Here is a 55,089-nt window from a genome sequence, read left to right on the forward strand (position 1 = left end):
GGAGGCCTGCTGCAGGTGCTCCAGCTCGCCGCTCTCGGCGCCGGCCTCATAGTGGGCGTACGACGGGTCGTCGCCGTAGCCGGTGTCGCCGGTGTCGCCGGTCTCGTAGTCGCTCATGCTGGGTCCTTTCGGGACGTGCAGGGTTTGTGGTGTATGTGGTGTCCGTCCGGCCGTACATCGATCACACTAGGGCCGCCGCAAGCTCGCGGAATCCCTGAAACGTGCCACCGTCCCGGCCCAGTTCGAACGCGTTGTCGTGAAGCGTGGGCGGAGCGTATCGCGTGCTCAGCGGCCCGAGCTATCCCCGAGATGACAGCTGGTCAGCCATAATTCGGCCATTCGCCGCGCCCCGACCCGTCCGGTCGGCGGATACCCGACAGTTACCGCCGGACTACCGCCGGACTACCGCCGGACCAGCTCGACGACCCGGTGGTGGTCAGCAGCAGGAGCGGGCGGCGCTCCAGCCGTCGCCCCGCGTCGCGGAACTCGCCGATGAGCCTGCGGTTGAACGCGGCCTGGTCCGGCGGCAGGTTGGTCGACGGCTCGCTCATGAAACGACTCTAGGCCGTGGCGGCGAGCAGCGCCGGCCAACCGCCAGCGACGATGCGGACCGTGCGGGCGGCCTTCGGGTGCAGGAAGGCCAGCAGCCGCTCGCCCTCGGCGGTGACGTCGCCGAGCTCGTCGTCGGTGAGCGTCCGCACGGGCGCGACGACCAGCTCCTTCGTGCGGCCGACCCGCCAGACCGCGGCCGTCGTGTGCAGGGCCTGCCCGCTGCGGCCCCACAGCCCCGCGGCGGCACCTGGACGAGCGTCTCGAACACCCGGACCGCCTGGGCCATCGCCGCGGGGTCGCGGTCCGGCCACCGCTCGGCGAGCCGCTTGCCCAGCTCGGCGAACGTGAGCGGCTCGGCCGCCAGGATCCGGGCGCCCTCCGCGACGATCTCCGGCACGATCGCCGGGTCGCCGGGCCGGCGGCCGAAGTTCGTCGCCCACATCCGCTCGCCGACGACGGCGACGAGCGGCCGCACGGCGAGGGCGTCGCGGGCGATCATCAGGTGGCTGCCGGGCCAGCGTGGCCCGGTTCAGCGCGCGGCCGTCGAGGACCTCCATGCCTACGCGGGCTCCAGCAGCTTCGACTTGCGCACGATCGGCACCGACAGGGTCTTGTAGCCGACCTCGTCGAAGAGGACGACGACCCGGTCCCGCTCGTAGGCCATGACGGTGCCGGTGCCCCACTCGGTGTGCCGGACCTCGCTGGACACCGGGAAGGGCCGGTCCTCGTCGTGCCGGACCGGTTGTCTCGGGACCGCGGCGACGGGTTGGTGCCGGGTCTTGAACAGGCGCCGGTACCACGGGACCTTCGCCGGTGCCACCGGGTCGACGACGACGTTCCCGTTCGCGCAGTTGTCGCAGTGCTCGCACGGGCCGTCGCCCTGTTCGCCGAAGTACGCCAGCAGCGCGTTGCCCCGGCATCCGGCGCTCTCGGCGTACTGCCGCATCATGTCGATCCTCGACCGGCGCAGCGTCTGGTGGCGCTCGTACTGGGCGAGCGCCAGCCGGGACGCCTCGGCCGGCGTGGGTGCGTACCGCGGGGCGCTCAGCTTGTTGCCGGTGCCGACCTCGACCGCGCCGACCTGCTCCAGCAGGGTCAGCAGCGCGGTGATCCGGCGGGCCGGCAGCCCGCTGCGGGTGGCGAGCGCGGTCCGGGTCGCCGGCCCCTCGCGCAGCGCCGCGGCGAGCTGGGTCAGCTCCTTGCCGTCGGGTGCGCCGGTCGCGAAGAAGCGCTGCAGCGCCACGTCCTCGGGCCGGAAGAACAGGATCGTGCGGGACTCGCCGCCGTCTCGGCCGGCCCGCCCGATCTCCTGCAGGTAGCTGTCGGGGGAGTCGGGCAGGGCGACATGGTGCACCCACCGGATGTTGGGCTTGTCCACGCCCATGCCGAAGGCGCTGGTCGCCACCATGACGGGGATCTTGTCCGCCATGAAGTCGGTGTACCGCCGGTTGCGCTCGCCCGCGGCCAGGCCGGCGTGGAACGCGACCGCCTCGACGCCGTGCTCGGTCAGCCGGGTGGCGTACTGCTCGGCGATCGCGCGGGTCGGCGCGTACACGATGCCCGGTCGTGGTTCCTGCCGGACCTGGGTCAGCAGCCGCTGCCAGCGCTGCTCGTCGCTGGTGCAGTGCACGGCGGCCAGCTTGAGGTTGGGCCGGTCGAGCCCGGCGACCAGGGTGAACGGGTCGCGCAGCCCGAGCGTCGCGGTGATGTCGGCGCGCACCGGCGGGGACGCGGTGGCGGTCAGCGCGACCACCGGCGGGCGGCCCAGCTCGCGGATGAGGTGGCCGAGCTGCAGGTAGTCCGGGCGGAAGTCGTAGCCCCAGGCGGAGACGCAGTGCGCTTCGTCGACCGCGACGAGGCTCGGCCTGAGCGCTCTGACCTCGTCGAGCCGGTCGGGGTTGCCGAGCTGCTCGGGCGTGATGAACAGGAAGCGCGCGGTCGCGTTGCGCAGGTGCTCCAGCGCTTGCTGCTGCTGGTTCGGCGTCTCGGCCGAGCTGATCCGCACCGCCTGGCCCGCGATGCGCCGGTTGAGTCCGGCGATCTGGTCCTGCTGGAGGGCCAGGAGTGGTGAGATGACGATCGTGGGACCCGGCAGCAGCATCGCCGGCACCTGGTAGACGGCCGACTTTCCGCCGCCGGTGGGTAACACGACGAGGGCGTCACGCTTCTTGAGCAGGGCGCGCATCGGGGGTAGCTGTCCGGGGCGGAGGCGTTCCCAGCCGAAGTGCTGGCGGGCGGCGCGGCGCAGGCGGGGCGCGAGAGGCACAAGATTCATCGGGCGCGACTGTACCGGTGTTCGAACGCCACGGCGCGTTGAGCGACACGCCGTGTCCTTAGTACTCTTCCCGTCCCGCAACCAAAAAGCACCCGAAAGTGACGGTCTCAGCACCCTTCGTAGTCGAAAGTTCTTCGTGTCAGCAGGTGGACCCGCCTGCGCGGATCCACTCCGACACGAGGGGGAACCGATGACAACGACCCTTGAGGGTGCCACGCTCAAGGTCCAGTTGGAAGGCCGCGAGCTCGAAGATCTCATCCGGGAGCACCTGCCGCTCGTCGGGCATCTGGTCCGCCAGACGCTCGGCCGCCTGCCCGCCCACGTCAGCCGCGAGGACCTGGTCTCCGCCGGGATGGCGGCCCTGGCCGGCGCCGCGAAGGCGTTCGATCCTTCGCGCGGCATTCCGTTCGGCAGCTTCGCGACGACCCGCATCCGCGGCGCCATCCTCGACGAGCTGCGCGGGCTGGACTGGGCGAGCCGCTCGGTGCGGGCCCGGGCGCGGCAGGTCGACGCGATGCAGCAGGAGCTCACCGCGGCGCTCGGGCGCACCCCGACCAACCAGGAGCTCGCCGAGGCGCTCGGCGTCACGCTCGACGAGCTGCAGTCGATCGACGACGACGTCCAGCGGGCGGCGGTGCTGTCGCTGCAGGGCTTCGCGGCCGGCAGCGCGGAGGACATGGTCCCCGAGCGGGCCGCCGGGCCCGAGGACCTGATCCTGCACCGGGAGCGGATCGGCTACCTGCACAACGCGGTCGAGGCGCTGCCGGAGCGGCTCGGCAAGGTGGTGAAGGGGTACTTCTTCCAGGAGCGGCCGATGATGGAGATCGCCCGCGACCTGGGGGTGACCGAGTCGCGCGTGTCCCAGCTGCGGGCGGAGGCCCTCATGCTGCTGCGCGACGGCCTGAACACGCACCTGGACCCCGACCTGGTCCCGGCCGGCGACAAGCCGACGGGCTGCGTGGCCCGCCGCCGCGAGGCGTACCACGACAAGATCGCCAACGCCGGCAACCTGAACAGCCGCCTGGCCCAGACGAACCACCACGGCATGCCGTTCGTGGCGTCGACGCGGCATTCCTGACCCGGGCCGGGGCTCAGGTGGCCCCGGCCCTCGGTCTACTCGTCCTGCCCGTAGTTCCTGAGGATGTAGTCGGCGTACCAGCCCGGCCAGTCCTCGTCGCGGTGCCCGAGCTGCGCCTCGTGCGCGCCGTGGGCCCGCTCGGCGTCCCTGAGCGCCGCGGCGAGGGCGGCGACGTCGTCGAACGTGACTCGCATGGTGCTCCTTACCGGCCGGGGGCCTTCTGCTGGACCTGCTGGAGAATCCACTCGTTGCCGTCGGGGTCGCGGAACGAGGCGAACGAACCGTAACTCTGCACCGACGGGTGCGGGCCGGGCACCCGGCCTTCCGTGCCCGCGTGGTGGAAGATGCCGCCGGCGTCGTGGAAGACCTCGGAAACGTTCGCGCCGTGGGCGACGAGCTCCTCGCGCGCCTTCTCGATGTCGTACACGACGAGGTGCAGCCCCTGCGTGGACCCGGGCTTCGCGGTGGTCAGCCTGGTCCCGAAGATGACCGAGGCCGCCGACCCGGGCGGGGTGACCTGGACGACCCGCAGCCCGTCCTCGGCGGTGAAGTCGGCGTCCAGCCGGAAGCCGAGCCCCCGGTAGAACGCCTTGGCCCGGTCGACGTCACCGACGGGGATGACCACGACCTCAAGCTTGAGTTCCACGTTCCCACTCCGTTCTCGTTCCGGTAGCCCAGCGTGGCGCGCAGACCTACCCCGTGAAACCCGTGGGAACCCCTGGCCGTCGGCGGCGGACCGGCGTTGCCGCCCTTCGCCTCGCTCGATCGTGCCGGGTGAGGAGCATAGTGTGACCTGCGGTGGCCGACATGATCGTGATCGGGGCGAGCACGACGGCCTCGTCACGGACGTCCAGGTCGCGCCGGCGGCATGGCCGCCGGGCGGGCGCGACACGGCCACGTCGCCCGCGTCACACAACGAGCTGATCGCGGGGAGCGGCAGAGCGTGGCACCGGCGGTAGGTGCTGCGGAAGAGGGTTCGACGATGTTGGCACGTCTGGCGGCCCGGCTGGTGCGCCCGACGCCGCCGCCACCGCCACTGTGGCTCGGGATCGCGGACCGGCACCCTGCTCGTCCCAGCCGACCTGCCGGATCCGGCCCTGCGGCGGCTGCGCGAACGGGTCGTGCCCCGGCTGGAGACCCTGCTGCAGACCGCGACCGAGCGCGAGGCCATGGCCAACTCGCTGCGCGACCCTCGAGCTCCGCGCGGCCGAGGCGCTGCTGCCGGGCAACCCCGACGAGGTCAAGGCGCGGCTCGGCCGGACGACCGAGGGGCTGGCCGACGCGTCCAAGGAGCTGCAGGAGATCTCGTGCGGCATCCACCCGGCCGTCCTCTCGCAGGGCGGCCTCATGCCCGCGCTGAGGACGCTCGCCCGCCGCAGCCCGTCGTGGTCACGATCAACCGGGGTCCCAGACGCCAGCTGCCCAGCAGCGTCGAGGTCGCCGCCTACTACGTCGTGTCCGAAGCGCTCACGAACGCAGCCAAGCACGCCCGCGCCTCCAGGGTCGAGGTGAACCGGCACCGCGTGATGCTCGGGGAGCCGTCGTCCGCGCGGCGTCCGTCCGGGTCCGCCGCCGCGGGATGCGGCATCAGCTTGACGGCGTCAGCGGGAGGATCGCGCGGACCTCGAAGGTGCGGTCGTGCTGGGCCGCCGTCAGTGTGCCGCCCAGGTGCTCCACCCGGCGGCGCATGCCCGTGATGCCGATGCCCTCCGACGGGGGCGCGCCGGTCAGGTTCTGATTGCTCACCACCAGTGTCAGGGACGCCGGGCCGTGTTCGACGACGACCGACGCCTTCGGGTGGGCCGAGTGCTTCACCACGTTGGTCAGGGCTTCCTGCAGTACCCGATATGCGGCCACATCGACCGCGGACGGCACCGGCGACGGGGTGCCGCGCCGCACGACGCCGACCGTGAGGCCCGCCGCCTCCACCCGGGCGACCAGGGCGTCCAGGTGCGCCAGGCCCGGGGTCGGGGCGCGGTCCGGTGCGTCCGGGGAGATCTCGGCGAGCGTGGTGCGCAGCTCGGCCAGGGCGTCCGCGCTCGCCCGGCTGATCGCCTCCAGAGCCACCGCGGCCTGGTCCGGCTTCGTACGCTGGAGGTGCAGCGCGATGTCGGCCTGCATCTGGATCGCTGCCAGGCCGTGGCCGACCACGTCGTGGACCTCCTGGGCCAGCCGCAGGCGTTCGGCGTCGACCAGGCGGCGCTCCGCCTCCAGGCGCTCCCGCGTGCCGGCCTCCACCACCAGGCGCCGCGCCACGCCCAGCGTGAACGGAATCGCCACCCAGGCCGAGCCGGGGGCCAGGCCGAGGTAGCCGTCGAGCGCCGCGCTGTTGGTGAGCAGGTGCACGAGCAGCACGGCCAGCGCGCCGCCGCACCACAGGGACGCGGTGGGCAGCGAGCGCCGGCGGGCGACCTCGAAGACCGCCACCGCCACGCTGAACATGATCGGGCCGTAGGGGTAGCCGACGGTGAGGTACGTCGTCGTCGAGAGCACGACGACCACCAGCGTCGGCAGCGGCCAGCGCGCGCGGAACGCGGTGGCGGCGCCGGCGACGACGATGAGCGCCAATGCCCAGGCATCGACCGGGCGGTTGGCCGGGTTGAACCGCTGGATGTACGGCGCGGTCACCAGGCCGACCGCCACCAGCGCCGCGGGCAGTCCGAACCGCAAGAGACCCATGCGGCCATCATCGTGCGGTACCCCGCCGGGCGTCACCGTCAGAGCTGCGTACCTGGGCGTACGTCGGCGGGAGTACCGTCTCCGGCGTGCTCATCCTGTTGCCGCCGTCCGAGGGGAAGGCCGCCGCGCCCCGCCGGGGCAGCCCGCTCGACCTCGACGGGCTCACCTTGCCGGAGCTGCGCGCCGCGCGCGAGGCGGTCCTCGATGACCTGACCAAGCTCAGCGCCGATCCCGAGACGGCGCTCGCGACGCTCGGGCTGAGCGCCGGGCAGGCGGCCGAGCTGGAGCGCAACGCGGCGCTGCGCGACGCGCCGGCCGTGCCCGCCGGGAAGCTGTACACGGGCGTGCTCTACGACGCCCTCGACCTGGCGTCCCTGCCCGCCCCCGCCAAGCGCCGCGCCCGCAACCAGCTGCTGATCTTCTCCGGGTTGTGGGGGGTGGTGGACCTGGCCGACCGCATCCCGCCGTACCGCTGCAGCATCGGCGTCCGCCTGCCCACCGCCGGGTCGCTGAGCACGCACTGGAAGGCGGCCCTCGCCGGCCCGCTCGACGAGCTCGCCGGCGACGACCTGGTCCTTGACCTGCGTTCGTCCGCATATGTACCGATGTGGACGCCCCGCAACGCCGTCAGCGTGCGGGTGCTGCACGACGGCAAGGTCGTCAGCCATTTCAACAAGGCCACCAAGGGACGCGTCGTGCGCGATCTGCTGCTCGCCGGGGCCCGGCCCCGGACGCCGGCGCGTCTCGCGCAGGCGTTGGAGCAGGTGGGGTACCGCGTGGAGACCCGCCGTCCCGACCAGTTGGACGTGGTCGTCGACACGCTGTAGCTTCGCCGTGTAGCTTCGCCGTTTCGCTGCGTGAGCAACCCGGGTCGGTCACTGTCGGAGGGGTGGACCCTGAACCCCGCCTGACCCGGCGCGGCGTCCTCGCCGCGGCCGCGCTGCCGCTGGTCGGTGCCGCACCGCCGGTGCCTGGCCCCGGCGCCGGCCACGGCGGCGCCGCGCCGCAGCTGCGGCCGGTCAGCATGGCGATGCACATTCACGGGCCGTTCAGCGAGGGGCTGGCGAGCTATTCGGCGCATTTCGAGCAGGCCCGCAGACACGGCGTCGACGTCATCTGGTGGACCGACCACGACTTCCGGATCGCCGCGTTCGCACACCGCGCGGCCGTGCATTTCGACGGCGCTGCCGAGCCGGAGCGCGGGCTCGCCTGGACGTGGACGACATCGGCCGAGGGGAAGCTGACATCGTCGGCGGCCGACTTCGTCGCGAGCCCGCACTCGCCGCCGGACGGGCCGGGCAAGGCGCTGCGGCTGTCGGCCGCCGGGGCGGGGATCCTGTGGTACCAGGGCAACGCCTGGAACGCGACCGCGAACGCCTGCATCGCCGACACGACATTGACGCTCGACGTGCTACCGGAAACGCTGTCCGGCGACGGTGCGCTGCTGCTCGACGTGCAGTTGTCGCACCATCCGGCGAGGGGCGGGCGGCCCGCCGGAATCCTGCGCATCCGGTACCGTATCGGCGCCGCCGAATTGCCCGGGCACTCCGCCAGCGGCACCTCCGGCACCGTTTCCCGGCCGGTGAAGAATGGTCTCTGGCAGCGGTTCACGTTCGTGCCGCGCGACGACGTCGCCCGGCTCTGGCCCGACGTCGTGCCCGGCGACAATGCGCTGACCGGGCTGCGGATCGGGGTCCAGCGGGCCGGTTTCGTGGTCGACCGGCTCACGTTCGACCGCAGCCGCCGGGCCGGCCAGGCGGGCGAGCAGTTGCGCGCCGAGGTGATCGCCGCGGCGGCCCGCGACCACCCGGGCGTGACGCATTTCCGGGCGATGGAGATGTCGCTCGTCCGGCACGTGAACTGGTTCGGCGGCGACCAGACGTTCCCGCCGTTCCCCATGCCGCCGGTCCGCGACAACGACCCGGCGCTCACCCGTTCGATGGTCCGGTTCCTGCACGCCCACGGCGGGCTGACCTGCTGGAACCACCCGATGGACGTGGCGACCCGCGAGGAGTTGGTCAAGCTCATGATCGCGTCGGACTTCCTCGGGTGCGACCTCGTCGAGATCGGCCGGAAACCGCTCGACGACCTGCTCTGGGCGTTCGACGTCGCGGCCCGCAACGCGCTGTTCTTCACGGCGGTGGGCAGCAGCGACGACCACGACGGCATCGACTGGCTCACGAACGAGGAGCATTTCGTCACGTACGTCTGGGCCCGTTCCACCGCGCAGGCCGACCTGCTGGCGGCCTTGCGCGCGGGCGCGGCCTGGTTCACCGATCTCGCGCGGTACCGGGGCGAGCTGGATCTGCGGGTCGGCGGGGTGTCGCACCTGGGCGCGGTGCTCATCCGATCGGCGCCGGTGACGGTGTCGGTGGTGGCGACGAAACTGCCCAGGAAAGCCGTCGTGGAGGTTGTCTCCGGCCCGGTCGACGAGGCGGCCGCGGTGCCGTCGACGACCGTTTCCGAGGGCGCTGCGGTCACCGTGCGGCCGGGCCGCTATGTGCGGGTGCAGGTGCGGCTGGCGACCGGCGAGATCGTCGGTGCGTCGAATCCGCTGTGGGTGCTGGCCCGGAAACCGAAACGGCCCGTGCCGGCGGCACGGGCTCGTTGAAACGTCTGGGATCTCGTGGAGCGGACGACGGGATTCGAACCCGCGACCCTCACCTTGGCAAGGTGATGCGCTACCAGCTGCGCTACGTCCGCACTGATCGACACTCTACCGCATTCCCGGCGGGGGTCACGCGCCGGGGGCATCACCCGTTAGCGTGGCCTGGTGCGACTGGGTGTGCTGCTGTTCACCGTGGTGCTGGCGGGATGTTCGGCCGCGCCGTCCGCCGTTGCGCCCGCGCCGTCGTCCTCGCCGGCCGGCGCTTCGCCGTCCCCTTCCGGATCGCCGGCCCCCGTCGACCTGCGCCTCGTCTTCGCCGGCGACGTGCACTTCATGGAGCGGACCGCGGCGCTGCTGAAGGACCCCGCCACGGCGTTCGGGCCGATCACGCCGAGCCTCGCCGACGCCGACCTGACGATCGTGAACCTGGAGACGGCGATCACGTCCCGCGGTACCGCCGAACCGAAGACCTACCACTTCCGCACGACACCGGTCGCGATCGACGCCTTGAAAGCCGCGGGCGTCGATGCGGTGAGCATCGCGAACAACCACACCCTCGACTACGGCCGGGTCGGGCTGCTGGACACGCTGGACGCCCTCGGCGCGGCCGCCTACCCGGCGTTCGGGGCGGGGCGGAACACCGACGCGGCGTACGCGCCCTGGCTGACCACCGTCCGCGGCGTGCGCATCGCGGTGCTGGGCTTCAGCCAGGTCGGCGAGCTGGCGTCGAGCTGGGCCCCGGGCCCGGACAAACCGGGCATCGCGATGGCGTTCGACACGGCCCGCGCCGTCGCCGCCGTGACCGCCGCCCGCCAGCAGGCCGACCTGGTGATCGTCTTCAACCACTGGGGCGACGAGGGCAACAGCTGCGCCAACTCGGCCCAGAAGACCTTCGCGGGCAAACTGGCGGAGGTGGGCGCCGACGTGATCGTGGGGGCGCACGCGCACACGCTGCAGGGCTCGGGCTGGCTGGGCCGGACGTTCGTGGCGTACGGGATGGGCAACTTCCTGTGGTACGGCACCTCGAAGAGCACCGAGACGGGCATCCTGCGCCTCACTGTCCGCGCCCGCTCCGTGACGACGGCCGAGTTCCTCCCCGCGGTGGTCTCCGACACGGGCCAGCCAAAGCTCCTAACGGGCGCCGCCGCCACCCGGCTGAGCGACCGCTACGCCGGCCTGCGCCGCTGCGCCGGCCTGTCGGGTCCGCCGTGACCTGCGGCGACGCGCCGAACCGGGATACCGGTTTGGCATGGGGGTTGGGGGTCGGCTAAAGTTTGCATCCGTCGCCGGGAGTAGTTGGGGCTCGGCGGTGCGGACGTAGCGCAGCTGGTAGCGCATCACCTTGCCAAGGTGAGGGTCGCGGGTTCGAATCCCGTCGTCCGCTCGGGGATAGTCACCACGGTGGGGTGGCCGAGAGGCGAGGCAACGGCCTGCAAAGCCGTGTACACGGGTTCAAATCCCGTTCCCACCTCGAGCCGCCGCACAACCGTGGGGCACTCAGCTAGGGCGATTGGCGCAGTGGGAGCGCGCTTCCTTGACACGGAAGAGGTCACTGGTTCAAACCCAGTATCGCCCACCAGTTCAGAGGCCATGTCGAGGTGATCGACATGGCCTCTTTTCGTTGCTGCGTGACTAACTGAGTGACTGAGCACGTCCAGGCGGTCCAACCATCCGGCCTCGGACCGCGATCCGGGACTGATCGGAACAGACCCAGCGATCGCATGGGTGGCCAGGCGAAGGAGTATCCCGCCGGACGGAGGCCCAGCTATCGCAGGACGGTCGGATCGGCCGCGGCGCTGTCCGAACGAAGCCCGGGGCATGGAGGGTCGGCTGCAGCCGTACGTTCGATCACGGGTGGTGCGGCGTGGATTGCAATGCGGCCACGTGTCCGGCACCATATGGCTCCAGGTGCGCCAGCAGCGCGTCGATGCCTGGGAGTTCGATGGCAAACGGCCGAATCGCGAAAGAGTTTCAATTGAGCGGGGATGACATCGTCATCCCCGCTAGTGGCGTTCCTGAGGGCGTCGGAGTCGTCGTGCCCACACGGACTCTCCTAGACGGCGCCTACGAGCCAGCAAAACTGGCATTCGGGCGAGCAGTTCAAGCTTATGCGGACAAACTTGCGATCGAGAGCGCGAACCAGGAAGCGTCAGAGAGGGCCCCTGGTGCTAACAGCACCGAAATCACAGAGTCGGCGGTCATTCGGGCGCAAGAGGCGCTTGACAAAAAGGTGGCGTTACAGGTTCGGAAACGAAGCCCGCTCGAGCCTTATGCATTGGCTGGGAGTCCCATCTTTGCTGGCGCTACAGGCGTTATGGGTAGCTTCCTGCACAGCCTGGTACAGGTCATTGCCTTTAGCATCCTCGCCGTGATTGCGATTGCTTGCATCCTCCACCTCGCCGTGAGGAGGATGCGATGAACCGGACGGCGCGACGCGTGCTGCTGGCTGTTGCCTTCGTGGTAGCAACCACGGCGGTCGGTGTAGCCACAAACTACGCCACCGGCGCGAGGCTTGACGACTGGGATAAGGCTGCTAGCTGGGTGAGCGCTGGGGTTGCGGCAGCCTCGCTTCTCGTGTCCGCTTTTGCCGCGTTCTTCACTCAACGCGCGTTCAACACCGAGGAACGGGCGAGGGTTGCACGTGAGCAACTCGCGTTCACGCTCATTCGCTCATTCGCGGCAATTGAGCAAGAAGCGTTGAACTATGGAAAGCGAAGTGCTGGCCGTCCTGATCGCCCGCTCTCTTTGCGTGAGGTGCGAGCACTCATGGCGGACTCGGAAGTATGGAATGACCAGGATGAGATTGGCTTTGACCTCGCAACAAGGGCGAGGAATTCGATCGTTCACGGCGATCTGGAAAAGGTCGACATCCTAGACTTGAGGTATGCGAACGAAAAAGCACAGCACTTGCTAGGAAAGATTCGGAGCGCAACTCATACTAGTACGTAGCAGGGTGGCGTGGACGATCCCGGCGGATGGAGGGCCTGCCGAGCTTCGGGCAGGCCCTCCATCGTTTTTGGACGGGCTACACCTTGCCGAATAGCTCGTCCATAGCCACGGCACCACCGAGGATCACGGGTCGGAGTTGGTGGCGGTAGACCGCTTCCGTGACCCGCGTGCCGGCGTGGCCCATCAGGTCGGCGATGTCCTCAATCCGCATTCCCCCGCTGGACAGCAGCGACACGAAGCTGTGCCGCAGTTCGCGTGGTGTCCACTCGGCCGCGTCCAGATCGGCCTTGCGAGCGACGGCGCGGAAGCCGCGCCGGACGTTCGCCGCGTCCAGCTCGGCGCCGCTTGACGTGGCGAACACGAGATCGTCGTTACCGGCACGGCTCTGCCGCTCCCGGTGCTGGCACAGCACCGTGACGCACCGGGCGGGCATTGCGAGCGTCCGGCGTGACTTCTTGGTCTTGGTGTCTCCGCCCGCTCGCACCGACCGCCACACCTGGATGGATGGCGGGACCGGCGGGTCGGCGTCGACCTGGCCGACGAGGTCGACGTGGGACCACCGCAGCGCCCGCAGTTCCTCCGTCCGGGCGCCGGTCAGCAGCGACACGACGATGTACGCGTGCAGCTGCGATCCGGTGGCCGCCTCCAGGAGCGCCTTCGCTTGGTCGAGCGTGAGCGACTTCGACGGCCGCCCCGGCTGCCCTGTCGGGACGCCGCAGAGCACCACGACGTTGCGCTTCACCTTGTCGCGCGCCATCGCCCGCGTGACGGCGCGGTTGAGGTAGTTGTGGAGGTTCTGGAGCGTGCTCGTGCTGAGCAGCTTCGCCTTGGCGGCGAGCCATCGGTCCACGTCGGCCGCACTGAGGTCGCGCAGCTTCCGAGCGCCGAGATCGGGGATGACGTGGCCCTCGCACAGGTTGCGGATCTTCGAGACGGTGTTGGCCGCACGGCCGGTCAGGCCGTAGTCGAGCCAGTCCCGCACGGCGTCCCCGACGGTGAAGTTGACCGGGGCGATGGCGAGGCCGTCCTCGTGGTCGCGCAGCACCTCCTTCAGCTTGTTCCGCGCCTCGGTCTTGGTCTTGCCGCTGCCCTTGCGGGTGATCCGCTTCCCGGCGGGCGTGTAGCCGATGGTCACCTCGGCGATGTAGCGCTGCCGCCGCTCGTCCCAGTACAGCGAGCCCTCGCCGCGTCCCCGCCGAGCGGTCATCGACCCGCCTCCCGTTCGAGCAGGGCGACGTACTCGGCGATCGCGCCGTCCGGCACGAGCCGCGTGCGGCCGCACTTGACCGTGCGGAGGCGACCGGCGCGGATCTGCTCGTAGATGACGGTCCGGCTGATGCTCAACAGCTCCATCGCCTCGGGGATCTTCCACAGCGCCTTCCGGGCGGCGACGGTGGTCACGCGGTGCCTCCAACACGTCGGCGGGCGGGGGTAACCGTCCCATCCGTACCAAGCTCGTTTTGGCTGCTCAGGGCCGGTACGGATCGGTTTGGCGGTACGGTTCGATCCGTACCAGCGTCGGTATCCGTACCAGGGCTGACCTGCGGAAACGACGCTGGTACGGATGGGACGGATTGGGCCGGGCAGTAGCGCTGCCACGCGTCGGTGAATGCCTCGCGGTGGTAGCCCTTCGCCTGCCCGACCGGGAAGCGGATCGTCGCCGAGCCGATGCCGAACTCCCGCAGGAGGTCGCCGAGGCGCTTGCCGGTCAACCCGGCCGGGCCGAAGCCCTGCCATGGTCCCTCGGGATCGTCGTTGAGGGCGGCGAGCAGCTCGGTGGTCGTGGCCGCGCCGGGGTCGCCGAGGGTGGCGAACGCGGCGCGGATGTCGGTCAGTAGCCGGATGCGGGTCGACATGTGGCCGCTGTCCTCGGCCTCGGCGGTGAGCACCGTGGCGGCGGTCCGGGCGCGTGCCGGCCACGCGTCCCCCGCGAGGTCGGCGACCGCGATCAGCGGTTCCCAGGTGTCGGCGGCGCGGTCCTCCAGGGGCATCTGCGGCTCTGCCCGCTCCAGGTGCTCGAGGTGCCCCCGCAGCCACTGGAAGAGGTCGGCGGCCACCCGGCGCAGGGCCGGGCCGTCGCGGCGGTGGCGGTACGGTGCGACCGTCTCCCCGGCCATCCGGCGCCGCATCCGCACGACCACGGCGCGGTCCTCGATGGTGTCGGGCATGGCGCCGATCCCGGCGAGGGCGGCCATCGCGAAGGTGGGGATCTTCTCCAGGCGGTGGGTGTTGTTGTCCCAGCGGATCGCGGGGCGGTTGCGCTGGTGCCCGGCGTTGAGCAGGCCGCGCAGGTCCTCGTTGGCCTCGGCGTTCTTGCCGCCGAAGATGGTGTCCGCTTCGTCGACGAGCAGGGTTGGCGGCTCGTCGGTGCCGATGGCGCGGTAGACGGCGGCGGGTGAGGCGTTGACGGTGATGAGCGGGTTGCAGCTGGTGCCTTCCACGACGTCGAGGAGGCGGGACTTGCCGCAGCGCTTCTCCGGGGCGCGGATGACCAGCCGCGGGGCGTGCGCCCACGCGGGCTGCGCGTGCGTGGCGGCGATCCACAGGGTTACGGCGTCGACCGCCTCGGGCGAGGGCAGCACGACGTAGCGGGTGAGGGTGGCGTGCAGCTGGTCGAGGATGGCGGCGCCGTTGGTGGTGGGTGGGGTGGTCACGCGGCGACTCCTTCGTCTCGGAAGCCGCCGGTGATGGCGGCGCGGGTCTCGCGTTCGGTCTGTCCGGCGCCGATGCCGGCGTCGTGCAGGGCGGTGAGGGCGTCGTGCAGGGTGATGGCGTTGGCGGCGACCATGCGGGCGACGCCTCGGGCGCAGCCGTAGAGGGTGGCGCGGCGGCGGCCCTTCGGCGCGTTGCGGATGGTGTCGAGCAGGGAGCGCAGCAGCGCGTCGGGTGATGAGATGCCCCCGCCCGGCGTGGTGCTCGTCGGCCTGGTTGTGCTCGTCGCGGTCGCGGCCGGTGCGGGTTGGCAGGCGGCGATGAGGGCCGGGGGCATCTCGGCCACCGGCCGCGCGCCGATCCAGCGGTACGGGCGGGCGGTGCGTGGGTGGATTGACGGCGGGGCGACGACGTAGCCGCCGTCCCCGCGGACGTCGATGCCCCCGGCGAGGCGTCCCTGACTGTTCAGGACGGCCGTTCCCGGGTGGCGGTAGTACAGATGCCAGCCGCCGCTGCCAGTGACGACACAGGCCGTCTCAGGCATCAGCGCCGGGTCGAGGGTGCCGCCGTGGCCGGGGTCGATGTCGACCACGACCAGACCGGACACCGCGCCGGTGCGGATCGCGAGCAGCCCGGCCGGTTGCGCGGCGACCATCGCGCCGAGGCGGTCCGGGTCGAGGGTGGCGGCGTACAGGCCGTGGCAGAGCAGGCACGAGCAGGCCGCCCGGTCGTGGTCGGCGCCCGCGTCGCGGCAGGCGTCGCAGTTGGCGATCGGGCGCTTGGTGCGGCCGAGCAGGAACACGGGCCAGCCGCGCCCGGCGTAGTCGATGGCGTTGCGCAGCAATGCTTGCGAGTCAGGCCGAAGGTCCATCGTGGACTCCCGTAGCGGGTCGGGCACTGGCACGGGTGGCCAGCTGCAGGACGTGGGTCAGGTGGTTGGTGAGGGCGAGCAGCTGGCGCCGCGCGTGCGGCTCAGCGGCGGCTAGGGCGACGGTGAGCCGCACCTCGGCGTGCTCCCGGCCATCGGCGGCCCGCACGCGGGTGAGGGCGACGCGGCCGAGGCCGGGCAGGGCGACGATGACCGGGTCGGCGCGGTGCTCGCCGAGGGCGCAGCGGTGACCACCGGCGCACCAACTGGGGTGCGGGCTCATCGGGTGCCCCGCGTGCCGTTGCGGTACTCGCGGCGGAAGTGCTCGTAGATGCGGCGTCCGATGCGCACGCGGCGGCCGGTGCCGTCGCAGCGCGGGCAGAGGCGGAACATACGGCGGGAGAGCGGGTTGCGGCGCTTGCCGGTGCCGTCGCAGCGGCGGCAGGCGGCGAACGGGAAGATCGCGCAGGCGGCGAGGTAGTGCGTTCCGTAACCGACTGCGACGAGGCTAGCGAGCAGGGCAAGGGACCCCACGGAATGCCTCCTGAAGGCTGTTTGAGGGTGCAAGAGGTCGGCGCGGCTAGGGACTAGCGCGCTGATCAGGCATGGGATGTGGTGCTAGCGGGGGTGCTAGGTCTAGCAGCCGTGGCCGCTAGACCTAGCGGCGTTTCACGCGGCCGAGTCACCTCGGCGACGGTTACGCTCCGCCACCGCATCGGCGACCGTGGCGCGGTCGATGCCGCGCCGGTTGGCGCCCTTGCCGGTGGCCGGGTCGGTGCCCCACACCTGCGTCGTGGTGATGCCGTACGGCTTCAGCGCCGCCATCAGGTGGTCGCGGGTCAGCTCGGCGTAGACGTCCGGCCGCAGCGCTGTGAGGCGCTCCACGATGGTCTCGGCCCACAGCTTCGGCTCGTCGGCCCGGAACACCGCGAGGGTGTCCTCCAGCAGCGTTTCCCGCCGTGCCGTAGGCGTCTCCACGGTGGGCGCAGTGAGCGTGCCGGCCGATTCCCGAGCGGCGTACGCGCGGGCGGCGAGCTTCTCCACGGTCGGCCCGTCGAGGTAGAAGGTCCGCACGATCTGCGCCTCATCGGCCGCGCCGACGAGGTAGCCGACGCCCTTGTCCTTCTTGGCGAACATGGTGGCGCGGATGCCGTTGCGGTAGGCCGACGTGCCCAACACCATGTCGTTCTCAAGCTGGCCCATGACCCGCAGGCAGTACCGCGTCCCGACGTTCGCCGACACACCGGTCGGCAGGGACTTCGCGTCCGGCCGCTGCGTGGCGAGCAGCAGGATCACCCCGAGCGCCCGGCCGAGCTTGATGATCTTCTCGGCCAGCTCGCCCGCTTCCTTGCCGAACTCCGGGTGCGCGAACAGTTCCTGGCACTCGTCCAGTCCGGCGACGAGCCAGTGCAGGCCCTTGATGCGGCGAGCGAGGTCGGCGGTGACCTTGTTGTCGGGGCAGACGTCCTTGGGAAGCTTCTTGATGATGGCCGCCCGCTGCTGGCACTCGGCCCGCAGGTCGCGCAGCGCTTGGAGCGCCGCCTCGGCGGTGTCGTCGTCCGCGCCGGAGCCGTACCGTGCGCAGACCTTCGCGATGGGGTCGAGGCCGCCGGTGCCCTTCAGTTCGTAGGCCCACACCTCGGCGTGCGGGTCCAGAGCAGCGACGAGCATGGGGAGCTGAATGGCGGCGGTCTTGCCGTAGCCAGGGATCGAGCCGATCAGGACGTTGGTGTACGGCAATTCGAGGTAGACGATGCGACCACGGGGGTCGGTGCCGAACGGGAACTGCTTGGCCATGTCGACCGTGGACGCCTTGAGCAGCGGCCATGCGGGCTGACGCGACGCGGCCATCGGCTGATCGCCGACCCACAGGACGAGCCGCGACGGGCTGACGTCGGCGTTGCCTTCGGGCCAGACGCAGCCGAGCGGGCGGCCGAGGCCGGACGCGAGCTTGTCCCGCCGGTCCATCACCTCGCCGACCGTCACGCCGGGCGGGAGGTCGACGTCGGCGCGCCAGCCGGGGCCGTCGCGGGTGATCGGCGCCGGGAACGTGACGGCGCCGTTGCCCTGCTTCGCCATGGCCTGGTTGATCCCGGCGACGCCGAGGACGGACAGCGCCCGGATGACGATGTCGGAGGTCAGCCGCGCCACCTGCGTACCGACGACGGCGCGGTCGATGAGCGGCTTGTCCGCCGGGGCGCCGAACGTGCCGAACAGCCCCACCAGAGCGGCGAGCGTCGCCCACCGCACCCACATCGGCGCCAGCAGCACCGCGACGACGGCGACGACCAGGGCGACGGTCACGGCGAGGGCGACCATGCCCCGCCAGCGGACGCGCCGGTCGCGCTGGCGGGAGAGGTGGAGGTACTGCTCGGCGTTCTCGTTGCGAACGGTGGCCTGGCGGACCGGCTCGCCCTCCAGGTCGAACAGCCACCGGAACGCGCGGCCGGCAGAACGCACCAGCCCGACCGGCGCCCGCAGCGCCAGCTTCCCGGCGTACTTCGGCAGCCGCAGCGCGTGGTAGGCCGTGACGTGCCCGGCGTACCCGGCCGCCCACACCGCCGCGTCGCGCAGCTCGGCGCTCGAGCGCAGCCACCCAGGCACCAGCGGGCGCCGCTGCGCGCCGCGCCGGTCCAGCTTCGGCTTGCGCTGGGCCTCGGGTGAGTCGACCAGCGTCGGCCCGCCGTCGTCGGCGTCGGCCTGGTCGTCGCGCTGGCGCCGCTCCCGGGCGGCGTCGAGGTCGACGACTTCGGCCACGTCGCCCAGCTCGGTCTCGTAGCGGGACCAGTCCAACCCGTCCGGGCGGTCGCGGTCCGGCTCGTTGCTTGTCATGCTGTTGGTCTCCTGACTCCTGATGGAGGGATGGGGACCGGTGCGCGGCCGAGGTTTCCTAGGCCCGTGAGGCCGCGCACCGGGCGGAGCTACTCGTGGTTGGCGTGGATGAGGTGCGCGAGGGCGGCGCCCATGCCGAGCACGGCGACGGGCAGGCAGGCCACCGCGGTGGTGATCTGCCACGGGGCGTGCGTGACCCCGGCGGCGGTCAGCAGGTGGTACGCCACCTGACCGGCGCCGCCGAAGATGAGTGAGCCGATCGCGGACCATCGCGCGAACCGGCGGGCGGCGGCCGGGGCGGTCCCGGTCAGCCACACCGACAGGGCGTAGGCGGCATAGGTCTCGACGCCGATCGGCAGCGTGATCGCGGTGTTGATCGACAGGCCGTCGGCGATGCCGGGCAGCGGGTGCACGACGCCGAACCCGGTCAGCTCACCGAGCCCGACCCACCCGGACCAGATCGCCACGAACGCGGGCAGCGCCAGCACCCACACCGGCCACGAACGCGGCTTGCGCGCCACCTGCGGCGCCGGGGCGGGCATGACTTTGACGTCCGGGTGTCCGTCACCCGTGGCCAGCGGCGCCGCCTCGGGCGCCTCGGCCACTGGCGCCGCCTCGGCGGCCGGGGCGGGCTCGGCGACGACCGGCGCGGGCTCCGGGTCCGGCGTGGCCTCGGGCAGGGTCGGCAGCAGGGCCGGGGCGGCGGTGAAGTCGGCCGCCTGCAGGGCCTCGCGCAGTGCGGTTGCCTTCGGCGCGCCGACCTTCAGCTCCTTCATCAGCCGGTTCCGCGAGGGCGTCTCACCGAGGGTGTCGGCGATCGCCTGAGCGCGGGGCAACAGCTCGGCGAGGTCGAACGGGTACGCGCTCGGGGCGGTCGTGGTGCTCATGCGGCGGCTCCGATCAGCTCGGGGTGGATGACGCAGAGAACGGCGTGGTACGACGCGTGCAGGCGGCTCGCGATCGCGCTGGCGGACATCGACCGGCCGCGCAGCCGCTCGACGGCGGCGGCGAACTCCACGCGGGTCAGCTCGACACGCTGGCCCTGGCACGCCAGGTCGACGGCGATCTCGTCCACGTAGCTCGGGTCCGGCGTCAGGTCGCGCGGCAGGTCGCACTCGACCGCGAACCGCTCGTCGTCGCGGATCGCCCGTTCCCAGCAGGCGCCGCAGGCGCCTGGTCCGGCGAGCGGCGAGCGGTGCGCGGCGCAGTTGCGGGCAGCGACGTCGGCGAGGACGTGAGCGGGGCCAAAGTGAACGGCTGCGGTCGGCAGCAGGGTGAGATGCCCCACCCCGGCGGCGCGTTCGGACGTTGCGACCACTGGTGAACCTCCGTTGTCCGGTCCGGCGCTATACAGCGCCAGTGCTGTATTCGTGATGACGACCGTACAGCGCCAGTGCTGTATTCGCAACGGCGTCGATGTGCCATCAGCAGGTGGTTTTCGTCAGCGGCGCCTCGTTGATCGGCGCCTGCAACAAGAGAACCTCAGCGCCAGCTGCGCCGACAGGGTGTGAACCGCGTCGCCGGTTGCACTCGGTTCACACCCTGTGTGAATTGATCTCGATTTCTTCCCTCAGCGTCACGACGCCCCTACGCTGCGGTACATGGGGGAGGCGAATCTGCTGCTTGCTGCGCTCATTGAGCGGGCCGGGATGTCCAACGCGGGCCTCGCAAGGCGGGTGAACCTCCTGGGTACCGAGCGGCGGCTCAGCTACGACCACGCCTCGGTCACGCGCTGGATCCGCGACGGCGCCATCCCGCGCGACCCCGCACCAGAGCTGATCTGCCGCGTCCTCGGCGACGCGATGAAGACGACCGTCACCCGCGCCGACATCGGCATGGAGCGTCGGCCGGCAGCGACCGCGAACGTAGCGCTGCCCCAGCTGGTCGAGCGGGCGTCCGCGCTCTGGCGCGGCGATCAACGCGACAAAGCGACCGCGCCGCCGGTCACCGGCGCCGATGCCGTGGCGCCGGTATGGGAGTGGGAGAACCCACCCGAGGATGTCGACGTGGCGCGCGTCGGCCACCGCCAGGTCGACGCGGCCGACGTCCAGCGGCTACGCCAGCTGCGCGCCCGCTATCAGGAGATGTACCGCAGGGTCGGCGGCGTCCCGGTCCGCCCGCGTCTCGTGGCCGCGCTCAACGAGCACACGGCGCCACTGTTGCGCGACGCCTACGACAATCAGCTCGGCCGCCAGCTGTTCCGCGCCGCCGGTGGCCTCGCCGCGCTGGCCGGTGTCTGCGCGTACGACGCGGACCAGCAGGGCCTCGCTCAGCGGTACCTCTTTGGCGCCCTGCGCATGGCGAAAGCCAGCGGCGACAAGCGTTTCGGCGCCTACGTGGTCGCACTCATGAGCACGCACGCGCTGCACGGCAACCAACCGCGGCTCGTCGTGCAGTACGCCGAGGCAGCCCTCCGCGCGGCGCGGGGGCATCTCAGCCCCGCGCTTGAGGCGGACCTCCACTCGCTGGCGGGCAAGGCGTACGCGCGGATGAACGACAGCGACGGGTGCCAGCGGCACATGCGCCAGTCCGAGCTCGTCGCCGCGCGCATCGATTTGACCGACGAACCGGCCGAGGCGTCATACGTCCAGCCCGGCCTTGTCGAGACGCAGGTGGCCGAGGCGCTGCGGCGCCTGGGTGACTTCGGCGCCGCCCAGTCCTACGCCGAGGAGTCCGTCCGCACGGCCGGGGCAACGCACCTGCGCGGCCGGGTGCACCGGTTCGCCGGGCTGGCGCTCATCGTGGCGCAGCGCGGCGACGTCGACCAGGCCGTGCACGTCGGCAGCCAGATGCTCGACTTCGCCGACGGCATGGAGTCCGGCCGCATCCGTGACCGGGTGGCGCAGGTGGCAGCGGCGCTGCGCCCGCACGCTAGGGTGCCAGCGGTGGCGGAGTTTCTCGACAGGGCCGACACCGACGCTCAGCTGAGGGGGTTCTGATGCGCTGGCAGGTCAACTCCGAACGGACGCTCTACCGCGACCAGTGGGTACACCTGCTCACGGCCGACGTGGAGCTTCCCGACGGCAGGCACCTCGACCACCGCCTGATCCGCACCGACCCCGGCGCCGGCGCCGTCGTTGTCATGGACGGCAAGGTGCTCCTGATCTGGCGCCACCGCTTCATCACCGACACGTGGACGTACGAGATCCCGGTCGGCTCAGTCGGCACCGACGAACCGGCGGCGGCAGCTGCACGGGAGGTCGAGGAAGAGACGGGCTGGCGGCCGGGGCCGCTACGCCCGCTGATCTACACGCAGCCTACGCCTGGTCTGATGAACTCTGAGCACCACATCTTCCGCGCCGACTCGGCCGAGTACATCGGTCCGCCGGTCGACGGCTTCGAGTCCGAGCGCGTCGAGTGGGTGTCACTCGACGACATCCGGCGCCTGATCGACAAGCGCGACATCGTGACCGGAACGACGCTGGTCGCGCTGCTCTACGTCTTGGCCGAGGCGCCCCGGTAGGCCGCTACGCCGTTGGGCGTCGCGGCCTGGTCTCCGCCCACGCCTTCACCGTTGCCGGCCGCCACACCGGCGACCGCCCGAACTTCCGCTCAGGCTGTGGCGCCTGCTGCCGCGCCACGTAGGCCGCCCACGTGCTGCGCGCGATGCCGAGAAAGCGCGCACAGTCGTCGGCCGTCCACCAATCGCTGGGAAGGTCCCTCGAAGCGACGGTTCCAATTTCAGTCATTTCGACTCACAGATCGAGCCGCGATGGGGAATTTACTCAAGCCCTCACAACCCTACGGTAGGACTCGGTAGCAGCGGAGTTGGCTAGTTGCGTACGAACATCAACCAGCATTTCGAAAACCCGGTGGCGAATGTCTCTCCAGTCATCGAGCAGTACATACAACTCCCTGCCGTGCGCTATATCGTTCCTGTTTTTCAGAAGGCGATTATTAATGAGCGACCTGTGGATCTCATGCCTTGATGCATCGCACCCAATAGAGTGCATGATGTCCTCGAAAACCTCGAACGACAAGTTCGACCGCGTCCTAATTGTCGACCGATCGAACGGTATCCGCGCCAGTTCGCCGCCGCCCTCCCGGATTGCCAAGATTATCTCGGTATGCTGTGTCGAAGATTTGGATGACTCGCCTTTTCCCAGCAGTGTTCGCATGCTAACGGCGGCCAACTCTGCGCGGAGTTCGTCAATCTTGAGGCCCTTGCGAGAAACGTGTTCTAGATACAGGCATCCGGCGGCCTTTACGTAACCCTCCCAATGGCCATAGAGAAGGGCGATACCCCCACGGACGACGGCCGGCAATTGGTAGTCGCGGACCCCAGCAGCAACGGACTCCCATTGAACCACTTCGTGCGTGCGCCACTTTAGTTCTTCGGTGAGTGCCGCTTCCAGTTGCTCGACAGTTCGAACATTCGCCACGGCGCGCCGTCACAGCGCAAAGATACGTGCGCCGATTGCCCCCATACGCGATATCCGCTGCGTGGCACGCACTCCGGCACCCGAGTTCCTGGTGAAGTCCGTATCGAGCCAAAGGAGAGGAATGCGCTTACGCAGCTCTTCATCTCGCTTCCCGGCTTCCAGAGCGAGCCAGTCGTTGATGTGCGCGGCTACGCCTAGAGTGATGCCCTCGAAAGCAGAGACACTGAAGGCGCCAGAGGCTTTTCCTCGAACCCGATCAAACCTTCGAAAAATCTCAGGACCGACCGTGTTAAGCACTCGAAACAGATCTTTGAATGATACTTCTTCCGAAGTCATGGGAAAGTCTCTGTTTACAGCAAAGCCCAGGATCTTGTCTGTCAAGAAACCGTCCACATCGGCGAAGGATCTCAACTCGGATTCCGTGCTATTGCGGAACACGAGAAACCGAACCACCAACTCCAAGTCGTACTGCTCGGCCAATTGGCGCTCGGTGAGTGGAACGCATTCTTCGAACGACTCGAATTTCCTAAGGGAATCTAGCCAACCGTAGAACTCCGGATTGGCCATTAGCAATTGAGCGGTTCGGACCTCTTGCGGTGACGTAGGTGTTCCCCCACTGTTTAGGCGGTCAAACACCTCGTACTTGACGGCTTCGTCACTTTCTTTGAGAAGGATTCGAAAGTCGAGCCGGGCGCGCTTGAATCCGATCCGCAGAGATGCGGGAATCGGATTCGGGCCGGAGTATGTCGCACCCTCGAGCGAAGGGAGATACTTGGTTTTGACGAGTTGGCTTGGTTCGTGCAGCTCACCCGTCCCCGCATCCCTCAACTCGCCCATAAACTGAAGGATGGTAGAGAGCCGCTGGAGGCCATCGACCACCTCCCAGACCCCATCTTCTCGTTGAGCGACAAAGATGGTTGGCAGAGGTATGTCGAGGAGAATTGACTCGACCAGCCGCGACTGCTGCTCAATTGTCCACCGAAAAAGTCGCTGAAATTCGGGGCGAATGATGATCTCGCCGTCGCGGTACAGATTCGCTACCTCACCGATCGACATCTGATAGCCGTCCGACCGGATGCTCCGACGGTTCTCATCTACCTCGTGCTCAAGGTTCACCGACCGCTCCATCCCGTCCGCGCGACGACGCGGGTCCTTCCCGCCCCAATCTCGATGAGCCTAGCGTCTGCCTCGGGTTCGCCGTACCGACGCGTGGCTTCGCAGCCGCTCGAACTTGGTTCCGCATCGTTACCACCGCGCACCCCCTCCCTCGACCTCTACCGGTGCGAACGACGAAGCGAGACAGCACATGGCTGGCACGACGCCGTAGCGCTGCTGCAGGCGCTGTGCACACTGCCGACGCCGGCCGCGCGGGTAGGGGTGGTTCCCAGTCGGGGTCGCGGCCTGGACTCAGTTCGAGACCTCCAGGCGTACGCGGCGCACTTAGTCGGGTCGGAATGGACCCCCGGCTGCCGGGTCGACTCTCGGGTGCCCTACGAGCGAAGAGAATGGACCTCGAAGGAAGTTCGCAAAACATGTACGGACAAGACCCGACACTAGACTAACGCGGATCGAAGCCATCGTATCGGTTTGAAAGAAACCGCCAACAGCATGTCGCAACATTCCCGTGTGCAACGGGGTTGACCGCAGTTCGTAAAGCTTCTCCAAGAACTTCTTCCGACTGGCGATCGATCCGAACGCTTGAACAAAGTTCGGATGGCTCATAGTTTCATCTATTTCACTGGATGCGAGTTGTTCTATGAAGTGAACGAATCGCGCCGCAGACCGATTCTTCCGCCACGAGGTGTTCGGGTTAGCCAATGCCTCTAGTGCGCTTATGTACATAGCGAGCGCAACATGCTCGCTCGGCTGCTCCATTGCTTGTTCGTAGGCGTATATGCAGCCCTCGGCGCGCGCGTACGCCTCGCGGCCGACTTCGGGTCTAGCATCCTCCCTAAACTCGTAGAGGCCTTCCAGATCGTAGAGGCTCAACCCCGGCTCCAAAGGCAACTGCCGCATGGTTGCCAACACGGCAAGCGACGCTTCGACCTCGTCGGCAGTAGCTTCGAACACTGGATGCATCCCTTCTACGGGAGCAGCGAGCGCGAAGGCGACGCAAGCTCGCAGGTTGGTCGCCCTTTCCTCGGCAAGTCTCCGACTGAACGGGCCTGCCATCGGCCCAGGAGTGCGGAATACAATCGACGTATCGAATGCTGGAATGGTAACCGGCGTTGTCTCTTTGTTTACCTGCTCAAGTGCAACCGTAGCTTGGTCACCGAATGACCACGTCCCCTGAAACCGCCGATGATTGTGTTCACTCATCAACCGCATGAAGTGAGTGCTTACGGCAGGCCCCAAACTCATCCGGGTTGAAAACGCGGCGCGCCACCATACTCCCGACCCAAAGTCGTTCTCGGAAATTCGACTCTGAGCCTCTCGCTGGCAAGCTCGAACTTCGGCGCGGATAGCCCGCGGGGAGGTTACTTTTGGAGGCTTCATTGGCTCCAATGCAATGCGGAGGCCAGCGTCGGATACCTTAACTTCCCACGTGTAGCCAGACTGTGAATGCTCGATGGCGCCGAAGCGCTCCTTCAGCAGAAACAGCATCCAATCCACGAACAGGAACTGTCTCGCTTGGTCCGACAGATATGAGGTGGGGAAGCTTTGAGTGTTCGACAACGCTGGCTCCGACAGTGACCGCAAGTTTCAGGACAGGGTGCTACTGCAAGTCGCGAAGCGCAACCATATTCCAGGTGGCTGGCGGGCGAAACGCCATAGCGCACAGCTCGGACGCTAGTTCGCCATGGGTGATCAAGGTGATCAACTGAGCGACGGTTGACCCCGCGGCCACATGGGTCCGCACCAATCGGGCGATCCCAACGCCGTGTACGGTCCGCCGACCGGGTGCAGGGGTGCGTGACAAAGTGAGTGACAACCGATCCACACGCCGACGGACGATCGCGGATGCCGGCGGACCGTTCGAGCAGGTCAACCTGCATGTCGGACCTGATCAACTAGAGTCGACCATGCCTTGACACGGAAGAGGTCACTGGTTCAAACCCAGTATCGCCCACCACATGAAAGACCAGGTCACGGCCGGTTCTCCTGATCGAGGAGACCGGCCGATTCCCGTTTCCGGGCCACGTTGGGAGAGATCTGGGAGACGATCTCTGCGGCGTCGCGGCGACCACGGTCAGCCCTCCGCCCGCAGCAGTCGATCGAGGACCCCGACCGGCGAGCCGGGGCTCAGCCGGCGCCGCTCGTCCAGCGCCGCCCGCCACACCTCGCCGTGATGTGTGCATACAGCGCCTGGACCGACCCGTCCGCGTGGCCCATCTGCGCGTCCATCAGCGTCGCCGGGGTCCCGAGTTCGACCATCATGGTCTTGTACGAGTGACGAAGCCCGTGCGGCGTGAGGTTCGGCGCGACCGGCGCCCAGCAGCACTCTGCCCGGCCCGCCGCGTTGCGGCCCCGCACCGGCACGCCAGGCCACGGCTCCGCCAGCAGCGGCGCCGGCCACGGTGCGTGCGGCGCCTTGCCCGGATACCACCCCGTTGCCGCCGGACGGAATAGCCAGGTGGCGAAGCCGTTGCGCCGCCAGTGCGGCGCCAGGACGCCGCCGACCACGCCCCGCACGTACCCGAGATCGGCGATCGCGTCCTCAAGACGCGCCCGAGTGGCATCGGCCGCCGTGCCATGCCCGTTGAGCACCCCGGAGACCGTACCGACCGACAGTCAGCCCGCCGGGTTGCGTTGGGCGGCGTCGGTTGCTGTACTCCGCTGCTACCGCTGAATCCGCACGCGGGGAGTGCTGGGCAACGCATGTTGACGCGGGCCACGGCCAAGCCCACGTCTCCCGTAGATCAACTGATCGCCACAGTGTTCGGCCTCATGTCAACTCTTAGCAAGCCGCTTGATCAGATCGTCGATAAACACGACAACCTCGTCCTTGCTCTTGACTTCTTCAACAGCAAGTCGCTCTACGACTTTGAACCCGGCGTTCTTCATCAAACGATCGCGACTCTGATCAGCTGCCACCCTGCGCGCATGGTTTCCGCCGTCCAGTTCGATTGCCGCCGCCTTTCCTTCGTAGACGATGACGAAGTCGGGTTCGAAGTTCTTACCCACAACGCGATGACCCGGAAGCGGGAAGACTGAGAACGTTTCGCTTGGGGGAAGACTTTTGACGGTTACGATCCTCGTCGTGAGCAGTGACTTCGCGTTCTGGAAAGTCGGTGACGGCGATCCTGGCGAGATCTTCGACGGCTTGGCTGATGGGGCCACTGACACGCTCGAGCCGCACCCCGACGTCGCAGGCTTCCGCAGCGAACTGTTGTGGCGCTGGCCCGACCTGGTGGACGTCCTTGAGCCGAGCGAACACGACCTTGTTGACTCGCCCGAAGATGCTGCAAAGTACGTGCTGCTGACCCTTCCGGTGCGCATGCTCGGCCATCTTGACGGGATCTATGAGCTGGCTCGCCAGTACAAACTCCGCGGTTACAGCGGTGTAGCCGACGAAGCGTTCTAGGTGACTGGTGTTAACGATGGCCGCTGTCTATTTCGGGTAGTTTGCTGGGATGGCGTTGGGTAGGGCTTCGCAGCAGTTGGATCTCCTCGACCCGGTGATCCGGTTCTGCGACGAGACCCTTCCCGGCAACTCGATCTTCGCGTTTCTGCACGAGCACCGTGAGGCACTGTTCCCGGACAGCATGTTCACCGACCTGTTCGCGGAGGTCGGCCGCCGGTCGGTGCCAGCGTCGGTGGTCGCCACGGTGATGGTGTTGCAACGCCTGGAGGGCTTGTCGGATCGTGAGGCGGTCGAGCGGTTCACGTTCGACGCCCGCTGGCGTTACGCCGCCGGGGTCGGTGGCTGGGACGGTGCCGGCCGGGTCGGGTTCGCCCATACCGTGCTGGTCGACATGCGTGAGCGGCTGCGCCGCTCGGACCGCCCGGACCGCATCTTCGAGGTCGCGTTGGCCGCCGCCCGCACGGCCGGGCTGATCGGCCGGCGCCGGGTCCTGGATTCGACACCGTTGCATGACGCGGTCGCCACGATGGACACGATCACGCTGATCCGTGCCGCGGTCAGGGGTCTGCTCAGCGTCGCCGGTCCCGGACTGGCCGGCGCGTTGCGGGCGGTGCTCACCAGCGGTGACGAGTACGCCAGCGCAGCCAAACCGTTGATCGACTGGGATGACAAGGCTGCCCGGGAGGCGTTGATCGATTCCCGGGCCCGAGACGGTCACGCGCTCCTCGGGCGCTTGATGGGCGTCAAGACCTGCCCGAACCCCTCGTCCAGGCCGTGCGGCTCCTCGCCATGGTGCTTGGCCAGGACCTGGAAACAAGCCAGATCGCCGCTTGCGCGGTCTGCAGGTCGGGCGAGCGTGGGTTCCTCTACCTGGCCACCATCATCGAACTGCACTCCCGCCGGCTGATCGGCTGGGCGATCGCCGATCAGCCGGCGCACCGAACTCGTCGTGGACGCCCTAGCCGCCGCCCGGCGGACCAGGGGCAGCCTGGACGGGGCGATCATGCACACCGACAACGGAGCCCAGTACACGTCGAAGGACTTCGCTGCCGCCTGCCGTGCTGCCGGTGTCCGGCAGTCGATGAGCGCGGTGGGTAGCTCGGCCGACAACGCCCTGGCCGAGTCGTTCAACGCCACCTTCAAACGCGAAACGCTGCGAGGCCTCCGCGCGTTCACCGACGAACGCGAGGCACGACTCACCGCGTTCCGCTGGCTGCACCGCTACAACACCGTCCGCCGCCACTCCCGGCTCGGACACCAATCCCGAACAGCTACGAGAGGAACATCCGAACGGCACCAGCTACGCCGACGCCAGCCGCATAACCCCCGTGTTCAAGATCAGGGGGCAAGGCCCCACTGCCAGCGCCGGTAGTCCTGCCGGCGACGGCGGCGGGGCACGGTGTCGACCAGGCCGTGTCGCCGCAAGCGGGCCGCTGCGCGCCGCCCGGGGCACGCCGCGCCTTGCCGCTTCGCTCGCGGTGCACCGACCCCGGGCGGCGCGCAGGCCCGAGCGGATACTCCAAAGCCCCGGACATCCTCATCACGAGGAGCCGGGGCTTCGAGCGAGCCGGTAACTGTGTGTATACGAACTTGTCGTTGCTGACGCTACACCGAGCGTGACCCGGGGCGTGCTAGAACAATGGCGTAAGGACCGAGCCCCACACCCAAATGCCATCCTCCCAGATTACGCCGTACAAAGAGTTCGTTCGGATGACGGGCGCACTCGGATTCGCATTCCTGGTGAGTGTGAACCTGTGGTCATAGTACAGATCCCGCGGCACTAGGCAATCCTCCCAGGTGTACCGGCCGGCCGCGAGATCGAGGGTATAGATGATTTCTGGGCTTTCAGTGAGTTGCTTGTGCTCAAAATACCCGTCTACGGTATAGGTTCCCGCCGCGAGGTCGATGCCGATTGACGTGCATGTCTGCTGGTTTCCGGAGGTCGGATGTGCAATTAGGTACTGTGTTGTGAGATGTTTCGCGGGCGGCAAATATGCATGCGCGGCAACGGGCGCTACCGTCACGGCAGTCAATGCTGTTACGAGCATTACGAGAGCGCGCTTGAGTGTGCGCAAGTTTCCCCCTTGGATTCATACACTGATCAAGATCATAGATTCCAATGCATCGCTCCGTCCAGGGCTGCGTTTGGCGAAATGTCGCATCTTTGCTGGGTTGACGGAGACCTATGCGCCTGGTAGCGGATCTTCATGGCTAGGCGGGTCAGGCATCCGCGTGTGGTCTATGCCTCCGGCGGGCAGGGCCCCCGGCCCTGCACCCGGGGATCGGCCTCCGGCGGCCAGGGCCGCCCGCCCTGGACCCGACGCTCCGGGATGCCGGCCGTGGGGTGGGTTGCGGTAGGTGCATGGCCTCCGCACCAGACCAAGCCGCTTCGCGGTCGCCTGCGGCGAGTCCGGTGCGGACGACCACGGCCCGGCCGGGGGCGAGCCTGCGCGACGGGATGCCATGCAGGGGGAGGTGTGGTTCAGCGGGACGCTTCGCGTCGCCGCCGGTGGCCGGTTGGGAGAGACCTGGGAGACGATCATGCGAATGACCCCCAGAAGGACCATCGCAAACCAATGCAGATCAGCCCCTGGACCAGGCGTTTCGCCATCCGACCAAGCCAGGCGGACCGAGTTGACCTTGTTGGCACGGAAGAGGTCACTGGTTCCGACCCAGTATCGCCCACCACACGAAAGACAAGGTCACGGCCGGTTCTCCAGATCAAGGAGACTGGCCGTCGCCGTTTCCGACCCCCGTTTGGAGAGATCTGGGAGCCGATTACCGCGGCGTCGCGGTGACCACGGTCAGCCCGCCCGCTCGCAGCGGTCGATCAGGGACCCCGACCGGCGACCAGGCCGTGCCGTACCAGGACCCGATGGATCGTGATCCGCGACGGAATCGGGCAGGACAGCCGTTGCGTCCAGCTCGGACTCGATGCGCCGGGCATCCCGTCGCGGATGGTGCCGGCGCGGCTCGACGTTCTATACGTCTTCAGGGCGGCCCGCTCGGGGCACGTCGCGCCTTGCCGCTTCGCTCCCGGCGTGGCGACTCCGGACGGTGCGCTCGCCAGCCCGAGCGGACACGCCGAAGCCCCGGAGATTCTGGCCAGGAGAGGGCGGGGCTGACGCTGGCTGGACGGGCAAAATCCTGTGCGATACTCCGGCGCGTGGATGACGATCAACCGCCCGAGGGTCCGCCACAGCGGGTGTTGCTCGTTGCCGCTCTCGGCTCCGCACTGCTGGCGCTGCTGGTTCTGGTGCTGTGCTGCTGCATGGGCGGGAGTCGTGTGATCGCGGGCGTCGTAGGGTTTCTGACCGATCCCAGTCTGACGTAGGCCGGCCCCCGGCTGGTCGCGCTACACCGACCGTGCCCCGGACGCGGAGCCGACGCGACGGCCGGCGATCCGGCGGTGCAGCCGATCGCGACGGCGGGCAGGGCCCGGCCCTGCGCCGCTTCGATCACGGCGGAGATGACCTCCAGCCCCTACGACAGGTGCATGCGGTCTGTCGAGACCACCGAGTGGTGGCAGCGGGGCTGGCCGACGACGGGACGATCCCCGAGCTCGCCAGCCATCGCCCGCGATCTCGGCGAATGGGCGCTGCTGGCCGGTGGCCGGCGCGTGTCAGCCGCAGATGGCCTGGGTCTCGCGGGCCGCGACCTGCATGGGCGGGGAGACCATGCCGCCGCTGCTGGAGGTGAGCTGGTCGAGCGACGTGAGCGTCGCGGCGGTGTCGTCGAGCGCGGCAGCCTGGTCGTCGATGGCCTTGCGCAGGGCGGGATCGTTGGCCTTCGGGGCCAGGACACGGACCGCCTTCGCCCAGGTCGTGAAGCTCTTCTTGGCCGTCTCGACGACGGCCGCCTGCTTCGTGGGGTCGGTGATGGTGGCGGGCTGGCCGTGACCTCCGAGATGGAGACGCCGCCCGCCTCGACCGCCCGGCGGTGCACGGCGTGGGCGTCCTCGACGTACGGCCGGAGGAACGCGGGCGTCGCCGGCCAACTCGGGTCGCCGTCGAAGAGCATCACGATCGCGTCGCCGATGCGGACCTCCGCGTGCCCGATCACCCCGCGGGCGTCGATCACCCGGCCCAGTTCCTCGGCGCCGAACGCCCTTCGATGTAGTCGATGACCGCGGCCGTCTCGCGGGAGATGATCCACGGCGTGACGGTCGTGCAGCCCTCGGGGATCGCCTTGACAGACATGTCGGGTGGCTCCTTCTGCATGCGGGAATGCGCCATCGACGCTAGCCAGCGTGGGGGTCATGTTCTGTCCTCGAGCGCACGAGGCGTCGGCTCGACCGCAAGTGCACGGCGCGGTTCTGGCAGGATCGCCCCGTGAAAGCGCAGGATCGGCCCGGGAAAGCGTTGGCATTGATGCTCGTCGCCGTGGTTCTCGGAGGCTGCGGTGGCGGCGGGGAGGCCGCTGAGCACACCGAGCGGTTCACGCAGGGCGGGGTCAGCATGGAGCCGACCGTCATGCACGGGCAGGTCGTCACCGTCCGGAAGGTCGACGGCGGGTACGCGCCGCGGCGCGGGGACGTCGTGCTGTTCCGCGGTGCCGGCGCGCAGTGGGTCGCCTCCTCGGCGCCGCTGCTCAAGCGGGTCGTCGCGATCGGCGGCGAGACCGTCGCCTGCTGCGACCAGGCCGGGCGGGTGACGGTCGACGGGTCGCCGCTCGACGAGAGCTACCTCGGCGAGAACTCGCCGCTCGACGTGGCGCCCAATCCGCGGTCCTGCGGGTCGCGGCGGTTCGCGCCGGTCGCGGTACCCGCCGATGCGATCTTCGTGATGGGGGACAACCGGGCGAGGTCGAACGACTCGCGGTGTGCCGGGCCGGTCCCGGTCGCGTCGGTGTCGGGCGTCATGACCGGCGGCTGAGCCGTGGACGTGCTCGACGAGGTCATGGGCCGGGCGGCCGGCGACCCCGGCGTGCTCGGGGTGGTGCTCACCGGGTACCGGCGAGGACCTCGCGGAGGAAGCGCTCGAACCGGTCCGGGCTCGACAGCATCGGGAAGTGGTCGGCGTCCGGCAGCACGGTCAGCGTCGCGTCGGGCGCCTCGTGCAGCAGCCGGTGCGCCCACAGCACGCTGCCGTGGAAGTCCCGGCCGCCGACCAGGATCGTCACCGGGACGGCCAGCTCGCGGAAGCGCGTCTTGACCGGCGGGTCCAGCTCGGTGCCGTGGTAGTGCTCGAGCGTGATGCGGTGGGTGTTGGCCACCTCCAGCCCGATCATCTTCCGGCGCTGGAACTCGTCCAGGGCCGGCGCCCACGCCGTCAGTTCCAGCTCGGCGGCGGCGCGGACGCCGGACTCCGCCAACGCCTTGTCGATCTCCGCGAACTTGTCGAGCATCTGCCGGCGGGCCGCCGCCTCCTCGGGGGTCGGGTCCGGGAAGTCCCCGAACGCGCCGCTCACGACCACCGCCCGCCGGACGCGGGAGGGGTGGCGGTGGGCGAAGCCGAGGGCCCGGCGCGCCCCCTCCGAGCACCCGACGAGCACCGCGGAGGCGATGCCGGCGGCGTCCAGGACGGCCGCGATGTCATCGATCTCGCTATATTCAGCGGTACCGGGGGAAGACAGGCCCGTGTCGCGATAGTCGAACGTCGTCACCCGGGCGACGCCCGCCAGCCAGGCGACGGTCGACTCCCACATGCGCACGTCCGCGGTGCCCGCGTTGAGCAGCACGACGTCGGGCCCCTCGCCGCGCGTCTCGGTGTAGAGGTACCCGCCCGGGACGTTCACGAAGCTCGCGATCACCACGCAATCCTCAGCGTCCGGGCCGCGCGCCGTCAATCTCCCGGGCGGCGGGGCCCGCGGTCCCGGCGTCGTAGGGTGGGTGCGTGATCGGGGTGCTGCTCGTCGACGACCAGGATCTCATCCGTATCGGGCTGCGGACGCTGCTGGAGCACGAGGACGGGTTCGCCGTCGTGGGGGAGGCCGCCGACGGGCTCGCCGCCGTCGAGGAGGCGGTGCGGGTGCGGCCCGACGTGATCCTCATGGACATCCGCATGCCGGGCATCGACGGCCTCGAAGCGACGCGGCGGATCGTCGCGCGGCCCGAGCTGGAGCACACGCGGGTGATCGTGCTGACCACGTTCGAGCGGGACGAGTACGTGTTCGACGCCATGCGGCTCGGGGCCAGCGGGTTCCTGCTGAAGAACACGCCGCCCGCGACGCTGCTCGACGCGATCCGGACCGTCGTCGACGGCGGGGCGCTGCTGGCGCCGTCGGTGACCCGGACGCTCATCCGCGAGTTCGCCCGGCATTCGCCGCGGACGGTGACCCCGCACCCGAACCTCGACCAGCTCACCGAGCGGGAGCGGGAGGTCGTCGCGCTCGTCGCGCAGGGCCTCAGCAACGCCGAGATCGCCGGGCGCCTCGTCGTCAGCCCGGCCACCGCGCGCACGCACGTGAGCCGGGCGATGATCAAGCTGGCGGCGCGGGACCGGGCCCAGCTCGTCGTGTTCGCGTACCAGTCCGGGCTCGCGTGAGCCTGCACAGACGTGCGCGCGCTGCAACGGGCCTGCACGGCTGAGGAGCCGCGGCGCGAGCGGCCCGGCCCGAGTTGGCATTGACAGTCGGCGATGGGTCGTCGTAGCGTTCGGGGAAATCGCTTTCCCCCATCGCGGGGAGCGGTGCGGTAGAGGGGGCGCCGCCGCCACGGCGCCCTGCCCGCACCGGCATGCCGCTCGGTCGAGCGCGGCAGTCACAACACCCCCGCCCGTCGCCGCGTCGGTGGCTGCGCACCGCATCTGACCGACATCTGACCGACATCTGACCGACATCTGATCGACATCGGATCGACCACGTCGACGGCCGCCGTTGACATCCGCGGCGATACAGGTTCCTATTGTACTAGGCTCCTAGATGAATAGGACAACGGTGATCGACTTCCACTTGGACGCACACTCCGGCGTCTCGCCCTACCTGCAGCTCGTCCAGCAGGTGCGGCGGGCCCTGCGGCTCGGGCTGCTGTCGGTCGGCGACCGGCTGCCGACCGTCAAGGAGGTGGTCGCCCGGCTGGCGATCAACCCCAACACGGTGCTCAAGGCGTACCGCGAGCTGGAGCACGAGGGGCTGGTCCAGCCGAAGCCCGGCGTCGGCACGTTCGTCGTGCGGACCTTGAGCGACGACGACGCGGTCGCCGCCCACGAGCCGCTGCGCCGCGAGCTGGAGGACTGGCTCGGCCGGGCCCGCCGGGCCGGGCTCGACGCCGAGAGCATCGAGGCACTGTTCCAGACCACCTTCCGAAAGGCCACCGAGGTGAACGAATGACACCCGTGCTGCAGACGGAGGGGCTCACGAAGCGGTACGGGCAGCGCCCGGCGCTCAGTGACGTCACCCTCGACATTCCGGCGGGCCGCATCGTCGGGCTCGTCGGGCCCAACGGCGCCGGCAAGTCGACCCTGCTCAACCTGGCCAGCGGGCTGCTCACGCCGAGCGCCGGCACGATCCGGGTGCTCGGCGCGCGGCCGGCGGGGGACGCCGCGCAGCTGGCCCGGGTGGGCTTCGTCGCCCAGGACACCCCGGTGTACGCCGGGCTGACCGTGGCCGACCACCTGCGCCTCGGCGAGCGGCTCAACCCGCGCTGGGACGGCGCGCTCGCCCGGCGCCGGATCGAGCAGGTCGGGCTCGACCCGGCGCAGAAGGCGGGCCGGCTCTCCGGCGGCCAGCGGGCCCAGCTCGCCCTGACCGTGGCCGCGGCGAAGCGGCCCGAGCTGCTCATCTTCGACGAGCCGGTGGCGGCGCTCGACCCGCTCGCGCGGCGGGCGTTCCTGCAGAACCTCATGGAGTTCGTCGCCGAGCTGGAGGTCAGCGTCGTGCTGTCCTCGCACCTGCTCAGCGACCTGGAGCGGGTCTGCGACCACCTGGTCGTGCTCGCCTCGTCGCGGGTGCAGGTCGACGGTGAGGTCGAGGACCTGCTCAAGACCCACTACCGGTTGGTCGGCGCCCGCGGCGACCTCGACGAGCTGCCGGCCGGGGTCGAGCTCGTGCACGCCGAGCACACCGAGCGGCAGAGCACGCTCGTCGTGCGGGCCGACGGGCCGCTGCCCGGCGCCGTGAAGCACGCCGACCACCTCGACCTGGAGGACATGATCCTCGCCTACCTGACCCGCGACGCCCTGGGAGCGCACCGATGATCTGGCTGACCTGGCGGCAGTTCCGCGCGCAGGCCCTGACGAGCCTCGCCGTGCTGGTGGTGTTCGCCGCCGGCCTCCTGGCGCTCGGGCTGATGATCCGCAGCGGCTACGACGCGGACGTGGCCGGGTGCGTCGCGCCCGGCTGCGACCCGGAGGAGGCCCTCGACACCTTCCGCGACCGGATGTTCACCCCGGTCCTGCTCGTCGGGTTCCTGCTGCTGCTCGTGCCGGGGCTCATCGGGGCGTTCTGGGGCGCGCCGCTCATCGCCCGGGAGCTGGAGACCGGCACCCACCGCATGGTGTGGAACCAGAGCGTCACCCGCACCCGGTGGCTGGCGGTCAAGCTGGGCCTGCCGGCGGTCACCGCGATCGTGTGCACCGGCGCGCTGAGCCTGGTCCTCGGCTGGGCGGTCGACCCCTTCGACGACGTCAACGGCGGGCGCTTCGACGCGCTGCTCTTCCCCGCCCGCGACCTGGTGCCGCTCGGCTACGCCGCCTTCGCGTTCGTGCTGGGCGCGACGCTCGGCCTGCTCACCCGGCGCACGCTGCCGGCGATGGCGCTCACCATGGCCGTCTTCGTGGTCCTGCAGGTGGTCGTGCCGGTGGCGGTCCGCGAGCACCTGATGCCGGCCGAGACGACGAGCGTCGCGTACAACCGGGGCTCGGCGCAGACCGCCCGGCTGAACCTCAAGCACAACGGCGACACGCTGATCGAGGGCTACGCGCTGCCCGGCGCCTGGGTGCTCAGCGGGCGGACGCCGCTCGTGGACGCGTCCGGGACGAAGCTGACGCCGGAGCAGGTGCAGCCCTGCCTGCGCGGCAAGCCGGCCGAGGACGCGGCCTGCCTGGAGCGGCTCGGCGCCCGGTTCGAGGTCTCCTACCAGCCCGGCAGCCGCTACTGGCCCTTCCAGTGGCTGGAGACGGCGCTGTACCTGCTGCTCGCCGGGCTGGTCGCGGTGGTCGCCTTCGCCCGGATCCGCCGCGGCTGATCACTCGGCCAGCACGAACCGGTTCTTGCCGGCCGTCTTCGCGAGGTACATCGCCTCGTCGGCGTCCTTGAGGATCGCGTCGGCGTCGCCCGCGCCGCTGAGGGCGACGCCGACGCTGGCCGAGATGAGCGCCGGGGGCTCGCCCACGTGGAACGGCTGCTCCAGGGCCTTCACGATCCGGTTCGCCGTCACCTGGACGTCGGTCGGGTCGGCGAGCTGCTCGGCCATGATGGCGAACTCGTCGCCCCCGAAGCGGGCCACCGTGTCGCTCGCCCGCACGCAGTTGCGCAGCCGGATCGCCACCTCGCGCAGCACGGCGTCGCCGGCGGCGTGGCCCAGGCCGTCGTTGACCTGCTTGAAGCCGTCGAGGTCGACGAACAGAACGGCGAACGTGCGCCGCTCCCGGGCGTGCGTGAGCAGCGCGTGCTGCACCCGCTCGTAGAACAGGACCCGGTTGGCCAGCCCGGTCAGCGGGTCGTGGAAGGCCAGCCGCTGCAGCTCGTGCTCGCGCTCGCGCAGCCGCGCCTCGGTCTCCTGGCGCCGCTCGATGTCCTCGCGCAGCGCGGCCGTCGCCTCGTCGACCTGGGTCATCGCCCGGTTGCGGGCCCCAGCCAGGATCGCCACCAGCGCGCCGAGCAGCAGCGTGATGACCAGGCCGGCGCCCAGCGTCAGCGCCGCCATCCGCCGGTCGGCCCCGTTGAGCAGCCGGTCGGTCGGGTACAGGGCGAGCTCCCAGTGCCGCTGCCCGACGGTGACGACCTGCCGCCGGTTCAGCGGGTCGTCGGTGATCTCCTGACCCGCCGACACGCTCGCGACCACCCGGCCGGTGCCGGTCCCGCCCTCGGTGAGCAGCACCCGGACCGCGCCGCGGGCGTGCGAAAGCAGCGTCTCGTTCAGGAAGTCGCCGCCGCGCAGCCCCATGACGACCCAGCCGCGGAAGCGCCCGTCGGCGTGGTTGTGCACCGGCACCACGAGCGTGAACGACAGCTGCTGCTGCGCCGGCGGCAGCTGCCGGTCCTTGAGCAGCACGTACGCCCGGCTCACCGCGAACTCGCCGCTGTCGCGGGCGACCCGCAGCGCCTCGGCGGGCTCCGGCGCCTGGGCCAGGTCCCGCCCGGCGACGGCCGCGACCCCGTCGAACGGCCGCGAGAACACCACGAACGCGTGCTCGGCGCCGGCGCCCACGGGATCGAGCGTCAGCGTGGGCACGCCGCGTTCCCGCCAGTACCGCTGGATCCCCGGCACCTCCGAGTCCGTGCCCGGCACCGCGAAGGCCACCCCGCTCGCCCCCGGCAGGCGCTCCCAGTTCAGCCCGGAGGAGCTCGCCGCGAAGTCGGCCGCCGTGAGGTTCGGCTGGGCGCCGATCGACGCCGCCAGGTCCATCAGGGTGTCGCTGTAGCGCTCGACCCGCTCGGTGACGGCGGTGGACACGTCCTCGGTGTAGCGGTCCATCGTCTGCGCGGCGTAGCGCTGTTCGACCCGGTGCACCGCCGCCGCTCCGCCGCCCGACAGCCCGAACCCGGCGAGCACCACGGCGGCGACGAGGGCGGCGCCAGCCCAGCGCCGTCGCCGCCGAGCCCGGTCACCAGCGTCCGCCCGCACGACGGACCGATCGGCCGACGGCGGCCGGACTTTCGCGAAACCTGCGGGGCCGCCGAAAACCGCCGATATGACCGATTAGGAACCGGGGACCCGACTGAAGGGGCGTTCGGGAGCCGGGTAGTCTCAGCGGTTTGAAGGAGCATCCTGCGGCCATGGCCGACCACTTGACGACGCTGACCTTCGCGGAGCTCGAGTACGTGCTGCGCTCCATCGACCGTGCCGCCGAGCTGGAGCCGGTGCGCCGCCGCCTGCACTTCCAGCCGGGCGTGTCGACCGACATCGTCGCCGCGGCGGGCGCCGCGTCGCTGCTCGCGCGCGGGCTGTGCCGGCTCGACGGCCGGCGGGTCGTCCCCGGGGAGCTCGTCGCCGGCGCCGCCACGGCGCTGGCCACCGGCGACCGCGGCCCCGAGGCGGCCGGCTGGATCGGCGACCGCCCGGTCGTGGTCCACCTCTTCACCGGCGACGGCGCGCGGCTGGCCGTCTACCCGGGGTCGTATGGGCTGTTCGGCGTCGAGCTCATCGACCCGGCCGAGCCGGCCTGGGCGCCGGTGCTGCGCTTCGTCGACCTGTGCACCGGCGAGACGGTGCTCATCCGCGCGGCCGGCCGCGGGATGGCGGTGGCCCGCGGCGCGGACGGCGTCTGGTTCGTGTCCGACGAGGCCGACCACCTGGACCGTCCGGAGGCAGCCCGCCGGGTGAGCCGTGAGACGCTCGTGGCCCGTATCGTCGAACTGCTCGCGCAACCGGTGGGGGTGTGAATGACGGCGACCATCCGGGCCGGGGCGGCCACCGACGTCGGCAAGATCAGGCGTCGCAACGAGGACAGTGCCGTGGCCGGCCGCGGCATCTGGGCCGTGGCCGACGGCATGGGCGGCCACGCGGCCGGTGACGTGGCGAGCAACATCGCGGTCACCGCGCTGCGCCGCCTGGAGGACATCCACGACCGCGGGCCCCACGACGTGCGCGACGAGCTGGCCCGGGCCAACGAGGACATCCTCGCCGCCGCGGTCGCCGACCCGTCGCTGGGCGGCATGGGCACCACGGCCACCGGCCTGTGCCTGGTCCGCCTGGACGGCGCCGACCGGTGGGTCGTGTTCAACATCGGGGATTCCCGGGTGTACCGCTGGAGCCGCGGCGAGCTCGACCAGCTCACCGTCGACCACGTGGCCCCCGAGGCGATCACCGGCCGGCGCGGGGTCATCACCCGCGCGCTGGGCACCGACCCCGGCCCGCGGCCCGACCTGTGGGTCCACGACGCGCGCCCCGGCGAGCGGTTCCTCATCTGCTCCGACGGCCTCCCGCTGGAGGTGTCCGACGCGGACATCGCGGCCGTCCTCGCCGACTGCCCCGACCCGCAGCAGGCGGCCGAGGAACTGGTCCGCCGCGCGGTCGTCGGCGGCGGGCGGGACAACGTGACCGTGGTCGTCGTCGATCACGTGTAGCGCATAGCCGTGCGATCGGCGGCGTGGACCTCCTCCACGTCGTCGATCCGCACGACGAGCACCGGCGTGCCCTCGGGCAGGCCCAGCTCCTCCCGCTCCCGGGGCGTCGGCATCCGGGCGATGAGCGTCGCCTCCTTCGGCAGCCGCACGAGCGTGCCCGGGGTCGCCTCCGGTTCGCTCGCGGGCCGGCGGCGCGCGGGGCCGACGCGGATCGAGTTGTCGTGCGCGATGAACAGCAGCCCCTCGCCCCGCAGGACGCCGAGCGCCTTGAGCGCGGTGTCCCGGCCGACGTCGTGCTCCCAGGCGAGCTCGGCCGCGCTCGGCAGCCGCTGGCCGGGCGTCAGCTCCCCGCTCACGATGCGCTCACGCAGGGTGTCCGCGAGCGCTCGGTACCGTGGCGTCACTCCCGTCACTGTAGGCGCTCCATAGCCATTTGGCCACATGGCCTCCGCCGGCGGTGGCGGACAATGGCGGCGTGAGCGACGCGCTGGGGCCGTACTTCGTGTGGGATGCGTACGACGGGGACGCCGCCTGGCGGCCGTTCACCGACCTGCTCGACCCCGCCGTGGCCGCGGAGCGGGTCGACGTGTCGCGGCGGACGCTCATCGGCATGTTCGGGCTGGCCGAGGACGTGGTGCCGGAGCGCGTGGTGGCGTCGGTGCTGTTCCTGGGGGTCGCGTCGCGCCTGCTGTCGCCGTTGCTGGCCGATGCCGTGCTGGCCGACGCCGTGCCGGGCGGCGGCGTGCGGGCGGCCGGGCTGCGCGACCTGTGGTGGAAGCCGGTCCCGGGCGGGCCGTGGCCGGTCGCCTGCGGCCCGGTGGGGACCCGGCCGGCCGGCGAGCTGTTCGAGGTGGCCGTCGACGGCCTGGTCGCGCCGGTGCTCGACGTGTTCCGCGAGCGGTTCCGGCTCTCGCCGAAGGTGCTCTGGGGCAACGTCGCGTCGGCGCTCGCCGGCGCCGCCGGGCAACTGCCCGGCGACCCGTGGCCGGTGGTGACCGGGCTGCTGGCCCGGCCGCCGCTGCTCGGCACGGCCACGCTGCGGGGCCGGTCGCTGCGGCGGCACAACTGCTGCCTGTACTACCGCATCCCGGGCGGCGGCACCTGCGCCGACTGCGTGCTCACGTCCCGGCCGGAACGGGACCTTCGGCCCGGGTGACGGCCCGTCGCCGGCGGCTAACTTCGGCGCGCGGGGGTGATCCCGGCCGAGTTCGGGGAACCTGGGGCGGGTCACCGACGACTAATGGAAGCAGTCCAGGGTCCAGACGGAGGGGTGGCCGGGTGTCCAGACGGCAGCGCGACGCACGCGACTACGCGCGGCGCATGCGGGTGATCCAGGAGCGGGGCGACGCCCGGCGGGCTCGGATGCGCTGGGCCACCACGGCGATCGTCGTCGTGGTGCTCGCCTTCGGCGTGCTCGTGGTGGCCAAGCTCGGCGGCGCGGGGCAGGGCGGCGAGAGCGCCGCGCCGGTGCCCACGGGCGACGCGGCCACGGCCGTCGTGAGCGGGCTGACCTCGGTGCCGGCGGCGACGCTCAACTCGGTCGCCCGCGGCGAGGACGCGACGCTGCCGAAGCTGACGACCGGCCAGGCGGTGCTCACCGACGGCGGGAAGCCGCTGGTGCTGTACGTCGGCGCCGAGTACTGCCCGTTCTGCGCGGCCCAGCGGTGGCCGCTGGTGATCGCGCTGTCCCGCTTCGGCACCTTCGAGGGGCTGACGCTCAGCCACTCGGCGTCGGACGACACGTTCCCCGACACCCCGACGGTCTCCTTCCACGGCTCGACGTACACCAGCCAGTACCTGACCTTCCAGGGCGTCGAGACGAGCACCAACGAGCGCAAGGGCGGCACCTACGCGCCGCTCGACAAGCTCACCCCGCAGCAGCAGCAGATCATCGCGACGTACAACGCCCCGCCGTACGTCGACGCGCAGTCCGCCGGCGCCATCCCCTTCCTCGACTTCGCGAACCAGGGCCTGATGGCCGGCTCCTCGTTCAGCCCGCAGCTGCTCAAGGGCATGACGCACGCGGAGATCGTGAGCGCCGTGGCCGACCCGCAGAGCTCGCTCGGCCGTACCGTCGACGGCAACGCCAACGCGATGACCGCACTGCTGTGCAAGCTCACCGGTGGCCAGCCGGGCGACGTCTGCACCAGCCCCGCCGTGACCGCCTTCGAGAAGGACTTCGCCAATGTCAGCGTCAAGTAGCGCGGTCAGCATCCCGGAGATCGACCGGCGGCTCGTGCAGCCGTGGGTGCCGCTGGCCTCGCTCGCGCTGTCGGTGGCCGGGCTCGGCGTCTCGATCTACCTCACGATCGAGCACTTCACCTCGTCGACCACCCTCGCGTGCCCCGAGACCGGCGCGCTGAACTGCCTGAAGGTCACCACGAGCGACCAGTCGAAGCTGTTCGGCATCCCGGTCGCCGTGCTGGGGCTCGTGTACTTCGTGGCGATGCTGGTCGTCTCGCTCCCGGCGCTCTGGCGCTCGCCGTCGCCCTGGCTGCGCCAGGGGCGGGTGGTCCTCGCCGCCGTCGGCGTCCTCTTCGTCTTCTACCTGGTCTTCGCCGAGCTGTTCACGCTGGACGCGATCTGCCTGTGGTGCACCGCCGTGCATGTGCTGGCGGTGGCGCTGTTCGCCGTGATCGTGGTCGGGACGGCGTACGCCGACCCGTCCGACCTGCGCAGGTAGTGCCCGGGAACTTTTGCGGGGGTTCACACGACCACCTCCCTGTTCGTGCTCATCCGCCGCACAGAGAGAGGACCGTCCCCCACATGCGCCTGACCCACGTGGTCCGCGCCGGTGTCGCCGTCGTCGCGGCCGCCACCGCGGCGCTCGCCTTCCCCGCCGTCGCGTCCGCGCACGTGACCGTCAACCCGAACACCGCCGTGCAGGGCGGCTACGCGAAGGTGACGTTCCGCGTGCCCAACGAACGCGACGACGCCAGCACCGTGAAGCTGGAGATCGCGATCCCCACCGACAAGGCGATCGCGTCGGTGTCGCTGAAGCCCGTGCAGGGCTGGACGGCGGTGGCCGAGAAGAGCAAGCTGGCGACCCCGATCAAGTCCCACGACGGCGAGATCACCGAGGCCGTGTCCAAGATCACCTGGACCGCCGACCCGGCGTCGGCCATCAAGCCGGGCACGTTCCAGGAGTTCGACGTCTCGCTGGGCCCGCTGCCGGAGGCCGACCAGATCGTCTTCAAGGCCCTGCAGACGTACTCCGGCGGCGAGGTCGTCCGCTGGATCGACGAGCCGTCGGCGGGCGCCGAGGCCGAGCACCCGGCCCCGGTCCTGAAGCTGACCAAGAAGACGGACGCGACGACGGCCGCCGCCACGGCCACGGCCGGCCCGACCGCTCAGGCCTCGGACGGGGGCGGCGACGGCGCCGCTGTCGGCCTGGGCGTGGCGGGCCTGGTCCTGGGGCTGGCCGGGCTGGTGGTGGGCCTGCTCGCGTACCGCCGCGCGGGGGCCACGCCACCGGCCGCCTGACCGCACGCTGTTTGCCGGAGGCCGCGGTGCTCCCTCCCAGGTGGGGCGCCGCGGCCTTCGCGCGTCCGGGGGTCCACGTCGCCGCGGCGCGCCCAGACGTTGGTCGATCTACCCTCTGTTCGGTGCGGGTGGATCGACCAACGTCTGGGCGGTGCGAGCGTGGGGTCGCGGGCACCGGCGTCATGCCGCGCGGGTGCTGCCCGCCGGGCTGGGGCCGTTGACGGGCCGGCCGTTGACGCGCCGGCCGCCAGCGAGGCGCCGTGCGTGCGCGCGGCGAGGTGGTCATCCGCGCCGCGCCCGACCGGCTGTCCGCCGAGCTCCGCGGGGTCGTCCACCTCGCCGTGCGTACGCGCTGCGAGGTGAGGTGGGCGTGGCTGGGGCGCGGCGCCCTGGGAGGTGATGCGTGGGGTTGTGGCGAGTCGGGGCGCGGTGAGTCGCGGGTGCGGCGAGTTTCGGGTGCGGCGAGTTTCGGGTGCGGCGACGCCCGGCGGGTCGCTCGTCCATGATTGTGGGAACCATCTGGCTGCCCGGACGGCCAGATCGTTCCCACAATCATGAGGCGGGCCGGCCCCGGCGTGGCGGCGTGGCCCGGCGCGGCGCGGCGCGGCCCGGCGTGGCCCGGCCCGGCGTGGCCCGGCCCGGCGTGGCCCGGCCCGGCGTGGCCCGGCCCGGCGTGGCGGCCCGGTGTGGCGGCCCCGGCGTGGCGGCGTGGGGTGGCTGCTGGCGCGACGTGGGTGCTCACATGTAGATGTTGGTCGATCTACCCTCGCCCACCGAGATCGAATCGAGGGTAGATCGACCAACGTCTGGGTGTAGCCGCGCAAACCGCGCTGGGCGGCCGCGGTTCCCGCGAGGGTGCAGCGGCGTCGATGGCTCACAGGAAGAAAACAGCTGGAGAAGTTGAACCCTTGACCGTTTCGGGGTGTAGACCCGTACTGGAGCGGCAGGAGGGGGTCCGGGTGACACGGGACGAGGAGTTGATGACCGCGCTGTACACCGAACACTACGGTGTGCTGCTCGGCTTCGTCTCGCGGTACGAGCGGGACCGGCACCGTGCCGAGGACCTCGTCCAGGAGACGCTCCTGCGCGCCTGGAAGCACATCGGGCGGATCGACGTCGGGCGGGACACCACCCGGTCGTACCTGCTCACCATCGCGCGCAACGTCGTCAGCAACGCGTGGCGGGCCGAGCAGCGGCGGCCCAGGCTGGTCACCGACCCCGACGCCATGGAGGCCGTCGCTGAGGCCGACAACGTCGACGAGATGGTCGAGGGGTGGCTCATCCGCGCCGCGCTCGACCGGCTGTCCGCCGAGCACCGCGAGGTCGTCCAGTCCGTGTACTACGACGGCCGCACCGTCGCCGACACCGCCCGCAGGTTGTCCGTCCCCGAAGGTACCGTCAAGTCACGCGCGTTCTACGCCGTGCGGGCGCTGCGGGCGGTGTTCGAGGAGATGGGGGTCCTGCGGTGAGCGCCGGGCACGACGACATCCGCCGGCTGCTGGGTGGGTACGTGCTCGGTGGCCTGGGCGACGACGAGCAGTTCCGCGTCGACGCGCACCTCAGCACCTGCGCCGAGTGCCGGGACGAGGCCAACCGCCTCGCGCCGGTGCCCGAGCTGCTGCAGCGCCTTCCCGCCGACCCCGCCGCGCAGCCGCTGGAGCAGCCGACACCGGCCGGTCTCGAGGCCCTCCTCCGCCGGGCCCGGCCGCGGCGGCTCCCCGTCGGCGTCGTCGCCGCGGCCGTCGTCGTGCTCGTGCTCGTCGCGGCGCTCGCGCTGCGCGGCGCCGGGCCGCGGACGCCGCCGCAGGCCGCGACAAGCGCGGGCCCCAGCGCGTCCGCCCCCGCGGGCACCGTCGTGCAGTTCGTCGCGGCCCAGGGCAGCGCCCTGGCCGGCCGGGCCACCCTGACCCCGCGCCAGTGGGGGGTCAGCGTCGCGCTCGAGCTCACCGGGCTGCCGGGGGAGGGGCCGTACGTGCTGCAGGTCGTCGGCCGCGGCGGCCAGTCCGAGCAGGCCGCCTGCTGGGGCCCCACCAACAGCAAGTCGGCCCGGGTGACCGGCGCCAGCTCCATCCAGCTCGCCAACGTCGACGCCGTGCGCGTCGCGGACCACGCCGGCGTGCTGCTCGGCGAGGCGCGCACCACCTGAACCGAATCGGTGCACCAGGGGTACACCTCCATGAATCCCCGCACATCGGAGGAGATCCCATGAAATCGACCCTGCGATTGCTGCTGCCCGCACTCGCCCTGGCGGCCACCCTGACCGCCTGCGGCGACGACGGCACCGACGCGCAGCCGGCCGCACCCGCCACGACCGCGGCCGCCCCCAGCGCCGCCCCCAGCCCGACCGCCGCCGCCTCCAGCGCCGCCGCCGGCGGCACCCTCACCGTCGCCACCACCCCGCTCGGCAAGGTGCTCGCCGACGGCCAGGGCTACGTGCTGTACCTGTTCGACAAGGACACCGCCACCACGTCGGCCTGCGTCGACCAGTGCGCGGTGAACTGGCCGCCCGTCGCGGCCCCCGTCACTGCCGCCGCCGGGGTCACGCTGCCCGGCGCGATCACCGCCGTCACGCGACCCGACGGGTCGTCGCAGGCCGCCTACGACGGGCACCCGCTGTACCGCTGGATCAGGGACACCGCGCCCGGCCAGACCACCGGCGAGGGCGTCCAGGGCGTCTGGCACGTCATCAAGGTGCCCTGATCCCTCAGGTTGCGACGCGGGTGGCCGATCGTTGCGGGCGTGGAAGGCATCGCCGGCATCGCCGCCCGGATCGCGGAGATCCGCACCCAGCTCGCCGGGTTCGATCCGCCGCAGGCCGCCGGCACCACCGCGCCCGCCTTCGAGAGCGCGCTGTCGGCGGCCTCGGCGGCGCTGCGCACGCCCGAGGGCGTGCCGGCCGAGCTGGTCAAGTACGGCAACGGCCGGATCCCGGAGGCGGCGCTGGCCCAGGTCGGCGACACCCGGCACCGCCTCTGGGCCCCCGCCGCGACGTCGCTCGAGGCGCTCATGCGCGCGGCCCGCGCGGACGGCGTGACGATCGGCATCACCGACTCCTACCGCCCGTACGCCGAGCAGGTCGACCTCGCCCGCCGTAAGGGCCTCTACTCGCAGGGCGGCCTGGCCGCGAAGCCGGGCACGAGCGACCACGGCTGGGGGATGGCGGTCGACCTCGACCTCGACGACCGGGCGCAGGCCTGGATGCGGGCCAACGCGGGCCGGTTCGGGTTCGCCGAGGACACTCCGCGCGAGCCCTGGCACTGGAAGTACCGCTAAATTGTCCTGATGGCCGCGGTCGTCACCCTGCATCTCGCGCTCGCCGCGATGACGGCGCTCGTCGGTGCCGCGTTCCTGACAGGCCTGGCGACAACCAGCGGACTCGTGTGAGCCGCGCCGCCCCGGTACGGTCTGGAGGATCCGCCGGCCGTAAGGGAGAGTACGCACGGTGACCGGTTTCCGCGCCGCCCTGGCGCAGTTGCTCAAGGCCCGGTTCCCGCTGCTGTACGTCGAGTCGTTCGAGGAGCACCGGGTGCTCGCCGAGCTCGCCGCCGTGGCCGGTGACGCGGCGCTCGTGCGCACCCCGCGCCCGGTGTGGAGCTGGTCGGCGACCACCGGGCTGCTGCAGCCCGACGGGGCGGCCCGGCAGTACACGACCGAGCCCGACAACGCCCTCGACGCCGTGCTGCGCATCCAGGAGCCCGGGCTGTTCGTCTTCCGCGACCTGCACAACTCGCTCGGCGGGGACGTGCCGGTCCTGCCCACCGTCGTGCGGCGGCTGCGCGACATCGCGGTGGCGTTCAAGAGCGGCACCGTCCCGCGCACCCTGGTCATCGTCGCGCCGATGCTGCGCATCCCGCCCGACCTGGAGAAGGACGTCACGATCGTCGACTTCCCGCTGCCGACCGAGGTGGAGATCCGCGGCGTGCTGGACTCGATGATCGCCGGCAACGCCGCCGGCGGGCGGATCCGCATCGACCTCGACGCGGTCGGGCGGGAGAAGTTCGCCAAGGCCGCCGCCGGGCTGACCCTGCACGAGGCGGAGAACGCGTTCGCCCGCGCGATGGTCAACGACGGCGTGCTCGACCTGGCCGACCTCGCCGTCGTGCACGAGGAGAAGCGGCAGACCGTGCGCAAGTCGGGGCTGCTGGAGTTCGTCGACGCGGGCGTGCGGCTGGCCGACGTCGGCGGCCTCGAGCACCTCAAGCGGTGGCTGGCCAAGCGGGACAACTCGTGGCTCGCCGCCGCCGACGACTACGGCCTGCCCGCGCCCAAGGGCGTGCTCATCACCGGCGTACCCGGCTGCGGCAAGTCCCTCACCGCCAAGGCCGTCGCCGCCGCGTGGGGGCTGCCGCTGCTGCGGCTGGACGTCGGGCGGGTCTTCTCCGGGCTCATCGGCTCCAGCGAGCACAACATGCGCGCGGCGATCCGCACGGCCGAGGCGAGCTCGCCCTGCGTGCTGTGGGTGGACGAGATCGAGAAGGGGTTCTCGTCCTCCATCAGCGACTCGGGGACCACCTCGCGGGTCTTCGGCACGTTCCTCACCTGGATGCAGGAGAAGTCGAAGCCGGTCTTCGTCATCGCCACCGCCAACGACATCGAGCGCCTGCCGCCGGAGCTGCTGCGCAAGGGCCGCTTCGACGAGATCTTCTTCGTCGACCTGCCGACCCGGGCCGAGCGCGTGTCGATCTGGGGCGTGCACCTGTCGCGGCGGCTGCGCAAGCCGGCCGTCGCCGGGGCGCTGACCCTCGACGAGCCGCTGCTGGCCGACCTCGCCGTGCGCACGCCCGGCTTCTCCGGCGCGGAGATCGAGCAGTCGGTCGTGGCGGCGCTGTTCGACGCGTTCTCGCAGCGGCGGCCGCTGTACCGCGACGACCTCCTGCGCGCCGTGGACTCGCTCGTGCCGCTCAGCGTCACCCAGGCCGAGAAGCTGAACGACGTCCGGGAGTGGGCGCGGACCCGCGCGGTCGCCGCCACCGCCCCCGAGGACTGGGAGGCCGGCGAGGAGCCCCCCACCGCGGCGATGCCCGCCGTCCCGCCCCACGGCCGCACGATCGAGGTGTGATGAGCGCATGAGTTTCGGACGGAAGCTGCTGTACAGCCTGTGGGTGCTCGGCTCGGTGCTGGGCCTCGGCTGCCTGAGCGGCCTGGGCCTGCTCATGATCGGCCTGCGCGCCCGCCGCCCGGCGTGGTGGGGGAGCGGCCTGGGCTACCTGCTGGCGACGTGGACGGCGTTCATCCTCTTCGAACGCACCCCGCGCGAGGCCGCCGCCTCCGGCAACCTGGCGTTGCTGTTCTTCGCCCTGTGGCTGGCCAGCGTGGTGCACTCGCTCGTCGTCAACCCGGGGTGGCTGCGCTGGGTGGCGGCCCGGCAGCCGGCCCGGCCGCTGGCTCCGCCCCCGGTCTTCGCCCCGCCGCCTCCTGCGGGCCTAGGCTTCGGCGCGGCGCCGTCCGCTCCGGGTCCGGCTTATGGTTCGGCGCCGTATGCTCCGGGTCCGGCTTATGGTTCGGCGCCGTCCGCTCCGGGGCCGGCCTATGGGGCGGCGCCTTCCAGTCCGGGGCCGGGCTTCGGGGCGGCGCCGTCCTCTGCTGCGCCGGCCTCGTCCGCGGCGCCGGTGTTCGGGCCGGTCGACCTCAATGCGGCTTCGGCGGCGCAACTGGCGGGATTCGGGGAGTTCGATCTCGCGCGCGCGGAGCAGATCGTCGCCGAGCGTACGGCGCGGGGAGGGTTCTCGTCGGTCGAGGAGTTCGCGATCGTGGCCCAGCTGGCGCCGCACCAACTGGCCCGGCTCCGGCCCCAGGTCCGCTGCGGCCCGCGCCCGGCCGCGCCACCCGCAGGCGGCCGGCTGCTCGACTTCTGACCGGCCCGCTCTTTCGAAGACGTTGGTCGATCTACCCTCAGTTGGATCTCGTTGGCCGAGGGTAGATTGATCAACGTCTTTCGGTGGGCTGTCGGGTGCGGCGGGCGGTCGGCGTCGGGGTGGGCTGTCGGGTGCGGCGGGCGGTCGGCGTCGGGCGGGGTGGTCCGCCGGACGCGCTGCTGGTTGGCGGGTGTGTGCTCGACCTCTGGCCGGCCCTTCCTTCGGAGACGTTGGTCGATCTACCCTCAGTTGGATCTCGTTGGCCGAGGGTAGATTGACCAACGTCTTTCGGTGGGCTGTCGGGTGCGGCGGGCGGTCGGCGTCGGGCGGGGTGGTCTGGCGGACGCGCCGCTGGTTGGCGGGTGTGTGCTCGACCTCTGGCCGCCCCCTTCCTTCGGAGACGTTGGTCGATCTACCCTCGCCGGGCGAGATCCAACTGAGGGTAGATCGACCAACGTCTTCGGGCAGACGCCGCGGGCCGTCAGCGCGTGCGGGGCGTCAGCGGGTGCGGCGGGCGCGCGGGCGGAGGGCGTCAGCGGGCGCGGCGGGCGCGCGTGCGGGGCTTCGCGCTCGACTCGCGGACCACCAGGTCGGGCTGGAAGACCACGTGCCGGTGCTCGTGGCGGCCGTCGTCCTCGATCTCCTCCAGCAGCAGGCTCGCCGCCGTCCGGCCCAGCTGCTCGCGCGGCTGGCGGATCGACGACAGCGGCACGGCGGCGGCCGCGGCGAACTCGATGTCGTCGTACCCCACGATGGCCACGTCCTGTGGCACCCGGATGCCGCGCAGGGTCATCTCCTGCAGCACGCCCAGGGCGAGCAGGTCGTTCGCGCAGAAGACCGCCGTCGGGCGGTCCGACGGCGGGAGCGCGGCGATCTCCGCGGCGGCGGTGCGGCCCGAGGCTACCGTCAGGTTCGGGGTCGCGACCACCGACAGTGACGCGTGGCCCGCGGTGGCCGCCGCGATGCCCGCGTGCCGGTCCTGGACCTGGGTCAGCGTCGCCGGGCCGCCGACGAACGCCACGTGCTGGTGGCCCTGCTCCACCAGGTGTTCGCCGGCGAGCCGGCCGCCCAGGAGGTCGTCGACCGCGACCGAGCACCGGCTGTGCCGGCCCGAGCCGCGGTCCACCAGCACCACCGGGGTGCCGCGCTGGATGAGCAGCTCCAGGCGGGAGCCCGGCGACTCGTCGACCGGCGTGATGAGCACGCCCCGGACGCGCTGCTCCTCCAGCAGGTCGAGGTGGCGGTGCTCGCGGCCGGCGTCCTCGCCGCTGTTGCACACCACGACCATGACGCCGTGCTCCTCGGCGGCCGCCTCGGCGCCGCGGACGACGTCGGTGAAGAACGGGTTGGTCACGTCGAGCACGACGAGGGCGATCTGCCGGCTCTGGCCCGCGCGCAGCTGGCGGGCGGAGTCGTTGCGGACGTAGCCGAGCTCGGCGATCGCGTCGAGCACCCGCTGGCGCGTGCTCGTGGCCACGAGCTCCGGCCGGTTGAGCACGTTGCTGACGGTGCCGATGGAGACGCCAGCGCGGCGGGCCACCTCTTTGATGCCGGTCGTCGTCGACATGGAACTCCAAGAAGCAGGGCAGAAGAAAACAGGGGGCGGTGTATCAAAACGGTAACGCGATCGAAACCCTTGACGCAGTCTCGCTCGGCCTTCTACCGTCAGCATAGTCACGCCATGAAACGTTTCACAAGAACGTTTCAACGAGCGTCAGTCACCCGAAGGAGAGCCCCGCCAGTGACCGGTCCGCTGCTCGCCCTCGACGGCGTGAGCAAGTCCTTCGGCGCCGTCGCCGCCCTGCGCGACGTCCGGCTGGAGCTGCACGCCGGCGAGGCGCACGCGCTGGTCGGCGAGAACGGCGCCGGGAAGTCGACGCTGGTGAAGATCCTCGCCGGCGCGCACGCCCCCGACGCCGGCACCCTGACCCTCGACGGCGAGCCGCTCGTGTTCGCCGGTCCGGCCGACGCCCGCGCCGCCGGCATCGCCGTCATCTACCAGGAGCCGACGCTCTTCCCGGACCTCTCCGTCGCCGAGAACATCTTCATGGGCCGCCAGCCGCTGCGCGGCCTGCGCCGCATCGACGCCGCCGAGATGCGCCGCCGCACGGCCGAGCTGTTCACCCGGCTCGGCGTGCACCTCGACCCCGACCGGCCGGCGCGCGGCCTGTCGATCGCCGACCAGCAGCTGGTCGAGATCGCCAAGGCGCTGTCGTTCGACGCGCGGGTGCTGGTCATGGACGAGCCGACCGCGGCGCTGTCCGGCGTCGAGGTCGAGCGGCTCTTCGCCGTCGCGCGGTCGCTCAGGGACAACGGCGCGGCCGTGCTGTTCATCTCGCACCGCTTCGACGAGGTGTTCGCGCTCTGCCAGCGGATCACCGTCATGCGCGACGGGCAGTGGGTCTCCACCGACCTCGCCGGCGAGCTCACCGTCGACCGGGTGGTGCGCCGCATGGTCGGCCGCGAGGTGTCCTCGCTGTTCCCCAAGCAGGACACCGAGGTCCGCGAGGCGCGCCTGCAGCTCAGGAACCTGACGAGGGCCGGGGTGTTCGAGGACGTGAGCTTCACCGTCCACAGTGGGGAGATCGTCGCGCTCGCGGGACTGGTCGGGGCCGGCCGCTCGGAGGTCATCCGCGCCGTGTTCGGCATCGACCGCTACGACTCGGGCCAGGTCATCGTCGAGGGCAGGGAGCTCGGCAAGGGTAGCCCCCGGGCCGCCATCGCCGCCGGGCTCGCGCTGGTGCCGGAGGACCGCCGCCAGCAGGGGCTCGTGATGGAGCTGTCGGTCGAGCGCAACGCCACCCTGCCGCGCCGCTGGTCGCTGGCGAGCCTCGGGCTGCTGTTCGGCGCCGCCGAGCGTCGCGAGGCCCGCACCTGGGCCGAGCGGCTGCAGGTCAAGGCGTCCCGGCTCAGCGACCCGGTGTCCACGCTGTCCGGCGGCAACCAGCAGAAGGTCGTGCTGGCCAAGTGGCTGTCGACCGAGCCGCGCGTGCTCATCGTGGACGAGCCGACGCGCGGCATCGACGTGGGCACCAAGGCCGAGGTGCACCGGCTGCTGAGCAGCCTGGCCAAGGACGGCGTCGCCGTCCTCATGGTCTCCAGCGAGCTGCCCGAGGTGCTCGGCATGGCCGACCGGGTGCTCGTCATGCACGAAGGGCGGCTCGCCGCCGACATTCCCCGCACCGAAGCCGACGAGGAGTCCGTCATGCTGGCAGCGACCGGGCAGGTGAGCGCATGACCGGTCCGGAGCGAAGCGGAGGGGCCGGTCATCATCGGCTCAGCTCGGAAGGCATGCGGCCGGAGCGAAGCGGAGGCGGCATGACCGGTTCCGGAGCGAAGCGGAGGAGGCCGGGCATCATCGGCTCAGTGTGGAAGGCATGCGGCCGGAGCGAAGCGGAGGACGCATGACCGCCGTCGCGGAGCGTGTCGAGAGCAGCGCGAAGACCCGGATCACCCACAAGGTGTTCCTGGTCCGCGAGCTCGGCATCCTCGTCGCCCTCGTCCTGCTGATCGGGATCACGGCGATCACCAACCCGCGGTTCCTGTCCGCGCAGAGCGTCAAGGACCTGCTGCTCGGCTCGACGATCCTGGCGATCCTCGCGACCGGCCAGGCGATCGTCGTCATCACGCGCAACGTCGACCTGTCGGTCGGCTCCGTCCTCGGCCTCTCGGCGTTCCTCACCGGCACGCTGTTCCTCGACCACCCCGGCCTGCCGATCCCGGTGGTCGTCCTGGCCGGCGCGGCACTCGGGGCGGTGTGCGGCGCGGTCAACGGTGCCCTCATCGCCGCCGCCCGGGTGCCGGCGCTGGTCGTCACGCTCGGCACGCTGTACGTCTTCCGCGGCATCGACTACCAGTGGGCCAAGGGCAAGCAGATCAACGCGGCCGACATCCCGGCGGCGTTCCTGCACCTCGGCACGCGCACGGTGCTCGGCGTGCCGGTCCTGACGGTGTTCGCGGTCGTCGTCGTGCTCTGCGCCGGCTATTTCCTCAAGTCGTACCGCAGCGGCCGCGAACTGTACGCGATCGGCTCCGACCCCACCGCCGCCCGGCTGTCCGGCATCGCCGTCGGCCGGCGCGTCTTCGCCGCCTTCGTCGCGAGCGGCGCCCTCGCCGGCCTGGCCGGCGTGCTGTACGTGGCCCGGTTCGGCACCCTCGACGCCAACGCCGGCAACGGCCAGGAGCTCAACGTCGTGGCCGCGGTCGTCGTCGGCGGCGTCGCCATCTTCGGCGGCAGCGGCTCGGTGTACGGCGCCGCCCTCGGCGCCATGCTGCTCACCACGATCGGCAGCGCGCTGCCGGTGCTCGGCACCACCCCGTTCTGGCAGCGCGCCTCCGTCGGCGCCCTGATCCTGGCCGCGATCGGCCTCGACCGCGCCCTGTCGGTGCGGGTTGCCAAGCAGCTCGGAGGAGCGAAATGACCGGCAAGGTCCGGGCCCTCGGCACCTGGGACGTCGTCGTTCTCGTCGCGCTGGTGCTCGTCGTGGTCATCGGCGCGTCGACCATCGACGGGGTGGCCAGCCCCCGGTTCTGGCGGTTCGTCACGCTCGAGGTGATCCCGATCGCGATCATCGCCCTGCCGATGACGCTCGTCGTCATCACCGGCGAGATCGACCTCTCCGTCGCCAGCGTCCTCGGCCTCACCTGCGCCGTCATGGGCGACCTGTGGGCGCGCGGCGTGACCAGCCTGCCGCTGCTCGTCGTGCTGTGCCTGCTGCTCGGCGCGGTGGCCGGCGCGGTCAACGGCCTGTTCGTGACCGTCTTCGGCCTGCCGTCCCTCGCGGTCACCATCGGCACCCTGGCCCTGTACCGCGGCCTCGCCTACGTGGCGCTGGGGGACCGGGCCATCTCCGACTACCCGAGTTCCTGGACCGACTCGGCGGTCAGCGCGATCCCCGGGCTCACCATCCCGTGGTTCATCCTGGTCGTCGCCGCCCTGGCCGTGCTCTTCGGCGTGATCCTGCACGCCACGCCGATCGGCCGCGGGCTCTACGCCATGGGCAACAACGCGGAGGCCGCCCGGTTCGCCGGGGTCGCGGTCGCCCGCACGAAGTTCTGGCTGTTCGTCGCGACCGGCACGATGGCCTCGCTCGCCGGGGTGTTCTGGACGTTCCGCTTCGCCAGCGCCCGCGCCGACAACGGCAACGGCCTGGAGCTCGCCGTCGTCGCGGCGGTGCTCCTGGGCGGCGTCTCGATCTTCGGCGGGCGCGGCGGCATGATCGGCGTCATCGGCGCCGTCGTGCTGCTCAGCACATTGCGCAACGCGTTGCAACTGGCGTACGTGCCGGCCAACACGCTGACCATCGTCACCGGCTCGCTGCTCATCGCCTCGGTCGTCGGACCGAACGTCGTCGGCATGGCGCGGGAACGCCTGCGTCGCCGGCGGCCCGCATGACGGAACACCCCCACGACACCCCAACGTCATGACACCCGCTGAAAGGATTCAATGAGCATGCGAAAGGTCATCGCTCTCGCGGTCGCGGCCGCCCTCGCGTTCACCGCCACCGCCTGCGCCGAGGACGAGACCCCGTCCTCGACCAGCAGCGGCGGCACCGGCGGCGGCGGGATCAAGAGCGGCCTGAAGGTCGCGTTCCTGCCCAAGCAGGTGAACAACCCGTACTTCGACACCTCCGACAACAAGGGCGGCAAGGTCGCCGTCGAGGAGTTCAAGGGCGTCTACAGCGAGACCGGCCCGTCCGAGGCGAGCCCGTCGGCCCAGGTGAGCTACATCAACACCCTGTCGCAGCAGGGCACCAACGTCATCGCGGTGTCGGCGAACGACAAGGACGCCATCTGCGGCGCCCTCAAGGAGGCCCGCACGGCCGGCGCCAAGGTCGTCACCTACGACTCCGACACCAAGCCCGAGTGCCGCGACCTGTTCATCAACCAGGCCACCTCCGAGGGCATCGCGAAGGTCCAGATCAAGCTCATCTCCGACGCGATCGGCCCCGACGGCGGCGAGATCGCGATCCTCTCGGCGACGGCCAACGCGACGAACCAGAACGCCTGGATCGAGATGATGAAGCAGGAGCTGGCCAAGCCGGAGTACAGCAAGCTCAAGCTCGTCGACACCGTCTACGGCGACGACGACGACCAGAAGTCCTTCCAGGAGGCGCAGGGCCTGCTGGCCAAGCGCCCCAACCTCAAGGGCATCATCTCGCCGACCACCGTCGGTGTCGCGGC

56 protein-coding genes, 4 tRNA genes and 3 pseudogenes (1 of these 63 only partly in view) are annotated in these 55,089 nt (G+C 70.8%); 35 read left to right on the forward strand and 28 right to left on the reverse strand.

Annotation, left to right across the window (positions count from 1 at the left end; genetic code table 11):
* Positions 1 to 380: 380 nt before the first annotated feature.
* The 4 genes and pseudogenes from IEZ31_RS25635 to IEZ31_RS25645 form a co-directional block, all read right to left on the reverse strand.
* Positions 381 to 551 (reverse strand): hypothetical protein, encoded by a 171-nt coding sequence (locus tag IEZ31_RS25635; RefSeq protein ID WP_190252520.1) that lies wholly within the window; start codon positions 549 to 551, stop codon positions 381 to 383.
* A gap of 9 nt (positions 552 to 560) precedes the next feature.
* Positions 561 to 701 (reverse strand): hypothetical protein, encoded by a 141-nt coding sequence (locus IEZ31_RS56795; RefSeq protein ID WP_229835838.1) that lies wholly within the window; start codon positions 699 to 701, stop codon positions 561 to 563.
* A gap of 77 nt (positions 702 to 778) precedes the next feature.
* A pseudogene (locus IEZ31_RS59435) lies at positions 779 to 1,051 on the reverse strand (DNA glycosylase AlkZ-like family protein); the annotation flags it as partial.
* 60 nt (positions 1,052 to 1,111) lie between these two features.
* Positions 1,112 to 2,827: a RecQ family ATP-dependent DNA helicase gene (locus IEZ31_RS25645; RefSeq protein ID WP_190252522.1), complete on the reverse strand. Its 1,716-nt coding sequence runs from the start codon at positions 2,825 to 2,827 to the stop codon at positions 1,112 to 1,114.
* A 190-nt stretch (positions 2,828 to 3,017) separates the two neighbouring features.
* Here IEZ31_RS25645 and IEZ31_RS25650 point away from each other — a divergent pair, with 190 nt between their 5' ends.
* Positions 3,018 to 3,905 carry a sigma-70 family RNA polymerase sigma factor gene (locus tag IEZ31_RS25650; RefSeq protein ID WP_190252523.1) on the forward strand — a complete coding sequence of 296 codons (888 nt, stop codon included), beginning with the start codon at positions 3,018 to 3,020 and terminating at the stop codon, positions 3,903 to 3,905.
* Positions 3,906 to 3,940: 35 nt separating this feature from the next.
* On the opposite strand, the gene IEZ31_RS25655 is transcribed toward IEZ31_RS25650, so the two are convergent.
* From IEZ31_RS25655 to IEZ31_RS25665, 3 genes are all read right to left on the reverse strand, one after another.
* Positions 3,941 to 4,099, reverse strand: a complete 159-nt coding sequence (locus IEZ31_RS25655) for a hypothetical protein (RefSeq protein ID WP_190252524.1) — start codon at positions 4,097 to 4,099, stop codon at positions 3,941 to 3,943.
* An 8-nt stretch (positions 4,100 to 4,107) separates the two neighbouring features.
* Positions 4,108 to 4,551: a VOC family protein gene (locus IEZ31_RS25660; protein ID WP_190252525.1), complete on the reverse strand. Its 444-nt coding sequence runs from the start codon at positions 4,549 to 4,551 to the stop codon at positions 4,108 to 4,110.
* A 941-nt stretch (positions 4,552 to 5,492) separates the two neighbouring features.
* Positions 5,493 to 6,584 (reverse strand): sensor histidine kinase, encoded by a 1,092-nt coding sequence (locus tag IEZ31_RS25665; RefSeq protein WP_190252526.1) that lies wholly within the window; start codon positions 6,582 to 6,584, stop codon positions 5,493 to 5,495.
* 86 nt (positions 6,585 to 6,670) lie between these two features.
* Between IEZ31_RS25665 and yaaA the strand changes: the two genes are divergently transcribed.
* Together yaaA and IEZ31_RS25675 are read left to right on the forward strand one after the other, a co-directional pair.
* Positions 6,671 to 7,411, forward strand: a complete 741-nt coding sequence (yaaA, locus tag IEZ31_RS25670; RefSeq protein WP_190252527.1) for a peroxide stress protein YaaA — start codon at positions 6,671 to 6,673, stop codon at positions 7,409 to 7,411.
* A 62-nt stretch (positions 7,412 to 7,473) separates the two neighbouring features.
* Complete coding sequence (locus IEZ31_RS25675; protein ID WP_190252528.1) at positions 7,474 to 9,195, forward strand: CehA/McbA family metallohydrolase domain-containing protein; 1,722 nt, start codon at positions 7,474 to 7,476, stop codon at positions 9,193 to 9,195.
* Between the two features lie 16 nt (positions 9,196 to 9,211).
* On the opposite strand, the gene IEZ31_RS25680 is transcribed toward IEZ31_RS25675, so the two are convergent.
* A tRNA-Gly gene (locus tag IEZ31_RS25680) sits at positions 9,212 to 9,287 on the reverse strand.
* 70 nt (positions 9,288 to 9,357) lie between these two features.
* Between IEZ31_RS25680 and IEZ31_RS25685 the strand changes: the two genes are divergently transcribed.
* The 5 genes from IEZ31_RS25685 to IEZ31_RS25705 all read left to right on the forward strand — a co-directional run bounded on the left by IEZ31_RS25685 (position 9,358) and on the right by IEZ31_RS25705 (position 12,141).
* The gene (locus IEZ31_RS25685; RefSeq protein WP_229835839.1) at positions 9,358 to 10,404 is read left to right on the forward strand and encodes a CapA family protein; all 1,047 of its coding nucleotides are present in this window, start codon (positions 9,358 to 9,360) and stop codon (positions 10,402 to 10,404) included.
* A 99-nt stretch (positions 10,405 to 10,503) separates the two neighbouring features.
* Positions 10,504 to 10,576 (forward strand) — tRNA-Gly (locus IEZ31_RS25690).
* A 16-nt stretch (positions 10,577 to 10,592) separates the two neighbouring features.
* A tRNA-Cys gene (locus IEZ31_RS25695) sits at positions 10,593 to 10,663 on the forward strand.
* 33 nt (positions 10,664 to 10,696) lie between these two features.
* A tRNA-Val gene (locus tag IEZ31_RS25700) sits at positions 10,697 to 10,771 on the forward strand.
* A gap of 836 nt (positions 10,772 to 11,607) precedes the next feature.
* On the forward strand, positions 11,608 to 12,141 hold the full coding sequence (locus IEZ31_RS25705; protein WP_190252529.1) for a hypothetical protein: 534 nt from the start codon (positions 11,608 to 11,610) through the stop codon (positions 12,139 to 12,141).
* 76 nt (positions 12,142 to 12,217) lie between these two features.
* On the opposite strand, the gene IEZ31_RS25710 is transcribed toward IEZ31_RS25705, so the two are convergent.
* The 9 genes from IEZ31_RS25710 to IEZ31_RS25750 all read right to left on the reverse strand — a co-directional run bounded on the left by IEZ31_RS25710 (position 12,218) and on the right by IEZ31_RS25750 (position 19,811).
* Positions 12,218 to 13,348: a tyrosine-type recombinase/integrase gene (locus IEZ31_RS25710; protein WP_190252530.1), complete on the reverse strand. Its 1,131-nt coding sequence runs from the start codon at positions 13,346 to 13,348 to the stop codon at positions 12,218 to 12,220.
* Positions 13,345 to 13,494 (reverse strand): excisionase family DNA-binding protein, encoded by a 150-nt coding sequence (locus IEZ31_RS25715; protein WP_190252602.1) that lies wholly within the window; start codon positions 13,492 to 13,494, stop codon positions 13,345 to 13,347. The genes IEZ31_RS25710 and IEZ31_RS25715 overlap by 4 nt, the downstream gene beginning before the upstream one ends.
* Before the next feature lie 44 nt (positions 13,495 to 13,538).
* Positions 13,539 to 14,795 (reverse strand): DUF3631 domain-containing protein, encoded by a 1,257-nt coding sequence (locus IEZ31_RS25720; RefSeq protein WP_190252531.1) that lies wholly within the window; start codon positions 14,793 to 14,795, stop codon positions 13,539 to 13,541.
* Positions 14,792 to 15,664, reverse strand: a complete 873-nt coding sequence (locus IEZ31_RS25725; RefSeq protein ID WP_190252532.1) for a bifunctional DNA primase/polymerase — start codon at positions 15,662 to 15,664, stop codon at positions 14,792 to 14,794. Before IEZ31_RS25725 ends, IEZ31_RS25720 begins: the two co-directional genes overlap by 4 nt.
* Positions 15,648 to 15,944 (reverse strand): hypothetical protein, encoded by a 297-nt coding sequence (locus IEZ31_RS25730; RefSeq protein WP_190252533.1) that lies wholly within the window; start codon positions 15,942 to 15,944, stop codon positions 15,648 to 15,650. The genes IEZ31_RS25725 and IEZ31_RS25730 overlap by 17 nt, the downstream gene beginning before the upstream one ends.
* Complete coding sequence (locus IEZ31_RS25735) at positions 15,941 to 16,195, reverse strand: hypothetical protein (RefSeq protein WP_190252534.1); 255 nt, start codon at positions 16,193 to 16,195, stop codon at positions 15,941 to 15,943. The genes IEZ31_RS25730 and IEZ31_RS25735 overlap by 4 nt, the downstream gene beginning before the upstream one ends.
* A gap of 135 nt (positions 16,196 to 16,330) precedes the next feature.
* Complete coding sequence (locus tag IEZ31_RS25740) at positions 16,331 to 18,493, reverse strand: P-loop NTPase family protein (RefSeq protein ID WP_229835840.1); 2,163 nt, start codon at positions 18,491 to 18,493, stop codon at positions 16,331 to 16,333.
* Positions 18,494 to 18,582: 89 nt separating this feature from the next.
* Entirely contained in the window at positions 18,583 to 19,380 is a 798-nt protein-coding gene (locus IEZ31_RS25745) for an ABC transporter permease (RefSeq protein WP_190252535.1), read from the reverse strand.
* Positions 19,377 to 19,811: a hypothetical protein gene (locus IEZ31_RS25750; protein ID WP_190252536.1), complete on the reverse strand. Its 435-nt coding sequence runs from the start codon at positions 19,809 to 19,811 to the stop codon at positions 19,377 to 19,379. Before IEZ31_RS25750 ends, IEZ31_RS25745 begins: the two co-directional genes overlap by 4 nt.
* A gap of 283 nt (positions 19,812 to 20,094) precedes the next feature.
* Between IEZ31_RS25750 and IEZ31_RS25755 the strand changes: the two genes are divergently transcribed.
* Positions 20,095 to 21,432 carry an NsdA family TPR-like regulatory protein gene (locus IEZ31_RS25755; RefSeq protein ID WP_190252537.1) on the forward strand — a complete coding sequence of 446 codons (1,338 nt, stop codon included), beginning with the start codon at positions 20,095 to 20,097 and terminating at the stop codon, positions 21,430 to 21,432.
* Positions 21,432 to 21,956 carry an NUDIX domain-containing protein gene (locus IEZ31_RS25760; protein WP_190252538.1) on the forward strand — a complete coding sequence of 175 codons (525 nt, stop codon included), beginning with the start codon at positions 21,432 to 21,434 and terminating at the stop codon, positions 21,954 to 21,956. The genes IEZ31_RS25755 and IEZ31_RS25760 overlap by 1 nt, the downstream gene beginning before the upstream one ends.
* 262 nt (positions 21,957 to 22,218) lie before the next feature.
* Here the strand turns inward: IEZ31_RS25760 and IEZ31_RS25765 are convergent, their stop codons facing one another.
* The 5 genes and pseudogenes from IEZ31_RS25765 to IEZ31_RS25785 all read right to left on the reverse strand — a co-directional run bounded on the left by IEZ31_RS25765 (position 22,219) and on the right by IEZ31_RS25785 (position 27,000).
* The gene (locus tag IEZ31_RS25765; RefSeq protein ID WP_190252539.1) at positions 22,219 to 22,875 is read right to left on the reverse strand and encodes an MAE_28990/MAE_18760 family HEPN-like nuclease; all 657 of its coding nucleotides are present in this window, start codon (positions 22,873 to 22,875) and stop codon (positions 22,219 to 22,221) included.
* A 9-nt stretch (positions 22,876 to 22,884) separates the two neighbouring features.
* Positions 22,885 to 23,991, reverse strand: a complete 1,107-nt coding sequence (locus tag IEZ31_RS25770; protein ID WP_190252540.1) for a DUF262 domain-containing protein — start codon at positions 23,989 to 23,991, stop codon at positions 22,885 to 22,887.
* A 324-nt stretch (positions 23,992 to 24,315) separates the two neighbouring features.
* Positions 24,316 to 25,551, reverse strand: coding sequence for a hypothetical protein (locus IEZ31_RS25775; protein ID WP_190252541.1), 1,236 nt, complete (start codon positions 25,549 to 25,551; stop codon positions 24,316 to 24,318).
* 514 nt (positions 25,552 to 26,065) lie between these two features.
* Positions 26,066 to 26,607, reverse strand: a pseudogene (locus IEZ31_RS25780) (tyrosine-type recombinase/integrase); the annotation flags it as partial.
* A 159-nt stretch (positions 26,608 to 26,766) separates the two neighbouring features.
* Positions 26,767 to 27,000 carry a DUF559 domain-containing protein gene (locus IEZ31_RS25785; RefSeq protein WP_190252542.1) on the reverse strand — a complete coding sequence of 78 codons (234 nt, stop codon included), beginning with the start codon at positions 26,998 to 27,000 and terminating at the stop codon, positions 26,767 to 26,769.
* A gap of 76 nt (positions 27,001 to 27,076) precedes the next feature.
* Here IEZ31_RS25785 and IEZ31_RS25790 point away from each other — a divergent pair, with 76 nt between their 5' ends.
* From IEZ31_RS25790 to IEZ31_RS25805, 4 genes and pseudogenes are all read left to right on the forward strand, one after another.
* Complete coding sequence (locus tag IEZ31_RS25790; protein WP_190252543.1) at positions 27,077 to 27,400, forward strand: hypothetical protein; 324 nt, start codon at positions 27,077 to 27,079, stop codon at positions 27,398 to 27,400.
* A gap of 49 nt (positions 27,401 to 27,449) precedes the next feature.
* Positions 27,450 to 28,307, forward strand: a complete 858-nt coding sequence (locus IEZ31_RS25795; protein WP_505661132.1) for a transposase — start codon at positions 27,450 to 27,452, stop codon at positions 28,305 to 28,307.
* A pseudogene (locus IEZ31_RS25800) lies at positions 28,265 to 28,664 on the forward strand (transposase); the annotation flags it as partial. The gene IEZ31_RS25795 and the pseudogene IEZ31_RS25800, both read left to right, overlap by 43 nt.
* 1,902 nt (positions 28,665 to 30,566) lie before the next feature.
* Entirely contained in the window at positions 30,567 to 30,734 is a 168-nt protein-coding gene (locus tag IEZ31_RS25805; protein WP_190252546.1) for a hypothetical protein, read from the forward strand.
* A 288-nt stretch (positions 30,735 to 31,022) separates the two neighbouring features.
* Here IEZ31_RS25805 and IEZ31_RS25810 read toward each other — a convergent pair whose 3' ends face one another.
* The gene (locus IEZ31_RS25810; RefSeq protein ID WP_190252547.1) at positions 31,023 to 31,397 is read right to left on the reverse strand and encodes a hypothetical protein; all 375 of its coding nucleotides are present in this window, start codon (positions 31,395 to 31,397) and stop codon (positions 31,023 to 31,025) included.
* 79 nt (positions 31,398 to 31,476) lie between these two features.
* Positions 31,477 to 31,599, reverse strand: a complete 123-nt coding sequence (locus IEZ31_RS58240; RefSeq protein WP_268241690.1) for a hypothetical protein — start codon at positions 31,597 to 31,599, stop codon at positions 31,477 to 31,479.
* A 132-nt stretch (positions 31,600 to 31,731) separates the two neighbouring features.
* Here IEZ31_RS58240 and lepB point away from each other — a divergent pair, with 132 nt between their 5' ends.
* Positions 31,732 to 32,274 (forward strand): signal peptidase I, encoded by a 543-nt coding sequence (gene lepB, locus IEZ31_RS25815; protein WP_190252548.1) that lies wholly within the window; start codon positions 31,732 to 31,734, stop codon positions 32,272 to 32,274.
* Between the two features lie 67 nt (positions 32,275 to 32,341).
* Here lepB and IEZ31_RS25820 read toward each other — a convergent pair whose 3' ends face one another.
* Positions 32,342 to 33,151: an alpha/beta fold hydrolase gene (locus IEZ31_RS25820; protein ID WP_190252549.1), complete on the reverse strand. Its 810-nt coding sequence runs from the start codon at positions 33,149 to 33,151 to the stop codon at positions 32,342 to 32,344.
* A gap of 83 nt (positions 33,152 to 33,234) precedes the next feature.
* Between IEZ31_RS25820 and IEZ31_RS25825 the strand changes: the two genes are divergently transcribed.
* The 4 genes from IEZ31_RS25825 (at position 33,235) to IEZ31_RS25840 (ending at position 36,524) form a co-directional block, all read left to right on the forward strand.
* Positions 33,235 to 33,885, forward strand: coding sequence for a response regulator (locus tag IEZ31_RS25825; protein ID WP_190252550.1), 651 nt, complete (start codon positions 33,235 to 33,237; stop codon positions 33,883 to 33,885).
* Between the two features lie 391 nt (positions 33,886 to 34,276).
* Positions 34,277 to 34,669 carry a GntR family transcriptional regulator gene (locus tag IEZ31_RS25830; protein WP_190252603.1) on the forward strand — a complete coding sequence of 131 codons (393 nt, stop codon included), beginning with the start codon at positions 34,277 to 34,279 and terminating at the stop codon, positions 34,667 to 34,669.
* Positions 34,666 to 35,535, forward strand: a complete 870-nt coding sequence (locus tag IEZ31_RS25835) for an ABC transporter ATP-binding protein (protein WP_190252551.1) — start codon at positions 34,666 to 34,668, stop codon at positions 35,533 to 35,535. The genes IEZ31_RS25830 and IEZ31_RS25835 overlap by 4 nt, the downstream gene beginning before the upstream one ends.
* On the forward strand, positions 35,532 to 36,524 hold the full coding sequence (locus IEZ31_RS25840; RefSeq protein ID WP_190252552.1) for an ABC-2 membrane transporter-related protein: 993 nt from the start codon (positions 35,532 to 35,534) through the stop codon (positions 36,522 to 36,524). The genes IEZ31_RS25835 and IEZ31_RS25840 overlap by 4 nt, the downstream gene beginning before the upstream one ends.
* Here IEZ31_RS25840 and IEZ31_RS25845 read toward each other — a convergent pair whose 3' ends face one another.
* Positions 36,525 to 38,126: a diguanylate cyclase domain-containing protein gene (locus tag IEZ31_RS25845; RefSeq protein WP_190252553.1), complete on the reverse strand. Its 1,602-nt coding sequence runs from the start codon at positions 38,124 to 38,126 to the stop codon at positions 36,525 to 36,527.
* A gap of 152 nt (positions 38,127 to 38,278) precedes the next feature.
* Between IEZ31_RS25845 and IEZ31_RS25850 the strand changes: the two genes are divergently transcribed.
* Positions 38,279 to 38,884 (forward strand): hypothetical protein, encoded by a 606-nt coding sequence (locus IEZ31_RS25850; protein WP_190252554.1) that lies wholly within the window; start codon positions 38,279 to 38,281, stop codon positions 38,882 to 38,884.
* Positions 38,885 to 39,568 (forward strand): PP2C family protein-serine/threonine phosphatase, encoded by a 684-nt coding sequence (locus IEZ31_RS25855; protein ID WP_190252555.1) that lies wholly within the window; start codon positions 38,885 to 38,887, stop codon positions 39,566 to 39,568.
* Here the strand turns inward: IEZ31_RS25855 and IEZ31_RS25860 are convergent.
* Complete coding sequence (locus IEZ31_RS25860; protein ID WP_229835841.1) at positions 39,559 to 39,972, reverse strand: GntR family transcriptional regulator; 414 nt, start codon at positions 39,970 to 39,972, stop codon at positions 39,559 to 39,561. The two genes, IEZ31_RS25855 and IEZ31_RS25860, sit on opposite strands and share 10 nt — an antisense overlap.
* 71 nt (positions 39,973 to 40,043) lie before the next feature.
* On the opposite strand from IEZ31_RS25860, the gene IEZ31_RS25865 reads away from it, so the two are divergent.
* The 10 genes from IEZ31_RS25865 to IEZ31_RS58245 all read left to right on the forward strand — a co-directional run bounded on the left by IEZ31_RS25865 (position 40,044) and on the right by IEZ31_RS58245 (position 48,906).
* Positions 40,044 to 40,724 (forward strand): (2Fe-2S)-binding protein, encoded by a 681-nt coding sequence (locus IEZ31_RS25865; RefSeq protein WP_229835842.1) that lies wholly within the window; start codon positions 40,044 to 40,046, stop codon positions 40,722 to 40,724.
* Between the two features lie 122 nt (positions 40,725 to 40,846).
* Entirely contained in the window at positions 40,847 to 41,770 is a 924-nt protein-coding gene (locus IEZ31_RS25870; protein ID WP_190252558.1) for a DUF929 family protein, read from the forward strand.
* The gene (locus IEZ31_RS25875) at positions 41,754 to 42,251 is read left to right on the forward strand and encodes a vitamin K epoxide reductase family protein (RefSeq protein ID WP_190252559.1); all 498 of its coding nucleotides are present in this window, start codon (positions 41,754 to 41,756) and stop codon (positions 42,249 to 42,251) included. The genes IEZ31_RS25870 and IEZ31_RS25875 overlap by 17 nt, the downstream gene beginning before the upstream one ends.
* 83 nt (positions 42,252 to 42,334) lie before the next feature.
* Positions 42,335 to 43,051: a YcnI family protein gene (locus IEZ31_RS25880; RefSeq protein WP_190252560.1), complete on the forward strand. Its 717-nt coding sequence runs from the start codon at positions 42,335 to 42,337 to the stop codon at positions 43,049 to 43,051.
* Between the two features lie 959 nt (positions 43,052 to 44,010).
* The gene (locus IEZ31_RS25885; RefSeq protein WP_229835843.1) at positions 44,011 to 44,520 is read left to right on the forward strand and encodes a sigma-70 family RNA polymerase sigma factor; all 510 of its coding nucleotides are present in this window, start codon (positions 44,011 to 44,013) and stop codon (positions 44,518 to 44,520) included.
* Positions 44,517 to 45,197, forward strand: coding sequence for a zf-HC2 domain-containing protein (locus IEZ31_RS25890; protein WP_190252562.1), 681 nt, complete (start codon positions 44,517 to 44,519; stop codon positions 45,195 to 45,197). Before IEZ31_RS25885 ends, IEZ31_RS25890 begins: the two co-directional genes overlap by 4 nt.
* 59 nt (positions 45,198 to 45,256) lie before the next feature.
* Positions 45,257 to 45,751: a COG4315 family predicted lipoprotein gene (locus IEZ31_RS25895; protein ID WP_190252563.1), complete on the forward strand. Its 495-nt coding sequence runs from the start codon at positions 45,257 to 45,259 to the stop codon at positions 45,749 to 45,751.
* 39 nt (positions 45,752 to 45,790) lie between these two features.
* Complete coding sequence (locus IEZ31_RS25900; protein ID WP_190252564.1) at positions 45,791 to 46,324, forward strand: M15 family metallopeptidase; 534 nt, start codon at positions 45,791 to 45,793, stop codon at positions 46,322 to 46,324.
* A 169-nt stretch (positions 46,325 to 46,493) separates the two neighbouring features.
* Positions 46,494 to 48,110 carry a Ycf46 family AAA ATPase gene (locus IEZ31_RS25905; protein ID WP_190252565.1) on the forward strand — a complete coding sequence of 539 codons (1,617 nt, stop codon included), beginning with the start codon at positions 46,494 to 46,496 and terminating at the stop codon, positions 48,108 to 48,110.
* Positions 48,111 to 48,117: 7 nt separating this feature from the next.
* Positions 48,118 to 48,906 carry a ComEA family DNA-binding protein gene (locus IEZ31_RS58245; protein WP_190252566.1) on the forward strand — a complete coding sequence of 263 codons (789 nt, stop codon included), beginning with the start codon at positions 48,118 to 48,120 and terminating at the stop codon, positions 48,904 to 48,906.
* 532 nt (positions 48,907 to 49,438) lie between these two features.
* Here IEZ31_RS58245 and IEZ31_RS25915 read toward each other — a convergent pair.
* A complete protein-coding gene (locus IEZ31_RS25915; RefSeq protein ID WP_190252567.1) occupies positions 49,439 to 50,473 on the reverse strand; it encodes a LacI family DNA-binding transcriptional regulator in 1,035 nt (344 codons plus the stop codon).
* A 174-nt stretch (positions 50,474 to 50,647) separates the two neighbouring features.
* Here IEZ31_RS25915 and IEZ31_RS25920 point away from each other — a divergent pair, with 174 nt between their 5' ends.
* From IEZ31_RS25920 to rhaS, 4 genes are all read left to right on the forward strand, one after another.
* Positions 50,648 to 52,144 carry a sugar ABC transporter ATP-binding protein gene (locus IEZ31_RS25920; RefSeq protein WP_229835844.1) on the forward strand — a complete coding sequence of 499 codons (1,497 nt, stop codon included), beginning with the start codon at positions 50,648 to 50,650 and terminating at the stop codon, positions 52,142 to 52,144.
* 166 nt (positions 52,145 to 52,310) lie between these two features.
* Positions 52,311 to 53,327 (forward strand): ABC transporter permease, encoded by a 1,017-nt coding sequence (locus IEZ31_RS25925; protein ID WP_190252569.1) that lies wholly within the window; start codon positions 52,311 to 52,313, stop codon positions 53,325 to 53,327.
* On the forward strand, positions 53,324 to 54,301 hold the full coding sequence (locus IEZ31_RS25930; protein WP_190252570.1) for an ABC transporter permease: 978 nt from the start codon (positions 53,324 to 53,326) through the stop codon (positions 54,299 to 54,301). The genes IEZ31_RS25925 and IEZ31_RS25930 overlap by 4 nt, the downstream gene beginning before the upstream one ends.
* Before the next feature lie 57 nt (positions 54,302 to 54,358).
* Positions 54,359 to 55,089, forward strand: partial view of a rhamnose ABC transporter substrate-binding protein gene (gene rhaS / locus IEZ31_RS25935; RefSeq protein ID WP_229835845.1) — the 5' portion only. It continues 313 nt past the right edge of the window; 731 of the gene's 1,044 nt are visible here — the first part of the coding sequence; the start codon lies at positions 54,359 to 54,361; the stop codon falls past the right edge of the window.

The organism is Dactylosporangium sucinum (assembly GCF_014647515.1).
In the GTDB taxonomy this organism is placed as follows: Bacteria; Actinomycetota; Actinomycetes; order Mycobacteriales; family Micromonosporaceae; genus Dactylosporangium; species Dactylosporangium sucinum.

What these genes read in the sequence shown, in the direction of transcription:
- IEZ31_RS25635 (WP_190252520.1), bottom strand. Translation starts at nt 551, where the DNA reads ATGAGCGAGCCGTCGACCAACCTGCCGCCGGACCAGGCCGCGTTCAAC.
- IEZ31_RS25655 (WP_190252524.1), bottom strand. Translation starts at nt 4,099, where the DNA reads ATGCGAGTCACGTTCGACGACGTCGCCGCCCTCGCCGCGGCGCTCAGG.
- IEZ31_RS25755 (WP_190252537.1), top strand. Translation starts at nt 20,095, where the DNA reads ATGGGGGAGGCGAATCTGCTGCTTGCTGCGCTCATTGAGCGGGCCGGG.
- IEZ31_RS25745 (WP_190252535.1), bottom strand. Translation starts at nt 19,380, where the DNA reads ATGAGCACCACGACCGCCCCGAGCGCGTACCCGTTCGACCTCGCCGAG.
- IEZ31_RS25930 (WP_190252570.1), top strand. Translation starts at nt 53,324, where the DNA reads ATGACCGGCAAGGTCCGGGCCCTCGGCACCTGGGACGTCGTCGTTCTC.
- IEZ31_RS25645 (WP_190252522.1), bottom strand. Translation starts at nt 2,827, where the DNA reads ATGAATCTTGTGCCTCTCGCGCCCCGCCTGCGCCGCGCCGCCCGCCAG.
- IEZ31_RS25795 (WP_505661132.1), top strand. Translation starts at nt 27,450, where the DNA reads ATGGCGTTGGGTAGGGCTTCGCAGCAGTTGGATCTCCTCGACCCGGTG.
- IEZ31_RS25760 (WP_190252538.1), top strand. Translation starts at nt 21,432, where the DNA reads ATGCGCTGGCAGGTCAACTCCGAACGGACGCTCTACCGCGACCAGTGG.
- IEZ31_RS25710 (WP_190252530.1), bottom strand. Translation starts at nt 13,348, where the DNA reads ATGACCGCTCGGCGGGGACGCGGCGAGGGCTCGCTGTACTGGGACGAG.
- IEZ31_RS25705 (WP_190252529.1), top strand. Translation starts at nt 11,608, where the DNA reads ATGAACCGGACGGCGCGACGCGTGCTGCTGGCTGTTGCCTTCGTGGTA.
- IEZ31_RS25850 (WP_190252554.1), top strand. Translation starts at nt 38,279, where the DNA reads ATGGCCGACCACTTGACGACGCTGACCTTCGCGGAGCTCGAGTACGTG.
- IEZ31_RS25875 (WP_190252559.1), top strand. Translation starts at nt 41,754, where the DNA reads ATGTCAGCGTCAAGTAGCGCGGTCAGCATCCCGGAGATCGACCGGCGG.
- IEZ31_RS25730 (WP_190252533.1), bottom strand. Translation starts at nt 15,944, where the DNA reads ATGAGCCCGCACCCCAGTTGGTGCGCCGGTGGTCACCGCTGCGCCCTC.
- IEZ31_RS25840 (WP_190252552.1), top strand. Translation starts at nt 35,532, where the DNA reads ATGATCTGGCTGACCTGGCGGCAGTTCCGCGCGCAGGCCCTGACGAGC.
- IEZ31_RS58240 (WP_268241690.1), bottom strand. Translation starts at nt 31,599, where the DNA reads ATGTCTGTCAAGGCGATCCCCGAGGGCTGCACGACCGTCACGCCGTGG.
- IEZ31_RS25740 (WP_229835840.1), bottom strand. Translation starts at nt 18,493, where the DNA reads ATGACAAGCAACGAGCCGGACCGCGACCGCCCGGACGGGTTGGACTGG.
- IEZ31_RS25665 (WP_190252526.1), bottom strand. Translation starts at nt 6,584, where the DNA reads ATGGGTCTCTTGCGGTTCGGACTGCCCGCGGCGCTGGTGGCGGTCGGC.
- IEZ31_RS25650 (WP_190252523.1), top strand. Translation starts at nt 3,018, where the DNA reads ATGACAACGACCCTTGAGGGTGCCACGCTCAAGGTCCAGTTGGAAGGC.
- IEZ31_RS25895 (WP_190252563.1), top strand. Translation starts at nt 45,257, where the DNA reads ATGAAATCGACCCTGCGATTGCTGCTGCCCGCACTCGCCCTGGCGGCC.
- IEZ31_RS25835 (WP_190252551.1), top strand. Translation starts at nt 34,666, where the DNA reads ATGACACCCGTGCTGCAGACGGAGGGGCTCACGAAGCGGTACGGGCAG.
- IEZ31_RS25715 (WP_190252602.1), bottom strand. Translation starts at nt 13,494, where the DNA reads ATGGAGCTGTTGAGCATCAGCCGGACCGTCATCTACGAGCAGATCCGC.
- IEZ31_RS25915 (WP_190252567.1), bottom strand. Translation starts at nt 50,473, where the DNA reads ATGTCGACGACGACCGGCATCAAAGAGGTGGCCCGCCGCGCTGGCGTC.
- IEZ31_RS58245 (WP_190252566.1), top strand. Translation starts at nt 48,118, where the DNA reads ATGAGTTTCGGACGGAAGCTGCTGTACAGCCTGTGGGTGCTCGGCTCG.
- IEZ31_RS25855 (WP_190252555.1), top strand. Translation starts at nt 38,885, where the DNA reads ATGACGGCGACCATCCGGGCCGGGGCGGCCACCGACGTCGGCAAGATC.
- IEZ31_RS25925 (WP_190252569.1), top strand. Translation starts at nt 52,311, where the DNA reads ATGACCGCCGTCGCGGAGCGTGTCGAGAGCAGCGCGAAGACCCGGATC.
- IEZ31_RS25880 (WP_190252560.1), top strand. Translation starts at nt 42,335, where the DNA reads ATGCGCCTGACCCACGTGGTCCGCGCCGGTGTCGCCGTCGTCGCGGCC.
- IEZ31_RS25725 (WP_190252532.1), bottom strand. Translation starts at nt 15,664, where the DNA reads ATGGACCTTCGGCCTGACTCGCAAGCATTGCTGCGCAACGCCATCGAC.